The sequence below is a fragment of the Streptomyces sp. NPDC000348 genome (assembly GCF_042898795.1).
GTDB lineage: Bacteria > Actinomycetota > Actinomycetes > Streptomycetales > Streptomycetaceae > Streptomyces.
The window spans coordinates 223,506-280,325 of the sequence record NZ_JBIAZD010000001.1 but is presented as its reverse complement, the minus strand read 5'-3'; the positions used below and the strand labels follow the sequence as shown (position 1 = coordinate 280,325).

Genomic DNA, 56,820 nt, shown 5'->3' with positions numbered 1-56,820 from the left:
ACCACGAGCACGCCCACCGACACCGAGGCGCGCGGTGCGGGCAAGGGCAGCAACGTCACGCCGATGCGCACGCAGGGCACGGGCGCGGCGATGCCCGAGTCCCAGCGGCGCCGTGCCGTGGGACCGCTGCTGGGCCAGAGCGCGCCCGCGGACACCCCGGCCGCCCCGACCGCGGTCTCCGCGCCGCTGCTGCCCGGGATCCCGGCGCCGACGGAGCGCCACCCCGCGCCGGGCACGCCGATGCCGGGCGGTGCGACGGCCGTGTCCCCGCTGATACGACCGCTCACCTCGACCCCGCCGCTCACCCTGACCACGTGGGCCGTCTCCACCGGGCTCAAGGCCCCCGGCCTCGTCGCCGCCGGTCCGACGCCGGTCCCCACGCCGACGTCCCGCTGAGCCGTCCAGTGCGCGGGGGCGCGCGAACCTGATTGAATCCAGGGGGCGCGCCCAGGCCCAGCCGGGTGCCGAGCCTGTAGTTTCGCGGCCACCGCCGTCGCGCGGTGCCGTGTCCAGCCGTGGGGAGAGCATGAACGAGGGGAAGCCGGGCCCAGCGGGGGAGGAGCCGACCACGCGTCCCGAGGGACACGACGGCGACTTCGAACTGGCCCGTCCGGACCGCGCATCGGCTGTCGCCGACGCCGACGGCCACCGGGGCGACTACGAACTGGACCGCCCCCTGCGGTCCGAGGGCCTCGACGACCACCCCGACGAGCCCGCCCCCGATGCCCCCGCCCCCACGGCCCCCGGCACCCCTACCGACGAGCCCGCCGGGTCCCCGCCCCCGGCCGTCCCGGCCGCCGAGACCTTTGCCGAATCTCCGTCTCCGGCCGTCCCGGCCTCCGGCACCTCCGTGGGGTCCGCGTCTCCGGCCGTCCCGGCTTCCGGCACTTCCGCGGGGTTCCAGCCCCCGGCCTCCGACGCCTCGGGCGGGTCTCCGTCCTCGGCCGTTCCGGCCCCCGGCACCTCCGCCGGGTCCGCGTCCCCCGCCGTCCCCGCACCCGGGGGCTGCGAGCCGTCGCCGGTGGCTTTCGAGGCCTCCGCCTCCGAGCGGCAGAAGCCCCTGCACGACCCCGATCCCTACAGCACCCCGCCGTACGGCGAGCCGGGCCCCTGGGCGCCCGCCCCGCCCGTACAGCACCCGGCGACGACACCCGCGCACGGCATGGCGCTCGCGGCCCCTCCCGCGACCCCGCACACCGCACCCACGCCGCACGGTACGCCCCCGGCACCCCCCGCGGGCCCGGGTACGGCACCGCAGGGCATGCCCGCACCGCACGGTGCCCCCACCGTGACGGACGCGGGGGCGCACGGGGCTTCCACGGCGCCCGCCATTCCCGCGCAAGCGCACCCGGACACCCGGGTGCTCCCGGCCCAGGACACCCCGGCCGCCGACCCCTGGGGACGTTACGACCCCTGGGCGGCCGTCCAGGCCGCGCCGTTGCAGCAGGCCGGGCACGCCGTGGCCGGCAGGAAGCGGCGGCGCGGCCGGACGCTCGTCGGGGCCGCCCTGCTGCTCGCGCTCGTGTCCGGCGGCATCGGCGGGATCGTCGGCACGTACCTGGAGCGCAACGGCGGCGTGGGCACCGTGGAGCTGCCGCAGGCCAGCGAGGAGGCGTCGGGACGCGACCCCGGCAGTGTCGCCGGAATCGCCGCACAGGCGCTGCCCAGCGTCGTCACCCTGCACGTCAGCGGCGCCGGCGAGGCCGGCACCGGCACCGGCTTCGTGCTCGACGGGCGCGGCCACATCCTCACCAACGACCACGTCGTCGGACCCGCCGGGGACGACGGCGAGATCACCGTCACCTTCCACAGCGGCGACACCGCCGAAGCCACCGTCGTGGGCCGGGACAGCGGCTACGACCTCGCCGTCGTGAAGGTGAAGGGCGTCAGCGGACTCACCCCCCTGCCCCTCGGCAACTCCGACAACGTGCGGGTCGGCGACCCCGTCGTCGCCATCGGCGCCCCCTTCGACCTGGCCGGCACCGTCACCTCCGGCATCATCAGCGCCAGGGAGCGGCCCATCACCGCCGGCGGCGAGAAGGGCGACGGCAGCGACGTGTCGTACGTCGACGCCCTGCAGACCGACGCGCCGATCAACCCCGGCAACTCCGGTGGCCCCCTGCTCGACGCCAAGGCCCGGGTGATCGGCATCAACTCGGCCATCCGCTCCGCCGACGGCGGCGCCGACCCGGACGCCGGCCAGGCCGGCTCCATAGGATTGGGCTTCGCCATCCCCGTCAACCAGGGCAAGCGCGTCGCCGAGGAGCTGATCAACACCGGGAAGGCCACCCACCCGGTGATCGGCGTCACCCTCGACATGGAGTACGGCGGCGACGGCGCCCGCGTCGCCGCCAAGGGCAGTGACGGCGGGCCCCCGGTCAGCACCGGCGGCCCCGGCGACCGGGCCGGGATCGAGGCCGGCGACGTCATCACGGAGGTCGACGGCCGGCGCGTCCACTCCGGTGAGGAACTCATCGTCAAGACCCGCGCCCACCGCCCCGGCGACCGCCTCGAGCTCACCCTGGAGCGGGACGGCGACGAGCGGACGGTCACCCTGACGCTCGGTTCCTCGGAAGGCGACTGAGGCAGATGGGCCCTCGGGGCGGTACCGGTCGCACGGGATGGCCGGGTACCGTGGACCCGGCCCGGACCACGGAAGACCGCAGGCCGCCCCGAGGACCGAGGACCGAAGGCATCGCGAGGAGCTTCAGGTGTTCAATGACATAGGACCGCTCGAGCTGGTGACGCTCATCGTCCTCGCCGTGCTCGTCTTCGGTCCGGACAAGCTCCCCAAGGTCATCCAGGACGTGTCACGCACGATCCGGAAGATCCGGGACTTCTCGGAGAGCGCCAAGCAGGACATCCGGCAGGAGCTCGGCCCGGAGTTCAAGGACTTCGAGTTCGAGGACCTCAACCCCAAGACGTTCATCCGCAAGCAACTGGACAACGACGACCTGGGGCTCAAGGAGATCCGTAGCGGCTTCGACCTGAAGAAGGAGATGGCCGAGGTCGCGGACGCCGTCCACGGCCGCGACACCGACTCCTCCCCGTCCTCCGCCTCCGGCTCCACCGGCGGCCGTGTGGACATGACCAAGAAGCCCGAGACGCCGGCGGTGGACTCCCGTCCGCCCTTCGACGCGGACGCCACCTGAGCCGGCCGCACCGGGACGCGCACCCCGCGGACGTGACGCGTTTCATACTCCACCCGGGCCGCGCACGGCCTGATCAGGGCGTCCGTGCGGCCCACTCGCCGGGCGGTTTCCCGGCCCATGGCGTCAAGGTGGCTATGCTGCCGAGTTGTTGTGCGGAGCGGACGAGTACGCCTGAAGGGGGGCGGGCCGCCCGGTCCGACGAGAGCGAGGAGGCGTCCGGGCAATGGAGACGACGAGTCGGGCAGTCGCGCAGGCGCCGGCCGCGGAGGACGGACAGCACGTCCCCTCCGCCCGGCGTACGGTCGACGACTACCTGCGTGCGCCCTTCCCCTGGTACGGCCTCGACGAGGCCTTCACGGGGCCGCGCTGGCTGATGCAGGTCGGACGGGCGGCCGACGGAGCCGTCGAGCACGGATCGGTCGGGCACGGCGACGAGCCCTCGGTGCGCAGCGAGTACACCGCCGGGACCGACCAGGAGACCAAGGAGAGGTTCGCGGTCGTGGTGACCGTGGCCGCCAACCCGGTGCGCCGCAGCGCCGACGGCACCGGTCTGCTGGAGGCCACCTCGGTCTCCTCCGCCGCCTGGCTCGCCGGGGTGGGGCTGCTCTCCTTCACCTGGCCCGGCCAGATGGACCACTCCCTGCGCGACGACTGGCTGGAGCAGCAGACGGAGACGGCCTGGGTCCTCGCGGACGACCTGGAGGGGGAGGACTGGTCGACGCTGTCCCTGCCCGTGGACGGGGTGCCGACGCCGTTCCACTACCGGGAGTCCGAGTTCGGCTGGGTGCTCGCCGGTTCCACGCAGGCGGGCGTGCACGTGGGCGCGTACGGCAGGGGCATGAGCGCGTACGGCCTCGGCTTCTCCGCGGTGAAGGACATCTCCGCGTACGACGCCTGAGCGAGTGCGCGCGGGGGCGCCGTCCGCACCGGACGGCGCCCCCGCGCGCAGGAACCCTCAGAACTTGTTGCGCGGGGTGATCCCCAGGGACATGCCCGACAGGCCCCGCTGCCGCCCGCCCAGCTTGCCGGCGATGGCACGGAGCGCCGAGCCCGCCGGGGACTCCGGGTCCGACAGCACCACGGGCCTGCCCTCGTCGCCGCCCTCGCGCAGCCGGACGTCGATCGGGATGGCGCCGAGCACCGGGACGTTCGCCCCGGTCGTACGGGTCAGGCCGTCGGCGACCGTCTGGCCGCCGCCCGTGCCGAAGACGTCGACCATCTCGCCGCAGTGCGGGCAGGGCAGGCCGGACATGTTCTCGACCACGCCGACGATCTTCTGGTGCGTCTGCACGGCGATGGAGCCCGCCCGCTCGGCCACCTCGGCCGCCGCCTGCTGGGGCGTGGTGACGACGAGGATCTCGGCGTTCGGCACCAGCTGGGCGACGGAGATCGCGATGTCGCCGGTGCCGGGCGGCAGGTCCAGGAGCAGCACGTCCAGGTCGCCCCAGTACACGTCCGCCAGGAACTGCTGGAGCGCGCGGTGCAGCATCGGGCCGCGCCACACCACCGGCGCGTTGCCCGGGGTGAACATGCCGATGGAGATGACCTTCACGCCGTTCGCCGACGGCGGCATGATCATGTTCTCGACCTGGGTGGGACGTCCGTCGGCGCCCAGCATGCGCGGCACCGAGTGGCCGTAGATGTCGGCGTCCACGACGCCGACCTTCAGCCCGTCGGCCGCCATCGCCGCCGCCAGGTTCACCGTCACCGACGACTTGCCGACGCCGCCCTTGCCGGACGCGACCGCGTAGACCCGGGTCAGGCTGCCCGGCTTGGCGAAGGGCACCTCGCGCTCGGTCTGGCCGCCGCGCAGGGCGGCCGCCAGCTCCTTGCGCTGCTCGTCGCTCATGACGTCCAGCGTCACGTCGACCCGGGTGACGCCCTCGACCCGGGAGACCGCGTCCGTCACGCGCTGCGTGATCGTGTCCCGCATGGGGCAGCCGGAAACCGTCAGGTACACGGTGACCGCGACCGCACCGTCCGCGCCGATCTCCACCGATTTGACCATCCCGAGCTCGGTGATGGGCCGGTTGATCTCGGGGTCGTTCACCGTCGCCAGTGCCTCGCGCACCGCGTCTTCCGTAGCCATAGGGACGATGGTACGGCTCCGGGTACACCCGCCGGTAAGGACGTCAGCGGTCGTCTGCGTCACGTCCCGGCGGGCGTTCCGCCCGCATCGCCGGGAAAGGGCCCTGGTGGTCCTTGTGCCCGTTCTGCCGCCCCTCCAGCTCCTTGACCATGTCCTGGAGCTCGGAACGGATCCAGTCCCGCGTGGCCACCTCCCCGAGCCCGATCCGCAGGGCGGCGATCTCCCGGGTCAGGTACTCGGTGTCCGCGATCGACCGCTCGTTCTGCTTGCGGTCCTGCTCCAGGTTGACCCGGTCCCGGTCGTCCTGCCTGTTCTGCGCGAGCAGGATCAGCGGAGCCGCGTAGGAGGCCTGCAGGGACAGCATCAGGGTCAGGAAGATGAACGGGTACTCGTCGAAGCGCAGCTCCTTCGGCGCGGACACGTTCCACACCACCCACAGGATGATGGCGACGGTCATCCAGACGATGAACCGCCCGGTGCCCAGGAACCGCGCGATGCGCTCCGAGAGCCGTCCGAAGGCCTCCGGGTCCCACTCGGGCAGGATGCGGCGCCGGGGAGGGCGTGGCTGGTCCAGACGGGGCGTGCGCGGCCGCCCGGCGGCCGTGGCGCCCGCCGGTACGCGCTCGCGCACGCCCTCGCGCTCAGGAGCCATCGGTCACCACCCCCTCGTCGAGCTGGAACTCGGTCTCCCGCCAGTCCTCGGGCAGCATGTGGTCCAGTACGTCGTCCACCGTCACCGCGCCCAGCAGCGAGCCGGCCTCGTCGACCACGGGCGCCGCCACCATGTCGTACGTGGCGAAGAACCCGGCGACCACGGGCAGCGCCGCGTCCGGGTCCAGGGGCTGCAGGTCGGCGTCCAGGATCGAGCCGACCAGCGTGTACGGGGGGTCGCGCAGCAGGCGCTGGAAGTGGACCGTGCCCAGGTACTTGCCGGTGGGCGTCTCCTCCGGCGGGCGGCAGACGTAGACCTGCGCGGCGTGCGCCGGGGAGAGGTCCGGCTCGCGGATCCGGGCGAGGGCGTCCGCGACGGTCGCGTCGGGCCGCAGCACGATCGGCTCGGTCGTCATCAGACCGCCCGCCGTGTGCTCCTCGTACGACATCAGGCGCCGCATGTCGGCCGCGTCGGCGGGCTGCATCAGGCTCAGCAGCCGCTCCTTGTCCGCCTCGGGCAGCTCGCCGAGCAGGTCGGCCGCGTCGTCGGGGTCCATGGCCTCCAGGACGTCGGCGGCGCGCTCCTCCTTCAGCTTGCCGAGGATCTCGATCTGGTCGTCCTCGGGCAGCTCCTCCAGCACGTCGGCGAGCCGGTCGTCGTCGAGGGCGGCGGCCACCTCCGCGCGCCGCTTGGGGGAGAGGTGGTGCAGGACGTTGGCGAGGTCGGCGGGGCGCAGCTGCTCGAAGGTGGCGAGCAGGTTCTCGGCGCCCTGCCCCTGCTCCTCCAGGGAGAACCCGGTGACCGCGGACCACTCGACGGTCAGCGCCTCGCCCTTGCCGCGCCGGAACGCGCCGCCCTTCCTCCCCTTGCGCACGAACACCCGGTCGATCTCCCACTCGCGGCGGGCGGGGAGCTGATGCACCGACAGGTCGAGGACGGTGACCTCCTCGCCGCTCTCCACGAGCGTCACCCGCCGGTCGAGCAGTTCGCCGAAGACGAGCCGCTCGGTGGGCCGTTGCTCGAAGCGCCGCACGTTGAGCACCCCGGTCGTGATGACCTGGCCCGCCTGCACGGCGGTCACCCGGTTCATGGGCAGGAAGATGCGGCGGCGGGTGGAGAGTTCGACCACCAGGCCGAGCAGTCTCGGCGGACGCCGGCCCGGCCGCAGGATGACCACCAGATCGCGCACGCGCCCCACCTGGTCGCCGGCCGGGTCGAAGACGGCGACACCGGAGAGGTGTGAGACGAAGAACCGGGGGGCGCCCCCTGCCATGGCCGCCACTCCTTTCCGTGCGGGTGTTCTCGTCGCGGGTACCGCCTGCTGCGCTCGTGTTCCGAATTGCCCGCTCGGGTGGGCTTCAGGCTAGCCCGTACCGATCGGCCGTGCGCCGGCAGCCGGTCCGGACGGACTGGCTCCGCCCGGTCCACCCGGCCCCGGTACCCTGCGGTACGCCGTTCAGGTCCCCCGTCAGAGAGGCAGCCCACCTGTGATTCCGATCTCCCAGGGCCGTTCCCGCAGGGCCGTGCTGGCCGGCGCCGTGTGCGCACTGCTCGTGACGGGGACGGCGCTCACGGGATGCTCCGAGGATCCGAACGAGGGCACCAACGGTGTCGGCAGACTCTCCGCCGACCAGATCCGCAGCAGATCCCAGAAGGCCGCCGAGTCGGCCGGCACGGTACGGCTGCACGGCACCGTGGTCACCAGCGGACGCACGTACACGCTGGACATGCAGCTGAAGGAGCAGGGCGGCATCGGCTCGGTCACCACCGAGGGGGAGACGTTTCGCCTGCTGCGCATCGACGACGAGCTGTACCTGAAGGCCGGCGCCGAGTTCTGGGGCCGGGGAGACGACGAGGACGGCGAGGCGGACGCGGCGGCGGCCGGCAAACTCGCCGAGAAGTACGTGAAGGTGCCGCAGGGCGATCCCTCGTACAAGAAGTTCGTCGGCCTCACGGACAAGAACGCCCTCCTCGAGGGTCTGCTGACCCTGCACGGCGAGCTGGCCACCGACGGCCACCACGAGCGGTCGGGCGTGCGCACCATCCGGGTCACCGGCGACAAGGGCTCCGGCGGCACCCTGGACGTCTCGCTCGAGGGCAAGCCGTACCCGGTGCGCCTGGTGCGGGCCGGGAAGGCCGGCACTCTCACGTTCTCGTCCTGGGGCACCGACTTCGAGCTGAAGGAACCGGCCGAGGACGAGACCCTCGACTACGGCAAGCAGCTCCCCACGTCCTAGACCCTGGCGTCGGACTCCCGTCTGCCGCCCCCCGGGCGGACGACGGGAGTCCGACGGCAGGACCTAGCTCCGTCGCCGCTTCCGCTTCAGCAGCAGCCGGGGCAGTCCGGCCGGGACGGGGCGCCGGGTCGTCACCGGCGTCGGCAGCGGGGCCTTTGCCAGGGAGCCGTCGGGGAGCGGGGCCGTCGCGCCGGTCGGCTCCAGGCGCAGGACGCGGCACTCGCGGGCCCAGCGCCCGGTCATCGCCTCGCCGTCGGGCGCGTTGAGCCGCTTGCCCTTGAGCTCGGCGACCGCCGCCGTCCACTCCTCGGAGCCGGACGGCAGCTCGACGACCGTCGCCGTCCAGGAGACCAGCCGGCCGCCCTTGTCCTTGCTGCGGACCGTCACCTCGGCGGACACGCCGTCGGCCAGCCCCGGCAGCGGCTGCTCCCCGGGCCCGTCGCCGACCAGGCAGGCGGCGCCCTCGTGCCACACGTGCCACAGCGCGCGGGCCGCGGCGCCGGGCGCCTCGACCCAGATGAGGCCGGACTTCTTCGTGGCCTCCTCGATGAGGGCCCGGTCGAGCAGCGCACGTGTCATGGGCCCAGCCTATCCAGGGACGCTCAGAGCCATCCGTTGCGCTTCAGCGTGCGGTGGATGCCCAGACAGATGGCCACCGTGACGCCGAGGACCACCGGGTAGCCGTACCTCCAGTGGGTCTCCGGCATGTAGTCGAAGTTCATCCCGTACACCCCGCACACCATCGTCGGCACGGCGATGATCGCGGCCCACGAGGTGATCTTGCGCATGTCCTCGTTCTGCGCCACGGACGCCTGGGCGAGGTTGGCCTGGAGGATGGAGTTCAGCAGTTCGTCGAAGCCGATGACCTGCTCCTGCACCCGGGCCAGGTGGTCGGCCACGTCCCGGAAGTACTTCTGGATGTCCGGGTCGACCAGCCGCATCGGCCGCTCGCTCAGCAGCTGCATCGGCCGCAGCAGCGGCGACACGGCCCGCTTGAACTCCAGGACCTCGCGCTTGAGCTGGTAGATCCGTCCGGCGTCGGTGCCGCGCGGAGCGCCCTTGCGGCCCGGCGAGAAGACCTCCGTCTCGACCTCGTCGATGTCGTCCTGCAGCGCGTCGGCCACCGCGATGTAACCGTCCACCACATGGTCGGCGATGGCGTGCAGTACGGCCGAGGGGCCCTTGACCAGCAGTTCGGGGTCGTCCTGGAGGCGGTGCCTGAGGGCCCGCAGGGAGCCCTGCCCGCCGTGCCGGACGGTGATGAGGAAGTCCCGGCCGGTGAAGCACATCACCTCACCGGTCTCGACCACCTCGCTGCTGGCGGAGAGCGCGTCGTGGTCGAGGTAGTGGACGGTCTTGAAGACCGTGAACAGCGAGTCGTCGTAGCGCTCCAGCTTGGGCCGCTGATGGGCCTGGACGGCGTCCTCCACGGCCAGCGGGTGCAGCCCGAACTCCCGGGCGATCCCGGCGAATTCGGCCTCGTTCGGCTCGTGCAGGCCGATCCACACGAAGCCTCCGTCGCGGCGCACCAGCCGCATCGCCTCGTGCGGGGTGAGCGGGCCGCCCTCGGTCGTCAGGCGGCGGCCGTCGCGGTAGACGGCGCAGTCGACGACGGCGGTGGCCGTCGCGGGGTCACGGGTGGCGTCGTACGGGCCGCTCTCCTTGCGCAGCGAGACACGGGAGGAGGGACGGACCACGGCGCGCAGGTCGCGGATCATCGACATGGCGGGCTCCTTCGCATACGGGCAACGAAAGGCGCCGGAACGACGGGTGGAACAACCCGGAATGAGGACGTCCTGGACTGCGGATGTTTGGCGCGTCCACAAAGCGGGGAGCACCGCACCGTCGCGGTGGCGGGTTTCGTCGCTGATACAGCTACTGGGGCAGATCAGGCAGAACGAAACGAAGTGCTCTTCCGATGAAGACGCGCGGGCGAAAGGCGGCAGCCAGACAGGAAGCAGCTACATCAGCGGGCGGAAGAGCGGGTGCTACTGCACGGTCGACTTCGGTCCATGCCAGCCCCACCTCCTCCGGCCGGTCCCCCGTAAGGGACGATCCACAATCCCCTCGGGGGATTCCCTCCCTGAATGGGGAGTGTCACGCGGCGTTCGGGACGATAGGGACGCTTCTGCGTGCTGCCCGAAACACCGGGCAAGCGTATCAGCCGACTGACATGTCAAGGCTCTGCTTTGCCCGGTACTGACGAGTTCTATGCTCGCCGCATGGCTGATGTTCTTCCTCTGGTCGAGGCCCGGTTGCGTACGGCACTGGGCGAACCGGACGCCCGCGCCGCGGTCACCTTCCTCGGCACCGACCGCATCGAGGTGCTGCGCTTCCACGAGGGCGACATCGTGCGCTACGCCACGCTCGGCATGTCCGCGCAGCCCATGACCGATCCCACGGCGGTGATCGCGGACCCGGTCCAGGGCCCGCGTGTCGAGCTGGTGCTGTCCGTCCGCGGCGGTCTCGCCGACACCGACAAGGTCCTCCGCCCGCTCGCCGTGCTGGCCGCGTCCCCGCAGGTCGAGGGCGTGGTCGTGGCCCCCGGAGCCTCGCTGGACGTGGGCGAACCGCTGTGGCCCGGCGCCCCGTTCACCTCGGTGCTGGTCGCCGAGCCGGGCGGCCTGGTGGAGGACCTGGAGCTCGACGGGCCCCTGGACCCCGTACGGTTCCTGCCGCTGCTGCCGATGACCCCGAACGAGGCCGCCTGGAAGCGGGTGCACGGCGCCCAGGCCCTCCAGGAGCGCTGGCTGGACCAGGGCACGGACCTGCGGGACCCGTCCCGGACGTCCGTGCCGTTGACCTGAGTCAGTGGCTCGAACTCATCGCTCGACGGGCGGTCCGCGGCGCGGCCGCCGGGCCGGACGGTCACGCGCGGTGGTCCGTTCATTCCGGAGGACGCGTGCGCCGGCCGGGTGATCGTCCTTGACGTGGCGCGGCAGGGGTAGGACCGTGGGGCCCTATGAGGGGCGAACCCAGTTGCCCGAAGTGTGGTGGCCGGGTCAGGGCTCCCGGCCTCTTCTCGGATGCCTGGCAGTGTGCCGTGCACGGCACGGTGCACCCGCTGCAGCCCGTGATACCACCGAGCGTCGAAGCCCTCGAAGTCGTCGTGCACCGCACGAGGGTGCCGGTGTGGATGCCGTGGCCGCTGCCGGTGGGCTGGCTGTTCACGGGCGTGGCCAGCGCGGGCGACGACCGCAGCGGGGGCCGGGCGACCGCCGTCGCGTGCACCGGGCCGGGACCGCTCGGCGGCATGGGGGAGCTCATCCTGGTCGCCGAGGAGCTCGGCGTGGGCCTCGGCGCGCGGTACGCGGGCGTCGACGGACCGGACCCGGGGCCGTACATGAACATCGAGAAGCCGCCCGAGGCCAAGGTGCTGGCCGCCGGCCGCCCGACTCCGCTCTGGCACGTCGCCAAGACGCCGGACGACCGCGCCGTCTTCGCGGGCGAGGCGCTCGGGATGTGGCTGTGGGCGGTGGTGTGGCCGGAGCAGTCCGGGATGCTGATGTACGACGAACTGGTCCTCGCCGACCTGCGGGACGTGGGGGCCGAGGTGGAGCTGGTGCCCTGCGGCGCGCTGTCACCGCGCCTGCTGGAGGCATAGGCGCCGTACAGCGGGCCGGTAGGGGGCGCACAGCGGTTTCGGGTGTGACAGGGGCGTGTGAAAATCCGGTTATCCTGGAGCGTCCCCGTCCGCCCGTCACCGCTTGGAGTAATGCGTCGTGCGCATCGACCTGCACACCCACTCCACCGCGTCCGACGGTACGGACACGCCGGCCGAGCTGGTCCGCAAGGCGGCCGCCGCCGGTCTCGACGTCGTCGCGCTGACCGACCACGACACCACCCGCGGACACGCCGAGGCGCTCTCCGACCTCCCCGCGGGACTCACGCTGGTCCCCGGCGCGGAACTCTCCTGCCGGCTCGACGGCGTCAGCATGCACATGCTGGCCTACCTCTTCGACCCCGAGGAGCCCGCGCTGCTCGCCGAGCGCGAGCTGGTCCGGGACGACCGGGTGCCGCGGGCCCGGGGCATGATCGCCAAGCTGAACGCCCTGGGCGTGCCGGTCACCTGGGAGCAGGTCGCGCGGATCGCCGGCGACGGCTCGGTGGGCCGCCCCCACGTGGCCAGCGCGTTGGTCGAGCTGGGCGTCGTGCCCACGGTGGGTGACGCCTTCACCCCGGAATGGCTGGCCGACGGGGGCCGGGCCCACGTGGAGAAGCACGAGACCGACCCCTTCGAGGCCCTGCGGCTGGTCAAGAACGCGGGCGGGGTCGCCGTCTTCGCGCACCCCGCCGCGAGCAAGCGGGGCAGGACCGTGCCGGAGTCCGCGATCGCCGAGCTGGCCGGGGCCGGCCTCGACGGCATCGAGGTCGACCACATGGACCACGACCCGGAGACGCGGGCGCGGCTGCGCGGCCTCGCCAAGGAACTGGGGCTCCTGGTGACCGGCTCCAGCGACTACCACGGCAGCCGCAAGACCTGCGTCCTCGGCGAGTTCACGACGGACCCCGAGGTGTACGGCGAGATCACGCGGCGCGCGACCGGGGCGTTCCCGGTGCCGGGGACCGGCGGAGCCTGAGGCTCCGCTCCTCTCCGCACCTTTCCCCACTCGTTTCTCCGCAAGGCTGTCATGCTCGACGTCGCCGTTTTCGGTTCTCTCTTCCTGACCCTTTTTGTCATCATGGATCCCCCCGGGATCACCCCGATCTTCCTCGCCCTGACCGCCGGCCGGCCGGCGAAGATGCAGAAGCGGATGGCCTTCCAGGCCGTCTGCGTGGCCGGTGGTGTGATCACCGTCTTCGGGCTGCTCGGCCACCGGATCCTCGACTACCTGCACGTGTCGGTGCCCGCGCTGATGATCGCGGGCGGGCTGCTGCTCCTGCTGATCGCGCTGGACCTGCTCACCGGCAAGACCGACGAGCCCCAGCAGACCAAGGACGTCAATGTGGCGCTGGTCCCGCTGGGCATGCCGCTGCTGGCGGGGCCCGGTGCGATCGTCTCGGTCATCCTCGCCGTGCAGAAGGCCGACGGCTTCACCGGGCAGGTCTCGGTGTGGTCGGCGATCCTCGCCATCCATGTCGTGCTGTGGCTGGTGATGCGGTACTCGCTGCTGATCATCCGGGTCATCAAGGACGGCGGCGTGGTGCTGGTGACGCGCCTGGCCGGCATGATGCTCTCCGCGATCGCCGTGCAGCAGATCATCAACGGCGTCACCCAGGTGGTCCGGGGCGGCTGACCCCGGCGCCGGACGTGCGGAGCCCCCGCACCGGTGGTCGGTGCGGGGGCTCCGGGGCGTACGTGCTGGAGCACCCGGCCCGTGCGGCCGGTCTCCCGCGTGCTGCGCGTTATGAGGCCGGTGTGTCGGCCGGGCGGATCCACAGGCGCTGTCCGATGGCGGCGGCCTGCTGAACGATGCGGTTGACGGAGGCGGCGTCCACGACGGTGGTGTCCACGGGTGTGCCGTCGACGTCGTCGAGTCGCATGATTTCGAAGCGCATGGGGCTTCTCCCTTCGTCTGGTCATCCTCCTGGAGGAGAACTACTCGGTGGGTGGCCCACGGGCCACTCGGGCCCCGGTTCCATGACGAGTCCAACGCCTTGCGCGATACAAACATTCCCTACGCTAAGGAAATTTTTCGATCGACTAAATACTGACCGGTAAGAGTTTCGAAGGAGACCGAACGGGACCGGTTGTGTTCATAGCGTGACCACCGGGACAATGGAGGTGATGAACGAAGACCTCGCGGCTCTGCACGCCCGTATCGACCGCACCAACGAGCTGCTCCAGCGCATGCTCGCCGAGGTGGCGAAGACGCCCTCGACGCACGCCATCTTCGTCGACGCGGGTTACCTGTACGCCGCCGCGGGGCGGCTCGTGGCCGGTACGGAGGACCGCCGGGCCTTCGACCTCGACGCCGAGGGACTCATCGACGCGCTCATCGACCGCGCCCGCACCGTCTTCGCGGACAGCAGGCTGCTGCGGGTCTACTGGTACGACGGGGCCAGGCGCCGCATCCACACCGCCGAGCAGCAGTCCATCGCCGAGCTCCCGGACGTCAAGGTCCGCCTCGGCAACCTCAACGCCAACAACCAGCAGAAGGGCGTCGACTCCCTGATCCGCAGCGACCTGGAGTCACTGGCACGGCACCGCGCCATCAGCGACGCGGCCCTGCTCGGCGGCGACGAGGACCTCGTCTCGGCGGTCGAGGCGGCCCAGGGGTACGGCGCCCGGGTCCACCTCTGGGGCATCGAGGCGTCCGAGGGCCGCAACCAGGCCGAGCCGCTGCTCTGGGAGGTCGACAGCCAGCGCACGCTCGACCTGGACTTCTTCAAGCCGTACGTCTCCCGGCGCACGGCATCGGCGTACGAGCCCGCGACGGGCCGGCCCACCCGCGAGGACGTCCGGTTCGTCGGCGCGCAGATCGCCGCGAAGTGGCTGGTCGCACGGGGCCGGGACACGCTGGTGGAACTGCTTCCCGGCCACCCCTATCTGCCCGGATCCGTCGACCAGGACCTGCTGGTGGAGGCGGAGGGGCTGCTGCAGTACTCCCTGCGCGGCCAGGCGGACCTGCGGCGTGCCCTGCGCGACGGTTTCTGGGACCACTTGCAGGCGCAGTACTGAACGGCACTAGCGGTACCGAGGGGTGACCGCGAGCCCGTCCCAGAAGTCGGCGAGGGCGCGGGCGGTCGGCGCGGGACGGTCGACGGCGGGGGAGTGCTCGGCCCCGTCGACGACGGTGCGGTGCGCCTCCAGGCGGAGGGCCATCTCGTCGAGGTCCGGCACCGGCCAGGTGTCGTCGCGTGCCCCCGAAAGGACGTGGAACGGCAGGGATATGGCGGCCAGTTCCGCGACCCGGTCCGGCTCCACGCACAACTGCCTTCCGGTGGCCAGTAGTTGCGCGGGCCTGGTGCTCAGCCAGCGGCGCCGCAGGTGCTCCTGGCCGCCGGGCCCGCGCGCCGGACCGCCCACCTCCTCGGGTGGGCCCATGGCCAGGATCGCCTCCCAGCACTCCGCCATCGACATCACCGCGAGCGCGTCCCGCAGCAGTTTCACGCGCTGTTCCTGGGAGACGGAGATCCGTGCGGGGCCGGAGGAGACCAGCGTGAGCGAGCGGAAGGGGGAGCGGTCGAGGAGGACGGCGGCACGGGCGATCTGGCCGCCGAGCGAATGCCCGACGAGGTGCACGGGGGCGCCGACCGCGTTCGCCTGGGCGAGGACGTCCCGCGCCAACTCGTCCTGCGCGTAAGCGGATTCGTCGTTCGCGGGTCCGTCCGACTCGTACTGGCCCCGCCCGTCCACGGCGACGGTGCGGTAGCCGCGCGCGGCGAGCGGCTCGTGCACCAGCGTGAAGTCCTCCTTGCTGCCGGTGTATCCGGGCAGCAGCAACGCGACCCCCCGCACCGTGACTCCGGCGGCCGGTGGCACGTCCACGACGGCGAACTCCCCGCGTGAGGTGCGGAGTCGGCGGGAGCGGGTGCCGGAGGGCGGGGCGGAGGGGGAGTGGCTGGTCACGGGGTGAGGGTAACGGGTGCGGACACGCCGGCGGCCCGGCCCCACGGGTGGGGGACCGGGCCGCCGGTTCGCTGCGTCAGCCTTCCGCGGACTCCGCGGCGGCTGCCGTCCTGCGGGTCCGCCGGGGCTTCGCCTCCGGCTCCGGCTCAGCCGAGGCCGCGGCCTTGCGGGTGCGGCGGACCTTGGGCTCCGCCTCGTCCGCGGCCTGCGCCGGGATCTCGGCGGCCTTGCGGGTCCGGCGACGCGGCTTGGCCTCGACGGCTTCGGCGGTGTCGACGGCGGCCTCGGCCTTCTTGGCGGCGGTCTTCCGCGTGCGGCGCGGCTTGGTCTCCGCAGCCTCGGCCTCCGGAACCGTCTGCGCCGGAATGTCGACGGTGACGGCCGACTCCGACTCGGCGGCCTTGCGGGTCCGGCGACGCGGCTTGGCCTCGACGGCTTCGGCGGTGTCGACGGCGGCCTCGGCCTTTTTGGCGGTGGTCTTCCGCGTGCGGCGGGGCTTGGTCTCCGTCGCCTCCGCCGCCTCGGTCTGCTCGGTGGTGCCTTCGGCGGTGTCGAGCGTGGTTTCGGCCTTGGCGGCGGTCTTGCGGGTGCGGCGGGGCTTGGTCTCGGTCGCCTCGGCCGGTCCGGTGGTGCCTTCGGCGGTGTCGACGGCGGGCTCGGCCTTCTTGGCGGCGGTCTTCCGCGTGCGGCGCGGCTTGACCTCCTCGACCGCCTCGGCACCACCCTCGACCGCGTCGGCGACGCTCTCGGCCTTCTTGACCGCCGTCTTCCGCGTGCGGCGGGGCTTGGTCTCCGTTGCCTCCGCCGCCTCGGTCTGCTCGGTGGTGCCGTCGGCGGTGTCGAGCGTGGCTTCGGCCTTGGCCGCGGTCTTGCGGGTGCGGCGGGGCTTGGTCTCCGTCGCCTCGGCCGGCTCGGTGGTCGCCTCCACCGTGTCCACCGCCGCGGTGGCCGCGGTCTTGCGGGTGCGGCGGCGCGGTTCGGTGACCGGAGCCTCGGGCTCCGCGACCACCGGGGCGACCGGGGCCGCCACGGTCACCGGGGTCTCCTCGACCACCGGGGTCTCCTCGGCCACCGGGGTCTCCTCGGCCACCGGGGTGGCGACGGCCGTCGCCGTGTCCGCCGCGCCCCGGCGGGTCCGGCGGCGGCGCGGCCTCGCGGGTGCCTCGACGGCCTCCGCCGTCGTGCCCTCCGCCGTGTCGACGGCGGACTCCGCCGCCTCCACCGCGGTCGTGGCCCCGGCCGGGACCCCGCCGCGCGTACGGCGACGGCGGCGCGGGGTACGGGCGGCCGTGTCGGCCTCCGCCTCACCGGCGCCCTCGGCGGCCGGGCTCACGGGCTGCTCCGCCGCTCCGTCCAGCACCGCACCACCACGTGTACGGCGACGGCGGCGCGGCGTACGGGTCGAGGTCTCGCGCTCCGCGGAACGGGAACCGTCGCGCCCGCCCCGCCCGCCCCGGCCGTCACGCCCCCGCGGTCCACGCCCGCCCGGCTCGCCAAGGTCCTCCAGCTCCTCCGCGTCCAGCCCGGCGCGCGTACGCTCCGAGCGCGGCAGGATGCCCTTGGTGCCCTCGGGAATGCCGAGGTCCGAGAACAGGTGCGGGGAGGTGGAGTACGTCTCCGGCGGGTCGCCGAAGCCCAGGTCCAGCGCCTTGTTGATCAGCTGCCAGCGCGGGATGTCGTCCCAGTCGACCAGCGTGATCGCCGTACCCTTCGCACCCGCGCGGCCGGTGCGGCCGATGCGGTGCAGATACGTCTTCTCGTCCTCGGGGGACTGGTAGTTGATGACGTGCGTCACGCCCTCGACGTCGATGCCGCGGGCGGCGACGTCGGTGCAGACGAGCACGTCCACCTTGCCGTTGCGGAACGCGCGCAGCGCCTGCTCGCGGGCGCCCTGGCCGAGGTCGCCGTGGACCGCGCCGGAGGCGAAGCCGCGCTGCTTGAGCTGGTCGGCGAGATCGGCGGCGGTGCGCTTGGTGCGGCAGAAGACCATGGCCAGACCCCGGCCGTCGGCCTGCAGTATCCGCGCGACCATCTCGGGCTTGTCCATGTTGTGCGCGCGGTAGACGAACTGCGTGGTGTTCGCGACCGTCGCGCCCTCGTCGTCCGGCGCGGTGGCGCGGATGTGCGTCGGCTGCGACATGTAGCGCCGGGCCAGGCCGATGACCGCGCCCGGCATGGTGGCCGAGAACAGCATGGTCTGGCGCCTGACCGGAAGGAAGTTGATGATCTTCTCGACGTCGGGCAGGAAGCCGAGGTCGAGCATCTCGTCGGCCTCGTCGAGGACGAGGGCCTTCACGTGCTTGAGGTCGAGCTTCTTCTGCCCGGCGAGGTCGAGCAGCCGGCCCGGGGTGCCGACGACCACGTCGACGCCCTTCTTCAGCGCCTCGACCTGCGGCTCGTAGGCCCGGCCGCCGTAGATCGCGGTGACGCGCACATTGCGCACCTTGCCGGCGGTGAGCAGATCGTTCGTGACCTGCGTGCACAGTTCGCGCGTGGGGACGACGACCAGCGCCTGCGGCGCGTCGGTGAGGTCCTCGGGCTTCGCGCGGCCGGCCTCGACGTCCGCGGGCACGGTGACGCGCTCGAGGAGCGGAAGGCCGAAGCCGAGCGTCTTTCCGGTGCCGGTCTTGGCCTGGCCGATGACATCCGTGCCCGACAGGGCCACGGGGAGCGTCATCTCCTGGATGGGGAAGGGGGTGATGATGCCGACGGCTTCCAGGGCCTCGGCGGTCTCGGGGAGGATCCCGAGCTCTCGGAACGTCGTAGTCAGGGTGCTGCCTCTTCTGTGTGCGCGGTGCGAGGCGAGCGCGGGGGTCGTGCAGAAACCGTGCCGGGGACGTCGGCCGCCTTACGGGCGATGCCGTAGGGCACGGGACCACTGCCGACGCTCGAGCGCTCGTACCGCTGAGGGTTCCCCTCCGGAATCCGCACACAACGTGGTGTACGGCAAGGAGGGCTGTCGGGTCGGAGCCGATCGGGCCTCCGACCGGGCATCCTCATACATGCGGCCTGTCGAGTACGTCAGAGTGCTCAGCAGGCGCATTACCACCATACCCCGGATTCGCGCACACGCCATGGCCGATTTGGTCACGTAGCCGTCGTCACACTGATCGAGCGGATCCTTCCGGGGCGTGCCGAGCGGGCTATTGTGCGCTTCATGACGAGCTCTGACAAGCCTGACAACGCCGCGGACACCCCCGACACCTCCGCCGGACCCACCGGCGTCGCCGCCATGGACTGGGCGGCCGCCTCCGCCGACCCCCAGTACCGCGCCGCTGTCGTGGATCTGCTCGGCGCGCTCGCGTACGGCGAGCTGGCGGCGTTCGAGCGGCTCGCGGAGGACGCCAAGCTGGCGCCCACGCTGGCGGACAAGGCGGAGCTGGCGAAGATGGCCTCGGCCGAGTTCCACCACTTCGAGCGGCTGCGCGACCGGCTCGCCGGCATCGGCGAGGAGCCGACGCTCGCGATGGAGCCGTTCGTCGCCGCGTACGACGGTTTCCACAAGCAGACGGCGCCCTCCGACTGGCTGGAGGGGCTGGTCAAGGCGTACGTCGGCGACTCCATCGCCAGCGACTTCTACCGCGAGGTCGCGGCCCGCCTGGACTCCGACACGCGCGCCCTGGTGCTGGCCGTGCTCGACGACACCGGCCACGGTGGTTTCGCCGTCGAGAAGGTGCGCGCCGCGATCGACGCGGACCCGCGCGTGGGCGGACGGCTCGCGCTGTGGGCGCGGCGGCTGATGGGCGAGGCGCTGTCGCAGTCCCAGCGGGTCGTCGCCGAGCGGGACGCGCTGTCGACCATGCTCGTGGGCGGCGTCGCGGACGGGTTCGACCTCGCCGAGGTCGGCAGGATGTTCTCCCGGATCACCGAGGCACACACCAAGCGCATGGCGGCACTGGGCCTGGCGGCCTGAGGGCGGCCGGGGCCCGCCCGGCGCGTCGCGTCGGAGGAGACCGACGGCGCCGGGTCGGCGGCGGCCCGGCGTCCGCGGCGTGATCCGCCGGACGGGCGACCGGGGACCGGGTCACGAACGGCGCCGCCAGCGGCGGCCGGTCACGCGGTCGCCGACCGGCGGCGCAGTCTTCCCGCCGGGCGCAGCAGCAGCGACAGGGACGCCACGGACACGATCACCGCGCCGAGCAGGATCGTCAGCAGGTTGCCGGCGTCCAGCGCGGTGTTCATCAGGAAGGCGCCGAACAGCGCTCCGGCCACACCGGTCGGCAGCACCAGGGCGCGGGCGGGGAGACGATGCGGCAGACGGCGGGCGGCCGCCCACGCCAGAGCCAGGCCGAGGATCGCGGAGCTGAGCGCTTCCAAGAGCATGTCGGGGTCCCTCCCACATGGCCGGCCTGCTCACATCGGTCGTAGCCCGTCCTACCCCTGACCTGCGAAATCCAATCCTCCCCTGTGAAGGACCCGTGCGCCGTCCGTGAACGCGTGAGGGGCCCGACGGTATCGAACCGCGGGCCCCCTCACACGACCGCTCGACTGCCGGTCGCGCCTACAGCGCGCCGAAGCCCACCTTGCGCGGGGCCGGCTCACCGATCTCGACGTAGGCGAGACGGTCGGCCGGGACCAGGATCTTGCGGCCGTGCTCGTCCACGAGGCTCAGCAGCTGCGACTTCCCGGCCAGCGCCTCGGCCACCACGCGCTCGACCTCCTCGGCGCTCTGACCGCTCTCCAGAACGATCTCGCGGGGCGCGTGCTGCACGCCGATCTTGACCTCCACGGCTATGTCCCTCCGACGGTCAGTGAAGTGCGCGACCTTCCGCGCCGTACCAGCACACATTAGCCCGGTGAGGGGACGCACACGCTGCGCCCGGCAACGCCAGGAGCGAACAGCCGCCGGGAACAAACGGCGGCCGGGGCCCGCCCGCCCTCCTCAGTGGTGCTGTTCGTTGCCGTGCAGCGGGAATCCGGCGATGCCCCGCCAGGCCAGTGAGGCCAGCAGCTGCACCGCCTGATCGCGCGGCACGCTGCGGTCGCTGTGCAGCCAGGACCGCGCCACCACCTGGGCGAGACCGCCGAGCCCCGAGGCGAGCAGCATCGACTCCGCCCGCGACAGACCGGTGTCCTCGGCGATCACGTCGCAGATCGCCTCCGCGCACTCGTTGGTCACCTTGTCGACGCGCTCGCGCACGGCGGGCTCGTTGGTCAGGTCGGACTCGAAGACCAGGCGGAAGGCGCCGCCGTCGTCCTCGACGTACGCGAAGTAGGCGTCCATGGTCGCCCGCACGCGCTGCTTGTTGTCCGACGTCGACGCCAGCGCGTGGCGCACCGACTGGATCAGGGCCTCGCAGTGCTGGTCCAGCAGGGCGAGGTACAGATCGAGCTTGCCCGGGAAGTGCTGGTAGAGCACCGGCTTGCTGACGCCCGCGCGCTCCGCGATGTCGTCCATCGCGGCCGCGTGGTAGCCCTGCGCGACGAAGACCTCCTGGGCGGCTCCCAGCAGCTGGTTCCGTCGGGCACGGCGTGGCAGGCGTGTACCCCTCGGGCGTACCGCGTCTGTCTGCTCGATGGCTGTCACGCCGCCTCCCATTGTCGTCCACGTGCGGTGTGAGCCGCGCCGCCATCGTACTTTTCGGTAATCGTGGTGTGCGCGGTGAGAGCGCAGAATTTCACGGACCGGACGGCGGTGAAAGCCATACGGACGGTTTCAAAAGCTGTCAGAGCGGGCAAGAAGTTTCCTCCTCACTGCTCGACGACGGTCCCTTTCGGTGCGCTCGTCACCGGTAGTCGTCCTCGTCGAGGGAGACGATCCTGGCCTGCTCGACCAGGTCCGCCTCGTTGGCGCGGTCGGGATCGACGGCGGTCAGCGGGTCGTCGCGGTCCGGCCTCACCTCCGCGTGCTGCTCGGCCGCGTCGACCTCGGGCGCCTCGACGTCGAACTCCTCGCCCTCGTGGGCGTCCTCGTCCTCCACGAACGTCTCGGGGTCGGTCGGATCTACGGCCATGCCGGGCTCCCTTCCTGCGAACGTCTGCTGCGAACGCCCCCGAAGACCGCGGGGGCGATGGTGCGGGTGCCCTCCCTACGAGCCTAGGAGACACCCGAATCGGACGCTATGCGATCCGCGACCGGTACGTGACGGGGAGCGCACGCCCGGACCCGCCCCCGGTGGCGGTCCGGAGCCCGCTCTCCCGGTGACGGCTTGTGACGGCGAACACATGAATCGCCGCGTGATCGTCTCGTAACATTGCCGCATGTCTTCGACCGAGCTGCCGTCCGTGCCGCCCGCAAACGTGCTTCCCGAGGTGGCGGGGGTCAGGGTCGCGGAGGGTGAACGGCTCAGGTCGGTGGAGCTGCCCGGGATCACGCTGTCGGTCCGGTCGCGGCCCGCCGCGCGGGAGGGACTGCCGCCCGCTCTCCACATCCACGGGCTCGGCGGTTCCTCGCTGAACTGGTCGGCGCTCATGCCACTGCTGGACGACGTCGTCGACAGCGAGGCCGTCGACCTGCCGGGCTTCGGCGACTCCCCGCCCCCGGACGACGGCGACTACTCCATCACCGCGCACGCGCGCGCGGTGATCCGTTATCTCGACGCGGCCGGCCGCGGCCCGGTGCACCTCTTCGGCAACTCGCTCGGCGGCGCGGTCGCCACCCGTGTCGCCGCCGTACGGCCCGACCTGGTCCGCACCCTCACGCTCGTGTCACCGGCCCTGCCGGAACTGCGGGTGCAGCGCACCGCCGTCCCCACGGGACTGCTGGCGGTGCCCGGAGTCGCATTGCTGTTCACCCGGATCACCCGTGAGTGGACGGCGGAACAGCGCGTCCGGGGCGTGATGCAGCTCTGCTACGGCGACCCCGCGCGGGTGTCGGCGGAGGGGTTCCGCCACGCCGTGCAGGAGATGGAGCGGCGGCTGCGGCTGCCGTACTTCTGGGACGCGATGGCGCGCTCCGCGCGGGGGCTCGTCAGCTCCTATCTGCTGGGTGGCCAGCAGGGACTGTGGCGCCAGGCCGAGCGGGTGCTCGCGCCGACCCTGCTCGTCTACGGCGGCCGGGACCGGCTCGTCGGCTTCCGCATGGCCCAGCGGTCGGCGCGCGCCTTCCGGGACTGCCGGCTGGTGACGATCCCGGACGCCGGGCACGTCGCGATGATGGAGTACCCCGGGACGGTGGCCCTCGCCTTCCGTGAACTCCTCGCGGATGCAACGGATTCGACGGATCAGGGGGATACTGGTGAGCCGGGCGCGCGAGGCGCTCCGGGACCGCCCGCCGACACCGGTGGGGGGACCACCGCCGAGAACACGAGGGGCTGAGGCGCGACGTGGGACGCCACAGCCGCCGTGGACCCGCCCAGAAGGGCGACACCGCGGACAAAAGCGCCGCACGGGACGGCCGTCCGCGGCGGGGACCCGTGGGGGGAGCCCAGGAGTACGGGACTCCTCCGGCGTACGGAACGGCGGGACACGGGACACCGGCCGGCGGAGCGCCGCGCTTCCCGGACGGGACGCCCGCGCACGGCGTACCGCGCCTGCCGGACGGAACGCCCGCGCACGGCTTCCCCCGGCTGCCCGATGGAACACCTGCCCATGGGGTTCCCCGGCTGCCCGATGGAACACCTCCTCGTGGCCTTCCCCGGACCCGTGGCGGGCATCCCGAGCAGCGGGAACCCGGTGGCGGCTGGGGGACGTTGGACGGCCGTACGGCGGCCGGGGCCGGGTACGGCGTGCCGACGGGGCCGGATGGGCCCCTCCCGCGACAGCGGCAGGCGCCCCCCGGAGGACCACGCCAGGACTACCTCGACGCCTTCGGCGAGGACGCCGACCGCTCCTCCCCGCGCACGTCCGCCTCCGCGTCCCGCCCGCCGGGCCCCGCGGACCCCTACGCCGCCGTCACCGACTGGAGCGCCGCCCCGGCCGCCAAAGTCCCCGCCGACCCCGGTGACGACGACGCCCCGCCGACCGGGGAGCCCGCGCCGGCCAGGGGCGGCAAGGGGCGGGCGTTCACCGGGATCGCGGCCGCCGCCGTCACCACGGTGCTGGCCGTCGTCGTGGCCGGGCAGGTCACCGACGAACGCGACACCACCGGCGTGCGGACGCAGGCCACCGGCGAGCAGGCACGTGACGTCCGGGACCCCGCCTCGCGCGGGGACGGCCGGGAGACGCCCTCCGTACCCAGCGCCGAACCGCTGACGTACGAACAGAAGATGGACGAGAAGTACCCGCTGGGCGCCGCGCGCGGGGGTACGGGGAAGTTCGACGCGATCCCCGGCATCGACAAGGCTCCGGGCAAGGGTGAGAAGGTCACCTACCGCGTGGACGTGGAGCAGGGGCTCGGCCTCGACGGCGAGCTCTTCGCCGAAGCGGTCCAGAGGACGCTCAACGACAACCGCAGCTGGGCGCACAACGGCGCACGCACCTTCGAGCGCGTCTACTCCGGCGAGGTCGATTTCGTGATCACTCTCGCCGGCCCCGACACGACCGCCGACTGGTGCGCCAAGTCCGGCCTGGACACCACCGTGGACAACGTCTCCTGCGACTCGGCGGCCACCGAGCGCGTGATGATCAACGCGGACCGCTGGGCACAGGGAGCGGACACCTACGGCGACGAGATCCACTCCTATCGCCAGATGCTGATCAACCACGAGGTCGGCCACCGCCTGGGCTTCAACCACGTCACCTGTGACAAGGACGGCGACCTGGCCCCGGTCATGCAGCAGCAGACCAAGTTCCTCGACCACGACGGGATCAGCTGCCGCCCGAACGCATGGCCGTACCCGAAGAGCTGACCGCCTAGCGCGGCGAAACGCGCCTCGCGCGGGAAGGTTACGCCCGTTCACCCCTTTTGGTGGTGTGATGGACAACCGTCCGTCACGCCACCCCCTTGTCCGCATACGTTCGTCCCGCTGTGAGCCGCCGGACCAACGGCGGCTCCCCACACGGGAGATCGGGGGTGCACACGTGCGCATCGGACTGCTTACGGAGGGCGGTTATCCGTACGCGGGCGGTGAGGGCGGGCTCTGGTGCGACCGCTTGGTGCGCGGACTCGGCCGACACGAGTTCGACGTCTACGCGTTCAGCACCGGTGAAGCCCAGGAGGACGCGGGCTGGGTCCCGCTGCCGCCCCAGGTCGGCCGGGTCCGCACCGCGCCGCTGTGGACGGCCGAGGACGACGGGGTGGTGTACGGCCGCCGCGCACGCCGGCGCTTCTCGGAGCACTACGGCGAACTGGCCGCCGCCCTCTGCGCCCGGACGGACCCCACCACCCCCGGCCCGCAGCCCGCGACACCCGAGGCGGACCGTTTCGCCACCGCTCTCCTGGGACTCGCCGAACTCGCCCGTGACGAGGGCGGTCTGGTGGCCGCGCTCCGCTCCGAGACGGCCGTACGCGCCCTGGAGCGTGCCTGTCGTGCGCCCGGCGCCCTGCGTACGGCGCGTGAGGCCCGCGTACCCGATCTGCTGGCCGTCGCCGCACACCTGGAGCGCGCCCTGCGCCCCCTCTCGCCCGACTGGTACGGGGAGGACGGGCTGGGCGCGGTGGACCTGTGCCACGCCACCGCCGGCGGGCCGGCCGCTCTTCCGGGCCTGCTCGCCCACCACTTCTTCGGCATCCCCCTCCTCGTCACCGAGTACGGCGTACGCCTGCGGACGCACTACCTCACCCGCCCGGACGCCTCACCCGCGGTCCGTTCCCTGCTCGCCGCCTTCCACGGCGGACTCGCCGCCGAGACCTACCGCCGGGCCGCGTTCATCACACCGGGCAACACGCACGCCCGCCGCTGGCAGGAGCGCTGCGGCGCCGATCGGGCGAAGCTCCGCACGGTGTACCCCGGCATGGACGCCGCGCCCTTCGCCGAGGCGGGGGAGTCCCCGGAGAGCGCGGACCCGCACACCCTCGTCTGGATCGGCCGCGTGGAGCCCGCCAAGGACCTGGTCTCGCTGTTGCACGCCTTCGCGGAGATCCACAAGGAGGAACCGAGGACCCGGCTGCGGATCATCGGCGGTCCGTCGGACCCGGAGGGCGTCGCCTACCTCGGCCACTGCGAGGCACTGGCCGCGCACCTCTTCCCGGACGAGGCCGAGGGCCCGCACTCCGTGGGCGTCAACCCGGTGTCCTTCGAGGAGATCGGCGGCCCGGGCCTGGCCACCTCCGCGGACGCGTACGCCTCGGCCGCCGTGACCGTTCTCTCCAGCGTCGTCGAGGGCTTCCCGGCCGGTCTCGTCGAGGCGATGCTCTGCGGGCGTGCGACGGTCTCCACGGACGTCGGCGCGGTCGTGGAGGCCGTCGGCGGCACCGGTCTCGTCGTACCGCCGCGCAATCCGCAGGCGCTCGCCAAGGCGTGCGTCTCCCTGCTGCGCGACCCCGAGCGCCGCGTACGCCTCGGTGCCGCCGCGCGCGCCCGCGCACTCGAGTTGTTCACCGTCGACCAGAACATCTCGGCCTTCCACGGCATCTACCTGGAGATCGTCGCGCGCACACCGGTCCGCCGCCCCCTCCTCCACGACACCGGCGACCTCCTGCCCTTCGCCGTCCCCGCCGAGGCCCACGTCCCCGACCACTGGACCGACCCCGCCCCCCGCTCCGCCCCCACGTGGGCCATGGACACCCCGGTACCCGCGACGGAGACAGCCCGATGACCGACCTCGGCGAACTGAACCGCAGCACTCCGCCCGGCGCGGCCGACCCGGTCAAGGCACTGCTGCACCGCCACCGCGCCCTGTGCGAAAGGGCGGTGAACCCCCTGGAGATCGCGGCGGGCCTGGAGGCCCACGGCATCACCGACCGAACCGCCGCCCGCTTCCGCCACCGCGACGTCTTCTCCCTCGCGGAGGAGCTCTACGCCAGGGTCCCCCGGGACGACGCGCCCCCTCAGCCCGTCCCGGCCGCCACGGGGCCGAGGGCACGCGCCGACTGGACCGTCCTCACCCTGCTTCCCGGCGCCCTGTGCGTGGCGACGGTGATCGTCCTGCGCCTCACCCACGGCCAGATCCGCCTCTGCGCGGCGGCCACCGGCATCCTGGCCGTCACCCTCGCCCTGCGCGCGGCACTGCGCCGGGGCCCGCTGAGCGCCCGGGCCGACATCCCGCCCCGCTCCACCACGGCGTCCTGGAACTGCTGGCTCCTCGGCTACGCCCTCCTGGGCGACGGCCTGCTCGGTACGGCAGTCACCGGCGGCCCCGACGGTCTGCCCGACGGCACGGCCGAGGGGGACTGGCCGCTCACCGTCGCCCCGGTCGTGGCACTCGCCCTGTCCTGCGCGCCCGCCGCCTGGACGGCCCGCCTCTTCGCCGCCCGGGTCCGCCGCAGGCTGGCGTCGAGCCGTGGCCTGGAGGACTTCTCGGCTTCCGTACGCCCCGTGCTCATCGGCGTGTCCGCCCTGTTCCTGGGGGCGGTGGCCGTTCTGCTCACGGCGACGTCCACGCTCCTCGACGAGCCCCTCGCCCTGCCCCCGACGCTCGCCCTGGGCGGCCTTCTCTTCCTGGCCCGCCTCCTCACGATCCACGGCTTCACTTACGCGCCGAGGGTGATCCTCGCGCTCACGGCCATCGCCCAGCTGACGGCCCTGGCCACGCTCTTCGCCGCCCGACTGCCCGGCTGCGACGCCCTGGCCACACCGGTCCAGACCCTGAGCACGGCCTGGAGCCCTGCCGCCCTCCCCACCCTCACCTGTGGGGCAGCCGCGTTGATCCTCCTGATCCACGCCTCCCGCAAACTCGCCCGAGCCTCGGCGCACATCCCCCCGGAGCCGCGACGGTGAAGTTGCGCGCGTTGACGTGGACAGGGCCAAGCCCACGCGGCCCGGCGCCGTACGAGCCGCCCCGCGCCGGTGTGACCCGGCGCGCCGCCCCCACTCCCGGCTGCCCCGCAGGCACGAGCCCCGCACACCCACCCGAAGGAGAACCCCGCATGACTACCCCGGACGCCGAAGGAGCCGCCCGATGAGAGTCCTCCTGATCGGAGCCAACGGCTACATCGGCCGCTTCGTGGCCGACCGCCTCCTCGCCGACCCCGCCGTCCAGCTCACCGCTCTCGGCCGCGGCGACGACGCCGATGTCCGCTTCGACCTCGCCACCGGCAGCCCCGGCGCCCTCACCCGGTTCCTCGACGCCGTCCACCCCGGCGTGGTCGTCAACTGCGCCGGCACCACGAGAGGCGGCGCCCGCGAACTCACCCGGCACAACACCGTCGCCGTGGCCACCGTCTGCGAGGCCATCCGCCGCAGCGGCTGCGGCGCACGGCTCGTACAGATCGGCTGCGGTGCGGAGTACGGCCCCAGCCAGCCCGGCTCGTCCACGGCGGAGGACGCCGTCCCCCGCCCCGGCGGCCCCTACGGCGTCAGCAAACTCGCCGCCACCGAGCTGGTCCTCGGCTCCGGCCTGGACGCCGTGGTCCTCCGGGTCTTCTCCCCCGTCGGCCCCGGCACCCCCGCCGGCTCCCCCCTCGGCCGCCTCGCCGAGGCGATGCGCCGTGCCATGCAGTCCGGCGACAGCGAGCTGAAGCTCGGCGGCCTCGGCGCACAGCGGGACTTCGTCGACGTCCGCGACGTGGCCCGCGCCGTCCACGCCGCCTCCCTCTCCGCCGCGCAGGGCGTCATCAACATCGGTTCGGGCCGCGCCGTCCGCCTCCGCGACGCCGCCGGGATCCTCGCCAGGGTGGCCGGCTACGGCGGCACCCTCAACGAACTGGAGCCCTCCCCAGGCCTGCACCCACCGCACATGTCCCACCCCGCCCACGCACCCCACTCCGCCACCCCCCTCCGCACCACGATCGGCCACCCCCGCCCCGACCTCGACCACCACCCCGCCACCTCCGTCGCCCTCCCGTACCCCGACGGCTGCGGCAGCTGGCAGCAGGCCGACGTCCGCACCGCTCGCGACCGCCTCGGCTGGCGCCCCCGGATCAACCTCGAGGAGTCCCTCGCCGACATCTGGATGGAGGCGGCATGCCGTATCTGACCAGTGTCAGAGCCGGTACGGCGAGCACCGGCGTCCGCACGGGCTTCGGCGTCCCCGGCCACGGCACCCACCCGCATCCGGGATGCGCCGAACACGCCGACCAGCTGGTCACCTTCTCCGGCCCGTGGAACGACTACCGCTGGTCGCAGGTGGCGGAGTGGACCGCCGACCGCCCGCCCGAACGCTTCTGCCACTTCGTGCGCGGAGTGCCCCGCCCACACCTGGACGAGGCCCTGCGCATCGCCCGCCGGCAGGGTGCCGCGACGATCTACTTCACGGACCACCCCCACCACACGGGGCACCGCGCCCGCACCGCTCCCCGGGAGCCGCTGCCCGGCTACTGGGACGACATCGTCTCGCGTATCGGAACGGGTGTCTCGGAATGAAAAAGGCCATGGCACTGTTAGGCGAAGAACAACCGTAGTGATTGACCGACCAACGGAGTCCCCGTGTCGCTGCCACCCCTGGTCGAGCCGGCCCCCGAGCTCACCGTAGACGAGGTCCGCAGGTACTCCCGCCACCTGATCATCCCCGACGTGGGCATGGACGGGCAGAAGCGGCTGAAGAACGCCAAGGTGCTCTTTGTCGGCGCCGGCGGCCTGGGTTCGCCGGGTCTGATGTACATGGCCGCGGCGGGCGTGGGCACGCTCGGCATCGTGGAGTTCGACGAGGTCGACGAGTCGAACCTGCAGCGCCAGATCATCCACAGCCAGTCCGACATCGGCCGCCCCAAGGCCGAGTCCGCGCGTGACACGATCAAGGGCATCAACCCGTACGTGAACGTGGTCCTGCACGAGGAGCGGCTCGAGGCCGACAACGTGATGGACCTGTTCAGCCAGTACGACCTGATCGTCGACGGCACGGACAACTTCGCGACCCGTTACCTGGTCAACGACGCCTGCGTGCTGCTGAACAAGCCGTACGTATGGGGCTCGATCTACCGTTTCGACGGCCAGGCGTCGGTCTTCTGGTCCGAGCACGGCCCCTGCTACCGCTGCCTCTACCCGGAGCCCCCGCCGCCCGGCATGGTCCCCTCCTGCGCCGAGGGCGGCGTCCTGGGCGTGCTGTGCGCGTCCATCGGCTCCATCCAGGCCAACGAGGCGATCAAGCTGCTCGCCGGCATCGGCGAGCCGCTGGTCGGCCGGCTCATGATCTACGACGCCCTGGAGATGCAGTACCGCCAGGTCAAGGTCCGCAAGGACCCCGACTGCGCGATCTGCGGCGACAACCCGACCGTCACCGAACTCATCGACTACGAGGCCTTCTGCGGCGTCGTGTCCGAGGAGGCCCAGGCGGCGGCCGCCGACTCCACGATCACTCCCAAGCAGCTCAAGGAGTGGATCGACGACGGCGAGAGCATCGAGCTCATCGACGTCCGCGAGCCGAACGAGTTCGAGATCGTGTCCATCCCGGGCGCCCGCCTGATCCCCAAGAACGAGTTCCTCATGGGCAACGCCCTGGAGAGCCTGCCGCAGGACAAGAAGATCGTCTTGAACTGCAAGACGGGTGTCCGCAGTGCGGAAGTCCTCGCCGTCCTGAAGTCCGCGGGCTTCGCCGACGCCGTCCACGTGGGCGGCGGCGTGATCGGCTGGGTCAACCAGATCGAGCCGGAGAAGCCGGTCTACTGACCGAACCCGGCACGAACACGAGCCGACGCGGGGGCTCCGGGCACCACGAGTGCACGGAGCCCCGGCCGTCGTCATGAGCAGGTCTTGCCGTCCTCGGGCACCGTGCCGTCCAGCAGATACGCGTCCACCGTGGAGTCGACGCAGTCGCTCCCGCTGCCGTACGCGCCATGGCCCTCGCCCTTCCAGGTGAGCACCACACCGACACCCTCGCCGAGTTCGTCCGCCATCTTCCGGGCACCCTCGTACGGGGTGGCCGGGTCGCCGGTGTTGCCCACGACCAGGACCGGCGCCGCGCCCGGCGCGCTCACCTCCGGGGTGTCGAACTGACCGGGAACCGGCCAGTCGTGACACCAGCCGGCCGTGTCCCAGCCGAGGAAGGACCCGAAGACGGGCGAGATCTCCTCGAACTCGGGCAGCAGCTTCTTCGTCTCCTCCGGGGTCGGCCGCTGCTTGTCGTCCAGGCACGATATGACCCGCTGCGAGTGGGTCGCCGTGCCGTACCGCCCCGAGGCGTCGCGTTCGTTGTAGCCGTCGGCCAGCGCCAGCAGCTCCGTGCCGTCGCCCTCCTCGGCCGCCTCCAGCGCACTGGTCAGCGTCGGCCAGCTGGTCTTGCTGTACAACGGCAGGACGATGCCGGTCAGTGCCAGCGTCTGCGTCAGCTCGCGCCCGGACGACGACGTCGGCAGCGGGTCGGCGTCGATCCGCTCCAGCAGCTCCGCGATCTCCCGCGAACCCCGCTCGGGGCTCCGCCCGGTGGACTTCAGGTAGTTGTCGAGGGCCGTCTGGAAGCCCCGGGTCTGGTTCTTGGCGTGGCCCACGGTGTCGGCGCTCGGATCGACCACCGCGTCGAGCGTCATCCGCCCCACCTTCTCCGGGAAGAGATGGGCGTAGACACCGCCCAGCTCGGTGCCGTAGGAGATGCCGAAGTAGTTCAGCCGGTCGTCGCCGAGGGCCTGCCGGATGCGGTCCATGTCGCGAGCGGTGTCGGTGGTCGAGACGTGGGCCATCAGCTTCCCGGCGGCCTCCTGGCAACCCTTGCCGAAGTCGGTGGCGTCCTGGAGGAAGGTCCGCTCCTCGGCCGGTGTGTCCGGGGTGCCGTCCACCGACGACTCGGCGGCCTGGATGCTCCTGTCGTCGCGGCAGCGGATGCCCTCGCTGGCGGCGACCCCGCGCGGGTCCCAGCTCACCAGGTCGTACCGCTCGCGCAGTTCGGAGGCCGTGGCGGCGTAGGACGGCATCATCGACACGCCGGACCCGCCCGGACCGCCGAAGTTGAACAGCAGTGAGCCGAGGCGGTCGTCACCCGTGGCCTTGGCCCGGATCAGGGCGAGCCCGATCGTGGAGCCGTCCGGCTCCGACCAGTCCAGCGGCACCCGGAGGGTGGCGCACTGCCACTCCCCGCCCGGTGCGGGGGTGTCCCCTGAGGCCTTGCAGCGCCCCCAGTCGAGCGTCCCGCGGCTCTTGCCGTCGTCGCCGGAGCCGCCGACGCCGCAGCCGGCCGTCAGCAGCGCGGCGGCGACCGTCAGGGCCGCCCACCGTGTGAAACGGGTCATGTGCCACTTCCCCCCTCGCTGGCCGTCCGCATGCGCCACGGATGGCGGTCGAGCCATGGTAGGCAGATTCGCCGCCCGCCGGGGCGGCCTGTGGACAACGCTCTGACCTGGTGCTCTGTGGAGAACCGTCTGCCCGCCTACGAGCAGACGGTCCCGGCCGCCGGCACCTTTCCGTCCAGGAGATAGCCGTGCACCGCGTCCTGCACGCACGTGTTCCCGGTGTTGTAGGCCCCGTGCCCCTGCCCCTTGTACGTCAGTTCCACACCCACGCCCTCACCGAGCGCCCGCACCATCCTGCGTGCCCCCTCGTACGGGGTGGCCGGGTCGCCGGTGTTGCCGATCACCAGGATCGGGGCCGCGCCGGGGGCGTGGACATCCGGGTGCTCGGCGGCCCCCGGCACCGCCCAGTCGGTGCAGCCGACCATCCCCCACGCCAGATACTCCCCGAACACCTCGGAGGCGGCCCGGAACGCGGGCAGCCGGCGCTCCACGTCCTCGGCGGTGTAGCGGGGTCTGTCGTCGGCGCAGTTGACGGCCACGTTGGCCGGGATGATGTTGCTGTACTCGCCGTTCTCGCTGCGTCCGTTCATGGAGTCGGAGAGCGCCATCAGAATCGTTCCGTCACCGTCGTACGCCTGCTCTAGGCCGTCGGTGAGGAACGCCCAGAGCTCCTTCGAGTACAGCGCCTGCGCGATCCCGTTGGCCGCCGCGGTCTGGGTCAGTTCGCGCGGGAAGACGCCGGGGACGGGTGCGCTGTCCAGGTCCCTCAGCAGCTTGACGATACGATCCCGCACGTCCTGCGCGCTGTCGCCCACGGGGCACTCCTCCGTGCCCGAGACACAGTCCTCGGCGTAGTTGTCGAGGGCGAGCTGGAACCCCCGGGCCTGTCCGAGGGAGCCCTGTTCCGCGGTTTCCGTGGGGTCGACGACCGCGTCGAACACCGCGTGGCCCACCTTCTTCGGGAACAGGTGGGCGTAGACGCCGCCCAGTTCGGTGCCGTAGGAGATGCCGAAGTAGTGGAGAACGTCGTCGCCGAGGACCTGGCGCATCAGGTCCAGGTCACGGGCGGTGTCCGTGGTGCGCACATGGGGCAGCACCCGTCCGGAGTTCTTCTCGCAGGCCGCGTTGAACCTCTCGGTGCTGTTGACGAGTTCGGTGCGCTCGGCGTTGTCGTCGGGGGTGGCGTCCTGCTGGAAGTACGTGTCGAGCTGCTGGTCGTCCAGGCAGGTCACGGGTGCGCTGCGGCCCACACCGCGGGGATCGAAGCTCACCAGGTCGTAGCGGGCGCGCAGGGGCGCGTAGACGTCGCCGAAGGCGGGCAGGGTGGTGACGCCGGAGACGCCCGGGCCACCGAAGTTGAAGACCAGGGAACCGATGCGCCGGCCCGCCGCGCCGCTCGACCTGGCCCGGATCAGCGCGAGGCCGATGGTGTCGCCCTCGGGGTCGTCCCAGTCCAGCGGCACCTTCATGGTGGCGCAGCTCCACTCGCCCCGGCCGCCGGGGAGGGGGGACGGAGCGGAGCCCCCGCCCTGCGCCTCGGACGGAGCCGGGCAGTCCTTCCAGTCGAGCTGCTGCTCCGTCAGGTCCTCGTCCTCGTCGCCCCCACCACAGCCCGCCAGCAGCGCGGGCAGCAGTACGGCGCAGACGGTCAGGGCGGCGGCACGCAGACGGAAGGGGCGGGGCATGGCCCCATCCTGCGGTCGCCCGGAGCGGGGCGCGCGGGACACGGGCCGAACGAGGTAAGGGGACCTCGCTCACAAGGCCGCCTTGCGGGTGAGGTGGTTGAAGGCCAGCCAGCCCGGCAGCACCGGCAGCCAGAGCGTCAGCAGCCGGAAGAGCAGCACCGCCGGCGCGGCGACCTCCTTGGGGAGCCCGACCGCGATGAGACCCACCGTCAGGGTCGCCTCGACCGCGCCGACACCGCCCGGCGTCGGGGCCGCCGACCCCAGTGCGTTGCCCGCGAGGAACACGACGGCCACGCTGGCGATGCTGACGGATGTCGTCTCGTCGCCGAACGCCCGGATCGAGGCGTCCAGGCACATCACGAAGCAGGCCGTCAGCAGCAGCATGCCGCCGATGCCGGTGACCAGCTTCTGCGGCCGTTGCAGCACATCGAGCATGCGCGGCACGACACCCGCGAAAAGCGACCGCACGCGCGTGACGACGAATTTCCGCAGGAACGGCACCGAGGTCACCACGAGCACCAGCACCGCCACCGTCAGCAGGCCCCCGATCACCGTGCGGGACGGGGTCAGGGAGGGCGTCTTCTCGGTGCCGGTGAGGTAACCGAAGGACAGCAGCATCAGGATGTGGCAGCCGAGCCCGAAGAGCTGCGACGCGCCGACGCTCGCCACCGCGAGACCGGGCCGCACCCCCGCGCGCTGGAGGAACCGCGTGTTCAGGGCGACACCGCCCACCGCCGCCGGGGCGACGATCTTCACGAACGACCCGGCGACCTGTGCCGCCACGGTCCGCACGAACGGCACCCGCTCGGGTACGAACCCGAGCAGGGCCATGGCCGCCGCGACGTAACTGGCCGCCGAGAACAGCACCGCCGCGGCCACCCAGCCCCACTCCGCGTTGGCGATCAGCGGGCCGAACTCGATGTGGGTGAGCTGCGTCAGCAGGAAGTACGCGCCGATCGCACCGGCGATGAAACTGATCAGGGTCCGTGGGCGCACCCGCTCCAGACGGGCCGGCTCGACCGGGGCCTGCGGCCTGATCCGCAGCACCTCGTGCCGGATCTGGGTGAGCAGGTCCTCCTCGCGCGCCTCCTCGATGGCTTCGTCGATGGCCCGCTTCTCGGCCCGCTGCTCCGCGCGTACGGCCTTCTTGCCGGGCTTGTCGGGGACGGCACCGCCGGCGTCGTGCTCCGCGCGGGCCGGCCTGGACTGCCGGGAGGCCTCCAGGACCGCCTCACGCTCGCGTTCCGCCCGCTCACGGGCCAGCTTGCGCAGGGTTCCGCGGGTGGAACGGCTCAGCGCGATGGGCTGGAGCATCGGCAGGCAGTCCGCCACGGTGTCGGGGCCGAGGACGCTCAGCGCGGAGGCCACCGCGCGTTCGGCGCCCACCCTGAGGCCCAGCGTCACCAGCAGCTGGGAGGTGTCCATGCGCAGCAGCAGATCGCCGGCCGCGATCTCGCCGACCCGCAGATCGGTGAGGATCACCGTACCGGAACGGTCCACCAGGATGGCGTCGCCCACCAGCCTGCGGTGCGCGATGCGGCGGGACTGCAGGGCCCGTACCTGATGCCAGGTGTCGCGCAGCAGTTCGTCGGTGATCTCCTCGTCCGGCAGCGAGTCGAGGGTGCGCCCGCCGCTGTGCTCGTAGACGAGCATCACCGCGTCGGGGCCGAGTTCGGAGGTCGCGATCAGCTTGGGCGCGTTGGCGCCGGCCGCGATGGCCGCGTACGCCAGCAGCGCCTCCTGCTCCAGCGCCTGGCGCAGCGACTGCAGGCTGCTGCGGGTGGCGAAACCGCGCAGGGCCAGATTGCGCCACGCGCGGTAGAAGAACCCCTGCGCCTGCTGCTCGCGGTCGACCACCGTGACGTCCAGCGGCGGACCGTCCTCCAGGGTGACGAAGTACCGGCGCCCCCGGTCCCCGGCCTCGGCGGCGTCGCCGGTCTCCACCCGGGACGCGCTCACGGGGCGGAAGCCGACCGTGCGCAGGCCCGCCATCAGCGTGCGGCCGGTGGGGCGCACATTGGGCGAACCGACCGCGTAGAGGGTGCCGTAGGCGACGGTCCAGCCGATCAGGACCGTCAGGATGATCGAGAACGGTGTCGTGTACCCGGTGACGAGCATCGAGAAGGCGTCGAGGAGCAGCACCACCCACAGCACCGCGCGCCACCGGGGTCTGCGGGACATCCCGACGGCCGTCATGTACGCGATCACCGGGGCCAGGTAGCCGTGCACCGGGTCCGTCAGGGCGTGGATGTCGCCGGGGGAGGGCTGGGTGAGCGCCTCCTGGATCGAGTCCGGAGCGGCGCGCGCGACCCACAGATCGGTGGCGAGCGTCACACCGTGCGCGAGGACGGCGGCGAGCACGCCGTCGGCGATCCGCAGCCCGTCCCGCTTGATCAGCCGCTCCACCGCGAAGGCCACCGGCACCAGGAGGATCGCGATGCTGGAGGCCAGGCCCGCGATCTTGATCAGCAGGTCGGGCGCCTGCCCGGTGCCCTTGTTGATGTCCTGTTCCAGGCCCGAGGTGGTGCCGTGGGCGAACGCGGCGATCGCCAGCAGCACCACGACGGCGAGTACGCCCGCCAGGAGCCGCATGAGGTCGGACGGGCGGTGCACCCGCGCGGGGAGCAGCGGTTCGTCGCCCTCCACCTCGTCGATGTGCGCCGTCTCGGGGCCCGCGGTGTCCGGGCGCGACGAGGCGTCAGGGGTACCCTCCGTGCCCTTGGGGTGCGCACCCTGCTGCTTCATCGTCTCTTCTCGATCTTGTATCACCAGTCACCGCCCGCACGATGGTGGCATGCCGTACCGGCACAAGGGGGCATCAGGGTCCGAACGCGGAGCGGCACAGTCTGCCCGAAGCACCGCTCCCGGGCGAGCCGCGCACACGCGTGCGAGCGCCTCGCGTTGTCGGTGGGGTGGGGCAGGATGGGCGGGATGAGCCAGGAGAGCCTTCCGTCCGACGGCGGTCCGGAGCACCCGGACGCCCTGCCCGAGTACGCCGAGCGGGTCCTCGAGGTGAGCGAGCTGATCCCGCCGGGACGGGTCATGACGTACGGGGACGTGGCCGAGTGGCTGGGGGAGGGCGGTCCCCGGCAGGTCGGGCGCGTGATGGCCCTGTACGGGGGAGCGGTGCCGTGGTGGCGTGTCGTCCGCGCGGACGGCGTGCTGCTGCCGGGCCACGAGCTGAGGGCCCTCGGCCACTACCGCGCGGAGGGCACGCCCCTGAAGGAGGCGGGCCGGGCCGCGGAGGGCCATGTGCCGCGCCTCGACATGAGGCGCGCGCGATGGGACGGCGGCGGACACACCGAAGGTCACACCTGACAGCTTCCGCCATCGCCCGCGCCGCCGTGTGACCTCTGACCCCTCGGGGTGAGACGGAGCACATTCGTGGCATGACGTACGTTCGTGAGGCAAGGGACATGTGCGGCCGGAGTGTCCGGAGGGAAGAAGCGGAAAGCCTGCTTCCGCATTCTTCACCGGCGTAGCGTCGGCCGCGCGTACCCCCTTCACCCCGTGCCCACCGCCCCGCACGCGCGGCGAACGGCCCCACAGCACACCCACCAGGACCGGCGAACCACGTGAGCTCCTCTTCCTCCACCAGCGGCCTGTCGCACCCCCAGGTGCGGCGGGGGAACCGTGGCGCTTATCGACTGGTGCGTACCCCGCCGGCCCGCGTGAATCCCCCTCGGATGGACGCCGCGCAGCGCTCCGTGGTTGAGCACGAGACCGGTCCGCTGCTCGTTCTCGCAGGTCCGGGCACCGGTAAGACCACCACCCTGGTCGAGTCCGTGGCCGCGAGGATCGCCCGTGACGGGGACCCCGAGCGCATCCTGGTGCTGACGTTCAGCCGCAGGGCGGCCGTCGAGCTGCGCGACCGCATGGCCCTGCGCATCGGGGCCGCACGCGCCCCGCAGGCGACCACCTTCCACTCGTTCTGCTACGCCCTGGTCCGCGCCCACCAGGACAGCGACCTCTTCGTGGAGCCGCTGCGGCTGCTGTCGGGCCCCGAGCAGGACGTCACCGTCCGTGAACTGCTCGCCGGCCAGGTCGACCTGGAGCGGCTCGGGCTCGCCCACGTGCGCTGGCCGGACGAACTGCGCGCCTGCCTGACCACCCGCGGCTTCGCCGACGAGGTCCGCGCGGTGCTCGCCCGCAGCCGCGAGCTGGGCCTCGGCCCCGACGCCCTGGACGCCTTCGCCCGCCGCATCGGACGCCCCGACTGGCGCGCCGCCTCCGCCTTCCTCGCCGAGTACCTCGACGTCCTCGACCTGCAGGGCGTCCTCGACTACGCCGAACTGGTCCACCGCGCGGTGCTCCTCGCCGGCCGTCCGGAGATCGCCGGGCAGCTCGCCGCGCGGTACGACGCCGTCTACGTCGACGAGTACCAGGACACCGACCCCGCCCAGGTGCGGCTGCTGCGCGCCCTGGCCGGCGGACGCACCCTCGTCGCCTTCGGCGATCCCGACCAGTCGATTTACGCCTTCCGGGGCGCGGACGTGGGCGGCATCCTGGAGTTCCCGTACGCCTTCCCCCGCGCGGACGGCCGTCCGGCCCCCGTCGAGGTGCTGCGCACCTCCCGGCGCTCCGGCGCCGCCCTGCTGGAGGCCACCCGGCGGGTGACCCGGCGCATGCCGCTGCCGCGCCTGCCCGCCGAGAAGGTCCGCGCCCACCGGGAGCTGACCGCGGACCGGGAGGGCGGCCGGGTCGAGGTCCACACCTACCCGACCTCCGGCACGGAACTGGAGAACATCGCCGACATCCTGCGCCGGGCGCACCTGGAGGACGGCGTGCCCTGGAACGACATGGCCGTCCTGGTCCGGGCCGGCGCCCGCACCCTCCCCACCGTCCGCCGCGCGCTCACCTCGGCGGGCGTCCCCGTCGACGTCGACGGCAACGACCTGCCCCTGCGCCACGAACCGGCGGTGGCCCCGCTGCTGACGGCCCTGCGCGCGGTGGCGACGGCGGAGGCCGGTGACGGGGAAGGCACCGGGGCCGACGCCGAAGCGGAACCGCGCTGGCTCGACACCGAGACCGCCCTCACCCTGCTCACCTCCCCCCTCGCCGGCATGGACGCCGCCGACCTGCGCCGCCTCGGACGGGCCCTGCGCGAGGAGGAGCGGGCCGCGGGCAACCCGCTGCCACCGCCCTCGGACGAGCTCCTCGCGCGTGCGCTGGCCGAACCGGAGCGGCTCGCCGTGCACGACCCCGCCTACGCGCGGGGCGCCCAGCGTCTCGGCGGCCTGCTGCGCCGGGCCCGCGAGCGCCTGGCGGACGGCGGTACGGCCGAGGAGGCCCTGTGGGACCTGTGGGACGGCACACCATGGCCGGGGCGTCTGGAGCGCTCCGCCCGGCGCGGCGGCGCGGCCGGCCGCAACGCCGACCGGGACCTCGACGCCGTGTGCGCGCTGTTCGCGACCGCCGCCCGCGCGGAGGAACGCACCGGCGGCCGGGGCGCCCTGAACTTCCTGGAGGAGATCGAGGCCGAGGACATCGCCGCCGACACCCTCACACGGCGTGCCGCCCGCCCCGAGGCCGTGCGCCTGATGACCGCGCACCGCTCCAAGGGCCTGGAGTGGCGCCTGGTCGTCGTGGCCGGCGTCCAGGAGGGCCTGTGGCCCGACCTGCGCCGCCGCGGCTCCCTGCTGGAGGCCGACCGCATCGGCCGCGACGGACTCGCCGAACCGCTCACCCCCGGCGCGCTGCTCGCCGAGGAACGCCGCCTGTTCTACGTCGCGGTCACGCGTGCGCGTGAACGGCTCGTCGTGACGGCCGTGAAGGCGCCCGCCGACGACGGCGACCAGCCCTCCCGCTTCCTGACCGAACTGGGCGTCGAGCCCAAGGACGTCACCGGACGCCCCCGCCGCCCCCTGTCCGTCGCCGCGCTCGTCGCCGAACTGCGCGCCACGACGGTCGACCCCCGCGTCTCCGACACCCTGCGGGAGGCCGCCGCCCGGCGGCTGGCCCGGCTCGCCGCGCTCGCCGACGAGGACGGCCGCCCGCTGGTCCCCTCCGCGCACCCCTACCGCTGGTGGGGCATGTTCGAGCCCACGGAGAGCAGGGTGCCGCTGCGCGACCGGAACCAGCCCGTCGTGCTCTCCGGCAGCGCCCTCGACCAGCTCGCCAACACCTGCGCCCTGCAGTGGTTCCTGGGCCGCGAGGTGAAGGCCGACGCGCCCGCGACCGCCGCCCAGGGCTTCGGCAACGTCGTGCACGTCCTCGCCGACGAGGTGGCCTCCGGGCACACCCCGGCCGACCTCGCCGTCCTCATGGAACGCCTCGACTCGGTGTGGAACGCGCTCGCCTTCGACGCGCCGTGGAAGTCGGCGCAGGAGAAGGAGAACGCGCGCGTGGCGCTCGAACGCTTCCTCAAGTGGCACGTCATGGACCGCGCCGGACGCACCCCGGTGGCCAGCGAACACGACTTCGACGTCACCCTCGAAGCGGGCGACTACGAGGTCCGCATCCGCGGCCAGATGGACCGCGTCGAGACCGACCGCGAGGGACGCGCGTACGTCGTCGACTTCAAGACCGGCAAACAGGCGCCCAGCGCCAAGGAGGTGGAGCGCCACCCCCAGCTCGCCGTCTACCAGCTCGCCGTCGGGGAGGGCGCCGTCGACGACGTCTTCGACGGAGTGCGCCCCGAACCGGGCGGTGCCGAGCTCGTCCAGCTGCGCCAGGGGGCCGCCAAGCGGGACGGCGGCGAGACCCTGCCCAAGGTGCAGGCCCAGGAGCCGCCGGAGGGGGAGTGGATCGGTGATCTGCTGGCCACGGCCGCCGGGAAGGTCCTCGACGAACGGTTCGGCCCGACCGCGGGCCAGCACTGCGCCCACTGTGCGTTCCGGGCCTCGTGCAGCGCCCGGCCCGAGGGCCGGCACGTGGTCGAGTGACCGACGTGACGCATCGCACCCTCCATGCCGACCTGCGGTTCTTCCCTCCCGGAGCGCTCCGACGGCCTCCACTGTCAGTGCCCGCCGCTAGATTCTGCGTGTGCCCGCCCGTATCACCGATCCCGATCAGCTCAAGGAGCTCCTCGGTATCCCGTTCACCCCGGAGCAGACGGCCTGCATCACCGCGCCGCCCGCCCCGCAGGTGATCGTGGCCGGAGCCGGGTCGGGCAAGACGACGGTGATGGCGGCCCGCGTGGTGTGGCTGGTCGGCACCGGTCAGGTCGCCCCCGAACAGGTGCTCGGCCTCACCTTCACCAACAAGGCCGCCGGCGAACTCGCCGAACGCGTCCGCAAGGCGCTGGTCAAGGCCGGTGTCACCGACCCCGACGCCATCGACCCGGACAACCCCCCGGGCGAGCCGGCGATCTCCACTTACCACGCCTTCGCGGGCCGCCTGCTGACCGACCACGGCCTGCGCATCGGTCTCGAACCGACCTCCCGGCTGCTCGCCGACGCCACCCGCTACCAGCTCGCCGCGCGCGTCCTGCGCGAAGCCCCCGGCCTCTACCCGGCGCTCACCCGCTCCTTCCCCGACCTGGTCGGCGACCTCCTCACCCTCGACGGCGAGCTGGCCGAACACCTCGTACGGCCCGAGGACCTGCGCGCCCACGACGCCGAGCTGCTGCGCACCCTGGAGAACACCCGGCTCACCAACGCCGACCTGCGCAAGGTTCCCGAGGCGGCCGCCGCGCGGCGCGAGCTCGCCGACCTCGTGCTGCGCTACCGGGCCGCCAAACGCGAACGCGACCTGCTCGACTTCGGCGACCAGATCGCCCTGTCCGCCCGGCTCGCCGCCCTCCCCGAGGTGGGCCGCCTCCTGCGCGACGAGTTCCGCGTGGTCCTCCTCGACGAGTACCAGGACACCTCCGTCGCCCAGCGGGTCCTGCTGGCCGGACTGTTCGGCGGCGGCACCGGCCACCCGGTGACCGCCGTCGGCGACCCCTGCCAGGCGATCTACGGCTGGCGCGGCGCCTCCGTCGCCAACCTCGACGACTTCCCCGAGCACTTCGCCCACGCCGACGGCCGCCCCGCCGCCCGCCAGTCGCTCAGCGAGAACCGCCGCAGCGGCGGCCGGCTGCTGGACCTCGCCAACGGCCTCGCCGAGCCGCTGCGCGCCATGCACGCGGGCGTCGAGGCCCTCCGCCCGGCCCCCGGCGCCGAACGCGACGGCACCGTCCGCTGCGCCCTGCTGCCCACCCACGCGGAGGAGATCGACTGGATCGCCGACTCCATCGCCCACCTCGTCCGCACCGGCAAGGCGCCCGGAGAGATCGCCGTGCTGTGCCGCACGGCCGGCGACTTCGCCGAGATCCAGGGCGCCCTGGTCGCCAGGGACGTCCCCGTCGAGGTGGTCGGCCTGTCCGGGCTGCTGCACCTTCCCGAGGTCGCCGACCTGGTCGCCGTCTGCGAGGTCCTCCAGGACCCCGGCGCCAACGCCTCCCTCGTCCGGCTGCTGACCGGCCCACGCTGGCGCATCGGCCCCCGCGACCTCGCCCTGCTGGGGCGGCGCGCACGGCGGCTCGTCTCCCCCGCGCGGGTCGACGGCGACGACGACCCCGACCGGCGGCTCGCCGAAGCCGTCGAGGGCGTCGACCCGGCCGAGGTGATCTCACTCGCGGACGCCCTCGACACCTTCCTGGAGACACCGCTGGACGGCCGTGGGGACGACGACGGCCTGCCCTTCTCACCGGACGCGCGCGTACGCTTCGCCCGCCTGGCCACCGAACTGCGCGACCTCCGCCGCTCCCTCGCCGACCCCCTCATGGACGTCCTGCACCGCGTCCTCGCCGTCACCGGCCTGGAGGTCGAACTCTCCGCGTCCCCCCACGCCCTGGCCGCCCGCCGGCGCGAGACCCTCTCCAACTTCCTCGACGTCGCCGCCTCCTTCGCCGCCGGCGACGGCGAGGCCACCCTGCTCGCCTTCCTCGGCTTCCTGCGCACCGCCGCCCAGTACGAGAAGGGCCTCGACAACGCGCTGCCCGGCGGCGAGAACACTGTCAAGGTCCTCACCGCGCACAAGTCCAAGGGCCTCGAATGGGACGTCGTCGCCGTCCCCGGACTGGTCACCGGCACCTTCCCCAGCGGCCAGGGCCGCGAGAAGTGGACCGCGCAGGGCAGGGTGCTGCCGCACGGACTGCGCGGCGACGCCGACACCCTGCCCGACGTCGAGTCCTGGGACTCCCGCGGTCTGAAGGCCTTCCACGAGGCCATGAAGGAACACCAGCACACCGAGGAGCTCCGCCTCGGCTACGTCACCTTCACCCGTCCCCGTTCCCTCCTCCTCGGCTCCGGCCACTGGTGGGGGCCCAGCCAGAAGAAACCGCGCGGCCCCTCCGAGTTCCTCCACGCCCTCCACGAGCACTGCGTCGCCGGACACGGCGAGATCGAGGCGTGGGCCGACGAGCCCGCCGAGGACGAGGAGAACCCCGCCCTGCACCGGGCCGGCGACGACCAGGTGTGGCCCCTGCCCCTGGACGACGCCGCCCTCGCCCGTCGCCGCGCGGCCGCCGACACCGTCCTCGCCCACCTCCACCGCCTCGCCGCCCACCCGGACGGCCCCACCACGGCCGTACACGACCCCGACACCCACGACGACCCGGACTGGCCGCCCCCGCCCGACGACGAGGACCCCCTCCCCGAGGAGGACCCCTACGCGGACGCCGGTCCGTACGACTGGGACTCCTGGAGCACCGACCGCCCCACCGTCCCGCACCAGGCGACGTCCCCGGACGCCACCGCGCACCCCCGCGCCGCGGAGCCGGCCCACCCGCCGCGGCCCCCTCTCACCCCCGAGGAGGCCCGCACCGTCGCCTCCTGGGACCGCGACCTCGACGCCCTCACCGGAGAGCTTCTGCACACCCGCGCGAGCGTCACCGAGGTCCGGCTGCCCGCCTCGCTGACCGCCTCCCAGCTGCTGCGCCTGGCCGCCGACCCGGACGGCTTCGCCCAGGAGCTGGCCCGCCCCATGCCCCGCCCCCCGCAGCCGGCCGCGCGCCGCGGCACCCGTTTCCACGCCTGGGTCGAGGCGCGCTTCGAGGAACTGACGCTGCCCATGCTCGACCCGGACGAACTGCCCGGCAGCGACGCCGAGATCGCCGACGAACGCGACCTGGAAGCCCTCAAGGAGGCCTTCGAACGCACCGAGTACGCCCACCGCACGCCCCACCGCGTGGAAGCCCCCTTCCAGCTGTCGATCGCCGGCCGCGTCGTCCGGGGCCGCATCGACGCCGTCTACAAGGAGGACGGCGGGGACGGGACGACGTACGAGATCGTCGACTGGAAGACGGGCCGCGGCCGCAGCGCCGACCCGCTCCAGCTCGCCGTCTACCGGCTCGCCTGGGCCGAACAGCAGGGCGTCCCCCTGGAGACCGTCACGGCCGCGTTCCTGTACGTGCGCACCGGTGAGACCGTCCGCCCCGACGCCCTGCCCGGCCGGGCGGAGCTGGAGCGGCTGCTGCTCGGGGAGCCGTCCGGTGAGATACCGCACTCCGAGGACACCGGCGCGGGCCGATAGGCTCGAGGACATGAGCCAGCCCGTTGACACCGCCGTCAGCGCCGTCCGCACGTACATCGCACAGCACCGCGTCGCCTTCCTCGACGACCTCACCGAGTGGCTGCGCATCCCGTCCGTCTCGGCCCAGCCCGACCACGCGCCCGACGTGCGCCACAGCGCCGACTGGCTCGCCGCCAGACTCAAGGAGACCGGCTTCCCGACCGCCGAGGTCTGGCACACCCCCGGCGCCCCGGCCGTCTACGCCGAATGGCCCTCCGACGACCCCGGGGCGCCCACCGTGCTGGTCTACGGCCACCACGACGTACAGCCCGCGGCCCGCGAGGACGGCTGGACCGGCGAGCCCTTCGAACCCGTCGTCCGGGACGGCCGCCTCTACGCCCGTGGTGCGGCCGACGACAAGGGCCAGGTGTTCTTCCACACCCTCGGCGTCCGGGCCCACCTCGCCGCCACCGGCCGCACCACCCCGGCCGTCCACCTGAAACTGCTGATCGAGGGCGAGGAGGAATCCGGCTCCCCGCACTTCCGCGCGCTCGTCGAGCAGCACGCGGACCGGCTCACCGCCGACACCGTGATCGTCTCCGACACCGGCATGTGGTCCGAGGACACCCCCACCGTGTGCACCGGCATGCGCGGCCTCGCCGAGTGCGAGATCCGGCTGTACGGCCCCGACCAGGACATCCATTCCGGTTCCTTCGGAGGCGCGGTGCCCAACCCGGCCACCGCCGCCGCCCGCCTGGTGGCCGCCCTGCACGACGAGCACGCGCGCGTGGCGATACCCGGCTTCTACGACGGCGTCGTCGAGCTCACCGACCGCGAACGCGAACTCTTCGCCCGGCTGCCCTTCGACGAGGAGCAGTGGCTGCGCACCGCCAAGTCCCACGGCACCCGCGGCGAAGCCGGATACAGCACCCTGGAGCGCCTCTGGGCCCGCCCCACCGCCGAGGTCAACGGCATCGGCGGCGGCTACCAGGGCCCCGGCAGCAAGACGATCATCCCGTCCTCCGCCATGGTGAAGCTGTCCTTCCGGCTCGTCGCCGGCCAGGACCCCGAACACGTGCGCCAGGTCGTCGGCGCCTGGGTGCCTGGACAACTGCCCGACGGCATCCGCCACGAGATCTCCTTCAGCCCCGCCACGCGCCCCTGCCTGACACCGCTGGACCACCCTGCCCTGCAGTCCCTGGTCCGCGCGATGGGCCGCGCCTTCGACAAGCCCGTCCTGTTCACCCGCGAGGGCGGCTCCGGACCGGCCGCCGACCTCCAGGACGTCCTCGGCGCACCGGTGCTGTTCCTCGGCATCTCCGTCCCGTCCGACGGCTGGCACGCCCCCGACGAGAAGGTCGACCTGGACCTCCTCCTCAAAGGCGCAGAGACCAGCGCGTACCTGTGGGGCGACCTCGCCGAGCACTGGCGGCACGCACCCTGACCCCACACGCCGTCCGAACCGGACGCCCGCGCGGGGCACACTGGAAGGGACCCGCCGCCGCGCCCCGCAGGAACCGGTCCCTCCCGCCGAACCGCCCGCCGACCCAATCCGTTCCACCGGGGGAGTTGTAACCACCCGTGACCATCTGGACCGACCGCACCGCCGACCGTCCCATCTCGCTCACCGCCCCGAGCGGCATCGACCGCGCCGCCCACCACCGGCTCGACGAGGCATGGCTCGCGGCGGCGTGGAGCCACCCCTCGACCCGCTGCTTCGTGGTCTCCGGCGGCCAGGTCCTCATCGACGAGACGGCGGACGGGCGTACCGAACTCGTCATGACCCCCTCCTTCGAGGCCCCGCTCACCGAGGCCCACCGCTACTTCCTGGGCATCGACGAGGACGGCGTCAGCTACTTCGCCCTTCAGAAGGACTCCCTGCCCGGCCGCATGGACGACTCCGCCCGCCCTGCGGGCCTGCGCGAGGCGGGACTGCTCCTGTCGCACCGCGAGGCCGGCCTGATGGTGCACGCGGTCGCCCTGGAGAACTGGCAGCGGCTCCACCGCTTCTGCTCCCGCTGCGGCGAGCGCACCGTCATCGCCGCCGCCGGCCACATCCGCCGCTGCCCCGCCTGCGGCGCCGAACACTACCCGCGCACCGACCCGGCGGTGATCATGGCCGTGGTCGACGACCAGGACCGCATCCTGCTCGGCCGCCAGGTCCACTGGCCCGAGGGCCGCTTCTCCACGCTCGCCGGATTCGTCGAGCCGGGCGAGTCCATCGAGCAGTCGGTGCGCCGCGAGGTCCACGAGGAGGTCGGCATCGGCGTCGGCGAGGTCGAGTACATCGCCAGCCAGCCCTGGCCCTTCCCGTCCAGCCTCATGCTGGGCTTCTTCGCCCGCGCCACCTCGACCGAGATCGACGTGGACGGCGACGAGATCCACGAGGCCCGCTGGTTCTCCCGCGACGAACTCGGCGCCGCCTTCGAGTCCGGCGAGGTGCTCCCGCCGTACGGCATCTCGATCGCGGCCCGCCTGATCGAGCGCTGGTACGGCAAGGACCTGCCGACCCGCAGCGCCTTCTGAACCAGGACACGAAGAAGCGGGGTGGCCTCCTCCCACCGGGAAGAGGCCACCCCGCTTCGTGTGAACCGCTCAGGCGCCGATCTTCTGCTTCACCTGGGCCAGCGACGGGTTGGTGAGCGTCGAGCTGTCGGCGAAGAGGACGGTCGGCACAGTCTGTAGACTTCCCTCTTACCTTGTGGCGGCCGGGGGGGGGGCCGCCCATGTCTTGGGGAGGGGCAAGGGTGAACGGCAAGCCCAGGGCTCTTGGTGTGGTCCGTCTGTCTGTAGGCAACGAGAACCAGACCGGCGAGGAAACGCAGCGGACCCGCATCAGCAAGCGGGCCGACGCCGAGGACATGGAGCTGGTCGACTTTGCCGTCGACATCGACGTGTCGGCGTCCATCTCGCCGTGGGTGCGCCCGTCCCTGGGGGACTGGCTCAACAACAAGAAAGACCAGTTCGACCACATCATCATCCTGAAGATCGACCGCATCGCGCGGTCGGTCCGCCACCTCTCGGACATCATCGAGTGGTGCGAGGCGAACGGTAAGGGCCTCATCTCCTGCGAGGAGGGATTCGACCTCTCGAAGCCGTGGGGCAAGACGATCGCCAAGATCCTGGCCGTGGTCGCAGAGGCCGAGTTGGACGCCATCAAGGCCCGCAACAAGGCTTCCCGGGAAACCATGCGGAAGACCGGTCGTTGGCCGGGTGGCCTTGTCCCGTTCGGACGCAAAGCGGTGAAGGGCGACGCAGGCTTCACCCTGGAACTCGATCCCGAGTACGGCCCGCCGCTGATCGAGATGATCCGGCGCTTCATCGAGAAGCCGAGCTTCTCGGCCGTCGCCGACTGGCTGAACGAGCAAGGCGTACCCACGGCTCAGGACATCGCTCGTATCCGCGCGGCGGCAGGCGAGAGCACGACTCGGCTGGCGGACCCGAAGCCTCGGGGCGCCAGATGGACGCCGACCACAGTGCAAGCCGTACTGGTCAGCCGCTCTCTGCTTGGGGAGTACGTGCGAGCCAATGGCGCCGTGGTCCGCAACGACGACGGCACACCCGTCATGCGGTCTGAGCCGGTACTGAACGAGGAGGAGTGGACGAAGCTGTCGGAAGCCGTCGCCTCGGCCAAGTACAAGAAGCAGAAGGGCTCTACGTCGCCGACGGTGGGCGTGACGTTCTGCATGCTGTGTGGCAGCTCCCTGTACTTCGTGAAGGGCGACCCGGCCAAGGGCAAGCGGGAGCGGTACCGCTGCCACGGAAACAAGAGCAAGGGCATTCAGGCATGCCCGAAGCAGAGGTTCTGGGCAGAGGACTTGTACCCCTGGCTGGAGTCGGCCCTGTTGGGGGAGATTGGCCACCTCGAACGGATGGAGTCGAAGACGACCATCGACGACAGCCGTGCGGCGAAGCTCGCCGTGATCGACGGCAAGATGAACCAGCTCCTGAAGGAACTCCAGCAGGACGAGATCAGCGCCGTCGCGTACGCCTCACAAGTCGCCAGCCTTGCCCAGGACCGGGAGAAGGTCACCAGTCAGGAGGGGCCGAAGCCAGTGACCGTATGGACGGGTACGGGAGAGGGCTACGCGGAGTGGTGGGAGCGGTCGAGCGTCGACGAACGGCGTGAATGGCTGAAGAAGCACAAGGTCAAGGCGTACTTCGGACATGGCGTCCTGGCCATCGATCCCGGCGACCTGATCGAGAACATCAAGCTGCAGGGCATCACGTACTGGGATGTGCCCTCCAAGTCTTCTCAGGTGCTCTCACCGATCACGCCGATCTCGTTGCCGGGCAAGCCGTACGAGAAGCCGAAGTCGCTCACGGGGGCGGAGTGGGAGATCGTCAGCCGTTGGGAGGACTTCAAAGCGGAACGGGCAGCGCAGCGGGCGAAGGCTGAGGAGGAGGCCGAGGGAGCAGGGGAAGCCAAGATGGTTCCGGCGTCCGCCTGATGCAGGATGAGCAAGCGAGGAAGGCCCCCGGCTTGGGGGCCTTCTGTCGTTCCGAGTCAGAAGGGCGGCGGCTCGTGTTCTGCCTCGCGGAGCCGATGGGCCGAGTTGTCGTAGTCGAAGTCGGCTGGCATGGGAGCTGTGTATGACTCGCCGAACCACTTCCGGTGGCGCTCCTCTTGCTTGACCGTCGCCAGGTCTACGAAGGACAAGGTGGGGGCCGAAGGCCCCCAAGGGAGTCAGCCCCTTCGTCTTCCTTCTGGGGGCCGCTTACGCGGCCCACCTTCGCCGGCTGCTTGCGCTCTTCGTCTTCGCCCTGTCGGCCCCCTACGGGGGGCCGCTCTCCGCCTACCGGCTTGCTCTTCGCCGCTGGCTCCTCTCTCCCACCGCCGTCGCTCTTCAAGGTGTGTAGGTTGTATGGCTCCTCAGCCATACCCCCCTGCTTCGGCAAGGTGAGTCGGTAGATCACTGGACCATCCGGCACCTTGCCGGTCTTCGTGAGCCAGCCAGCCTTACGTAGCTTGCCCACGATCTTGTTGACCGTCTGCTCTGGAGCCTTCCCGCCGTAGCCGAGTTCCCTGGCGATCGTCCCGTTCGACGGGCACACGTTCTCGCCTGTCTCGTAGTCCGCGTACAACGCCATGGCGACGCCGACCAACTTCTCTGCGTGCTTCATGTTCGAGCGCACCAGCGCACGACGCCATACGTGTTCCTGTATCTCGGGCTTCCCTTCGCCGAAGACTCAACATGGACTCCAAAATCTACAGGCCGCCAGAGACAAAAGCGCAGGTCATCGCGTGTGAGGCGCCTCTCAGGCGGACCCCAGAACCGTGGCAGGATTTGAGCCGGTAAGACCCGGCGGTCGGCAAGCACTGCTCAAGGGGGCATACCCCACCCCTTTACCCACTTTCAGCCACCCGCCGCTGGTCATACGATCCGGCGCATGATCAAGATCTCTTGGGCTCTGGTAGCCGATCACGTAGACGAGTGGACAGGGGCTGACCCGCAGCAAGGTGCGGCCGTCCTCGAAGCCAAAGTGGGGGCTGTGGCCGATGCGAGCGGTATGAAGCCGGAAACGGTGCAGCACTTCCGCAGTGAGTTCATTGCCCCTGTAGTCGAGTCCCTGCGCACAGAAGGGGCGGCCGCCCTTGCGCGGGGAGAGTCATGGAGCAAGGCGGCCGGACCACTCCTCGCGTGCGCTTCTTCGGTCGGATGAAGCTTCGCCGCTTGGCATGAAACAGAGGGGAGCGGCCGTCTCGTAAACCAAGGTTTGTGAGACGAGACGGCATGCGCCCCGAAAGGGGGGCGCAGCGCTGTTCAAAACCCGTCTCGAAACTCCCGTCTCAGGCTTGACGTATTGAGACGGGTTCTGAGACAGCCCCGGCCGTGACGACGAACACGATCAACGGTCAGCTCATCGGATACGCCCGCGTCTCGACCGATGACCAGGAAGCGCAGTTGCAGCGCGACGCACTGACGGCCGCAGGGTGCGCCCGCATCTTCGAGGACAAGGCCAGCGGGAAGAACACCAACCGGCCAGAGCTCACGGCCGCACTGGACTACGCCAGACCCGGCGACACCCTGTGCGTTTGGAAGCTCGACCGCTTCGCTCGGTCGCTCATCGACCTTGTGACCATGGTCGACACCCTTCGAGAGCGGGGCATCGGGTTCAAGGTGCTCACGGGTGCACTGGCCAACATCGACCCCGGTACGGCCGACGGCCGTCTCATGCTTCAGGTGGTCGGGGCCATGGCGGAGTTTGAGCGCAGCCTCATCAAGGAGCGCACCCGTGCCGGACTCGACGCGGCCAAGGCTCAGGGGCGTACCGGCGGACGGCCGTCCGTCGTGAGTGAGGACGTGCTCACCGTGGCCCGTGCCAGGCAGGCGAAGGGCGAGAGCGTGAGCGCCATCGCCAAGGCTCTCGGGATCTCCCGAGCCCCCTCTACCGCCACCTTGGAGAGAGCGCCTGAGACAGGCGCACAGCAGCTTGCGACAGGCCCTCGGCTCCCGCCGGGGGCCCTTGTCATGCACGAGCGTGAGACGTCGTCTGACAGGCGTCACGATGCCTGCCCCTGCCGACCACGAGGGGAGAGCCGACAGGGGCAGTCACAGGGGCGCGTCGCTCGAACCGCTCCCCTTCCGGCGCGCCTCGGTCGTAGTGCTCGCCGTCCCTCAGCGCGCCGGGGGTCTGCCGGTCACTCGTCCCGGACGACCATGGCGAACGACGTACAGAGGCGCCGGAACCCCTTGTGTCCGCTCCGGCCTGTGTGGCTCATGCACTCCACGTCGACCGCTGCGCCGTCCGTCGAGGGCGTGGCCGTCCACTTGCAGTGAAGGCACTCCGCTTCGAAGGTCACGTCAGTGTCTGGGTGCTGCGTGATCCGATGCTTCACGTACCGCATGACGGAGCGCACCATCACTCGGCCCCGTGTTCTTCCCGCAGGTGCGTACGGAGAACGACGTTTGCATCGGACACCTTCGAGTAGTCCCGGACCGATCGGGCGTTGGTTCGAGTGACCGCGATGCCGAGGCACGTACCGCAACCTGCCACAGGGTCCGGCTCCGGGACTGGCGCTCTCAGGTGCACCGGCCCCGTCATCGTCGTCTTCGGTGTACTCATCCCGTACGGCCTCCCCGGCTGGATCTCGCTGCGATCCATCCTTGGGGCTCTGGCCCGGCGTCCCTACCCTCTTTCCTGTTGAGGCAAGAACTCGTCTCGGATGCTCTGGATGAGGGCGCGCATGTCGTCGCCGTGGAGCGCCACGTCGGCGAACCGCTCGAAGGTGTCGACGTACATCTGTATGTCCCTGGGGTCCCGTGTCGTGATCTCCGAGTGGAACGTCTCGACGATCACAAGCCGGTCATCGTGGATGCTGAAGCACGTCATCGGGAAGTCCGGCATCCGACCGGCCAGGGGCACCACCCCAACAGACACGCTGGGAAGCCGGGACAGGGACACAAGCCGGTCGAGCTGGATGGCCATGACGGCTGGCTCGCAGATCAGCCACCGTAGGACGTGCTCACAGATCACGAAGTGGAACCACCGGCCGTCTTCGTAGAGCGTCGTCTGACGCTCCATCCTCGCCGCTACCGTCCGGGCCCTGGTCTCGTCTGGCAAAGCTGGGGGCAGGGAGAATACCGCTGTGGCGTACTCCGGTGTCTGGAGGAGTCCGGGGATGAGTTGCCCCTGAAACAGCCTGAGAGCGGCTGTGTTGGCCTCGATGGCCTTGATGGTGTTCTGGTGCTTCCACGGGCCCATACGGCGCAGCAGGCGCCACGCTGTGGCCTCGGTGACCTCGGCTCGGGCAGTTGCGAGGAACTGTTCCTTCACTGCGTCCGAGACGCCGAGCGCCGACAGGATCAGGTCAACGTCCTGAACGGTGGGCAGGGTCCGGCCGTTCTCGATCTTCGAGAGCTTCCCTGCGGACATGGAAGCCCTGCGGGCTACCGCGTCACCGGTCAGTCCCGATGCTTCCCGCAGTGCCCGCAGGGCTCTCCCGATCGACTCCGTGGTCAGTGATGCCGCTCCCAGTAGGCCGCGAACGGCACGGCGCGGGTGAGCGCCAGGTCGCGGTAACCCTGGTACTCCCTCAGCCGGTCGGCAGGCAGGAGGTCACCGCCGGTGAACTTGCCCTCGGGGGTGTAGTGCATGCGGTACACGTGACGGTCGTCGAAGAGCCAGAAGTCGTGATCAGGCAGGCCGGTCACCGCCTGCTCGGCAAGGTCGATGATCCCGATGGACTCCCCGGCCTTGATGTTGCCGGGGTAAGCCGACAGCTCGTAACGCAGGTAGTCAGTCAGAGGGGAGCGCAGGACATGAACGCGGGACACGCTCTTGCCCTTGTCGGTCATCGAGCGCACCCATGGGTTGTCGCTCCACTCCGGGCCCATGTCCTCACCCGCGAGGAACCGAGCGATCTCCTCCCGCTCCTCCTCAACGTCATACACGTCGAGCGTCTCCAGCCGGAACGCGGTCCGCTCGAAGGTCTCGAAGAGACGGCCGAAATCCTCACCGCTGAGCACGGAAGAACTCCTCAAGTACGGCGGCCGGGACCATGACGGCCGTCTCCCCCTCGGGGAGATCGAGCTGTGCCAGCCGCTCAGGGTCGGTGATCACGTAACCCTGCACCACGTAGTCCTTGCCATCGTCCGTACCCCACAGCGTCGGGCACGTGCCGTTCTTGCACTCCGGGTCTCCCGACAGCTTCCGCAGCGGTGTGCCCACGGCTTCCCCCTCAGGCCGACGGTCCTTGTCGCGTTCGATGCTTCTGGTCTTTGGCCAGCACGGTCAAGATCCCCGGCTTTCCAAAACGGGAAAGTCCCCGAAGCGCGCAAACCCCCGATCAGCTCCAGGCCGATCGGGGGTTGCGTATCGCGGTGATCAGACGCCGAGCGCCTGCTTCACCTGGGCAAGGCTCGGGTTCGTCATCACGACCTCAGTGCCACCGCTGGAGGGAACTACCTGAACAGTGGGCACCGTCTGGTTTCCGCCGTTCGCCTTCTCGACGAAGGCCGCGGACGCCGGGTCCTGCTCGATGTTGATCTCGGTGTACGCGATGCCCTCGCGGTCCATCTGGCTCTTCAGCCGGCGGCAGTAGCCGCACCACGTGGTGCTGTACATCGTCACAGTGCCCTGCATGCCTCTCGCGCTCCTTCGGCGGTTCGGGGAAGTCCTCGCTGTGGTGGGAACGTACTTGAAAGCGCAGGCATTCCCGCCGGGCGCCGCACGGCTCCCGCGTGATGCCCGCCGCATTCGTACGACTGCGGGGCCCTCCCTGTGGACAACCGGCTCGCCCGTCTCCGGCGACCTGGCAGCATGGCTGTGTGACAGCAGCAACGCACTCCACCCTCTTCCCACAGGTACCGGACTCGGCCGACGCGGTGCTCGAAGGGCTCGACCCCGAGCAGCGCGCCGTGGCCACCGCCCTGCAGGGTCCGGTGTGCGTGCTGGCGGGCGCCGGCACCGGCAAGACCCGGGCGATCACCCACCGGATCGCCTACGGGGTGCGCGCGGGCATCCTCCAGCCCTCCAGCGTGCTCGCCGTCACCTTCACCAACCGCGCCGCCGGGGAGATGCGCGGCCGGCTGCGCCAGCTCGGCGCCGTCGGTGTCCAGGCCCGCACCTTCCACTCCGCGGCGCTGCGCCAGCTCCAGTACTTCTGGCCGAAAGCGATCGGCGGCTCCCTGCCCCGGCTCGTCGACCGCAAGATCCAGCTGGTCGCCGACGCGGCCGCCGCCTGCCGCATCCGGCTCGACCGGGGCGAGCTGCGGGACGTCACCGCGGAGATCGAGTGGTCCAAGGTCACCCAGACCGTCCCGGCCGACTACGCGGCCGCCGCCGCCAAGGCCGGCCGGGAGTCCCCCCGCGACCCCGCCGAGATCGCCCAGCTCTACTCCGCCTACGAGGACCTCAAGCGCGAGCGCGCCGTGATCGACTTCGAGGACGTGCTGCTGCTGACCGTCGCCGTCCTGCAGGACCGGCACGACATCGCCGAGCAGGTCCGCGCCCAGTACCAGCACTTCGTCGTCGACGAGTACCAGGACGTCAGCCCGCTCCAGCAGCGCCTGCTGGAACTGTGGCTCGGCGAGCGGGAGAACCTGTGCGTGGTCGGCGACGCCAGCCAGACGATCTATTCGTTCACGGGCGCAACCCCCGACCATCTGCTCGACTTCCGCACCCGCCACCCCGGGGCCACCGTCGTCAAGCTGGTCCGCGACTACCGCTCGACTCCCCAGGTCGTCCGCCTGGCGAACGGCCTGCTCGCCCAGGCCCGCGGCCGGGCCGCCGACCACCGGCTGGAACTGGTCTCCCAGCGCGCCGCGGGGGCCGAGCCGGTCTTCACCGAGTACACCGACGAGCCCGCCGAGGCGGAGGGCGCCGCCCGCCGCATCCGTGAGCTGATCGACGCGGGGGTCCCGGCGAGCGAGATCGCCGTCCTGTTCCGGACGAACGCCCAGTCCGAGATCTACGAGCAGGCCCTCGCCGACGCCGGTGTGCCCTACCAGCTGCGGGGGGCCGAGCGGTTCTTCGACCGTCCCGAGGTGCGCAAGGCCGGCATCGCCCTGCGCGGCGCGGCCCGCTTCGGCGGCAACGACACCCTCCTCGACGACGCACCCGACCTGCCCTCCCAGGTGCGCGCCGTGCTCTCGGGCGAGGGCTGGACGCCCCAGCCGCCGGCCGGTTCCGGAGCGGTCCGGGAACGCTGGGAGTCACTGGCCGCCCTGGTGCATCTCGCCCAGGACTTCGCCGCCGCCCGGCCCGGCGCCACCCTCGCCGACCTCGTCGCCGAACTCGACGAGCGGGCCGGCGCCCAGCACGCCCCGACCGTGCAGGGCGTCACCCTCGCCTCGCTGCACTCGGCCAAGGGCCTGGAGTGGGACGTCGTCTTCCTGGTCGGCGTCGCCGAGGGCATGATGCCGATCACCTACGCAAAGACCGACGAACAGATCGAGGAGGAGCGCCGCCTCCTCTACGTCGGTGTCACCCGCGCCCGCGAGCGCCTCCATCTCTCCTGGGCGCTCTCCCGTTCCCCCGGCAGCCGGCCGAACCGTCGCCCCAGCCGCTTCCTCCACGGACTGCGCCCCGGCTCGAACACCGCCGCGGCCCGCGGCGGCGCGGTCGGCGCGGGAGGTGTGGAGCGCGGCTCCTTCGGGGCGGCGTCCGCCTCGGTCGTCCCGAGTCCGAGGCGCGGACAGCGCAGCCCCGCGCGCTGCCGGGTGTGCGGCCGCACGCTGACCGACGCGGGCGAGATGAAGCTGATGCGCTGCGAGGACTGCCCCACCGACATGGACGAGGGTCTGTACGAGCGGCTCCGTGAGTGGCGTGCCGACCAGGCGGGGCGCAGCGGGCAGCCGGCCTTCTGCGTCTTCACCGACAAGACGCTGATGGCCATCGCCGAGACGGTCCCCGACGACGAGCACGCACTGGCCAGGATCCCCGGGGTGGGGATGCGCAAGCTGGGCCGCTACGGAGCCGATGTTCTGGCCATCTGCGCAGGTCGTGACATCCACGAGGAACGAGATCAGGACTGATCCGAACTCGTCGGAAAAATAGTTTGCGCATGCCCCGGCAATCCCCATAGGTTCTTAGGCACGGGGACGGCGGCCTTCTCCAAGGCCCTGACTCCGTGTTGTACTTGCATATCCGCGGACCGGTTCACCCTGGTCCCCTAGACGCCGAGAGGAGGCGAGTCCAGTGATCAGCATCAACACCAGCTCCATCGTCAAACTGACCGATCGCTCGGCCGTCTCCCTGTGCATGCTCGGCGCCTCGAACCAGGGCACCGGTCTGTCCGGCATTCGTGCCGCGCACCCGGCGTCCTCCCTTGCTCCCGCGGCTCCTGCCGTCCGTGAGCGCGATGAGCGACCGACCGAGGCACTGGAAGCGGTAGTGGCACAGGCGAAGGCCTATGCCTTTGCGGCAGCCGGTGCCGGATTCCGGAAGCAGACGACGCAGCACCACCTGATGTGGGCCTTCCGTGGGCCAAAACCCTGGAGTGATCCAGCCTGATCCGATCAGGCCGGCGCCTTCAGGGCCGCGGAACCCCATCCGGGATCCGCGGCCCTTCTGTTTTCCCTCAAGCGGGGAGAGCGAAGCGCCTCGGGACGAGAAAAGAGCCCGGTACCAGCCGCCACCCGGCCAACAGGCCGGAAACGACCAGACGAGGAAGACGAATCGTGCAACTCGAAGCGCACGTCCCGTCCGTACCGCCTTCCGACACGATCCCCAAGCCCGGCTCCACGGAGGACCCGACCTTGACCCCGCTCACCGCGCTCACCGCGCTCGACGACGCCATCGAGAACCTCGGCGTACCCGTCCCGTGCCGTTCCTACGACCCGGAGGTCTTCTTCGCCGAGTCGCCGGCGGACGTCGAGTACGCCAAGTCCCTCTGCCGCACCTGCCCGCTGATCGAGGCCTGCCTCGCCGGCGCCAAGGAGCGGCGTGAGCCCTGGGGCGTCTGGGGTGGCGAGCTGTTCGTCCAGGGAGTTGTCGTGGCCCGCAAGCGGCCGCGTGGCCGCCCGCGCAAGAACCCGGTCACGGCATGAACGCCCCAGGAACGATCGACCGCCCCCTCACGCACGACCCCCAGAAGCAGGCCCCGATGATGCCGTCCACTCACGAGCCCGCAGGCTCCGCGACCGAAGACTTCACCACCAGCGGTGCGAACGACTCGCGCCAGAACAGGACCCGAGAGATGCAACTCATTCCAGAAGCCCTGGCCCGTGCGCATATGCACGAGCGACTGCAGGAGGCGCAGCGGGAGCGCCGGGCCGCGGGCCTGGTGACCGCTCGCCGGATGCAGCGCCGGGCCGAGCGCGCTTCCCGGCGCGCCCGCCGCGCGCTCGCCATGGCGGTCATGCAGTAACCACTCTCCTCTGAAGCGGTGGTCTCCCCAGCCCGGAGACCGGGCTCTGCCCCCGGGGGGCGGGGCGGGGGAACCCCCCCCCCCCCCCCGGCCGGCGGGGGGGGGGGGGCGGCCGGGGGGGCGGGGGGGGGGCCGGGGGGCGCGGGGAGAACGGGGGCCTGTC

General features: G+C 71.9%; 48 protein-coding genes and 3 pseudogenes (1 of these 51 cut by a window edge). 30 read left to right on the top strand and 21 right to left on the bottom strand.

The annotated features are described in order from the left end of the window. From ACFY3N_RS01355 to ACFY3N_RS01340, 4 genes are all read left to right on the top strand, one after another. Positions 1 to 396: the end of an anti-sigma factor family protein gene (locus ACFY3N_RS01355; protein ID WP_390814588.1), read on the top strand. 549 nt of this gene lie to the left of the window's left edge; only the last 396 of its 945 coding nucleotides appear in the window; its start codon lies off the left edge, out of view; the stop codon is at positions 394 to 396. A 130-nt stretch (positions 397 to 526) separates the two neighbouring features. Continuing rightward, positions 527 to 2,584, top strand: a complete 2,058-nt coding sequence (locus tag ACFY3N_RS01350) for a trypsin-like peptidase domain-containing protein (protein ID WP_390814587.1) — start codon at positions 527 to 529, stop codon at positions 2,582 to 2,584. Between the two features lie 127 nt (positions 2,585 to 2,711). Continuing rightward, a complete protein-coding gene (locus ACFY3N_RS01345) occupies positions 2,712 to 3,152 on the top strand; it encodes a sec-independent translocase (RefSeq protein ID WP_390814586.1) in 441 nt (146 codons plus the stop codon). Positions 3,153 to 3,375: 223 nt separating this feature from the next. Next, positions 3,376 to 4,050 (top strand): hypothetical protein, encoded by a 675-nt coding sequence (locus tag ACFY3N_RS01340; RefSeq protein WP_390814585.1) that lies wholly within the window; start codon positions 3,376 to 3,378, stop codon positions 4,048 to 4,050. A 57-nt stretch (positions 4,051 to 4,107) separates the two neighbouring features. Here the strand turns inward: ACFY3N_RS01340 and ACFY3N_RS01335 are convergent, their stop codons facing one another. The 3 genes from ACFY3N_RS01335 to ACFY3N_RS01325 are packed head-to-tail and all read right to left on the bottom strand — an operon-like array spanning position 4,108 to position 7,166. Then, complete coding sequence (locus ACFY3N_RS01335; RefSeq protein ID WP_390814584.1) at positions 4,108 to 5,241, bottom strand: Mrp/NBP35 family ATP-binding protein; 1,134 nt, start codon at positions 5,239 to 5,241, stop codon at positions 4,108 to 4,110. 43 nt (positions 5,242 to 5,284) lie between these two features. Further along, positions 5,285 to 5,893 carry a DUF1003 domain-containing protein gene (locus tag ACFY3N_RS01330; RefSeq protein ID WP_390814583.1) on the bottom strand — a complete coding sequence of 203 codons (609 nt, stop codon included), beginning with the start codon at positions 5,891 to 5,893 and terminating at the stop codon, positions 5,285 to 5,287. Continuing rightward, positions 5,883 to 7,166, bottom strand: a complete 1,284-nt coding sequence (locus ACFY3N_RS01325; RefSeq protein ID WP_390814582.1) for a magnesium transporter MgtE N-terminal domain-containing protein — start codon at positions 7,164 to 7,166, stop codon at positions 5,883 to 5,885. The genes ACFY3N_RS01330 and ACFY3N_RS01325 overlap by 11 nt, the downstream gene beginning before the upstream one ends. 214 nt (positions 7,167 to 7,380) lie before the next feature. Between ACFY3N_RS01325 and ACFY3N_RS01320 the strand changes: the two genes are divergently transcribed. After that, positions 7,381 to 8,130: a hypothetical protein gene (locus ACFY3N_RS01320; protein ID WP_390814581.1), complete on the top strand. Its 750-nt coding sequence runs from the start codon at positions 7,381 to 7,383 to the stop codon at positions 8,128 to 8,130. A gap of 63 nt (positions 8,131 to 8,193) precedes the next feature. On the opposite strand, the gene ACFY3N_RS01315 is transcribed toward ACFY3N_RS01320, so the two are convergent. Both ACFY3N_RS01315 and ACFY3N_RS01310 read right to left on the bottom strand, forming a co-directional pair. After that, positions 8,194 to 8,709: a hypothetical protein gene (locus tag ACFY3N_RS01315; protein ID WP_390814580.1), complete on the bottom strand. Its 516-nt coding sequence runs from the start codon at positions 8,707 to 8,709 to the stop codon at positions 8,194 to 8,196. Positions 8,710 to 8,732: 23 nt separating this feature from the next. Beyond that, positions 8,733 to 9,854 (bottom strand): magnesium and cobalt transport protein CorA, encoded by a 1,122-nt coding sequence (locus ACFY3N_RS01310; protein ID WP_390814579.1) that lies wholly within the window; start codon positions 9,852 to 9,854, stop codon positions 8,733 to 8,735. A 498-nt stretch (positions 9,855 to 10,352) separates the two neighbouring features. Between ACFY3N_RS01310 and ACFY3N_RS01305 the strand changes: the two genes are divergently transcribed. From ACFY3N_RS01305 to ACFY3N_RS01290, 4 genes are all read left to right on the top strand, one after another. Continuing rightward, on the top strand, positions 10,353 to 10,937 hold the full coding sequence (locus ACFY3N_RS01305; protein WP_390814578.1) for a suppressor of fused domain protein: 585 nt from the start codon (positions 10,353 to 10,355) through the stop codon (positions 10,935 to 10,937). 155 nt (positions 10,938 to 11,092) lie between these two features. Continuing rightward, the gene (locus ACFY3N_RS01300; protein WP_390814577.1) at positions 11,093 to 11,734 is read left to right on the top strand and encodes a DUF6758 family protein; all 642 of its coding nucleotides are present in this window, start codon (positions 11,093 to 11,095) and stop codon (positions 11,732 to 11,734) included. 118 nt (positions 11,735 to 11,852) lie between these two features. Beyond that, positions 11,853 to 12,710 carry a PHP domain-containing protein gene (locus ACFY3N_RS01295; protein ID WP_390814576.1) on the top strand — a complete coding sequence of 286 codons (858 nt, stop codon included), beginning with the start codon at positions 11,853 to 11,855 and terminating at the stop codon, positions 12,708 to 12,710. Positions 12,711 to 12,761: 51 nt separating this feature from the next. After that, complete coding sequence (locus ACFY3N_RS01290) at positions 12,762 to 13,367, top strand: MarC family protein (protein WP_390814575.1); 606 nt, start codon at positions 12,762 to 12,764, stop codon at positions 13,365 to 13,367. Positions 13,368 to 13,476: 109 nt separating this feature from the next. Here the strand turns inward: ACFY3N_RS01290 and ACFY3N_RS01285 are convergent, their stop codons facing one another. After that, positions 13,477 to 13,629: a hypothetical protein gene (locus ACFY3N_RS01285; RefSeq protein ID WP_106979586.1), complete on the bottom strand. Its 153-nt coding sequence runs from the start codon at positions 13,627 to 13,629 to the stop codon at positions 13,477 to 13,479. A 229-nt stretch (positions 13,630 to 13,858) separates the two neighbouring features. On the opposite strand from ACFY3N_RS01285, the gene ACFY3N_RS01280 reads away from it, so the two are divergent. Beyond that, positions 13,859 to 14,752, top strand: a complete 894-nt coding sequence (locus ACFY3N_RS01280; RefSeq protein ID WP_390814574.1) for an NYN domain-containing protein — start codon at positions 13,859 to 13,861, stop codon at positions 14,750 to 14,752. A gap of 6 nt (positions 14,753 to 14,758) precedes the next feature. Here ACFY3N_RS01280 and ACFY3N_RS01275 read toward each other — a convergent pair whose 3' ends face one another. Both ACFY3N_RS01275 and ACFY3N_RS01270 read right to left on the bottom strand, forming a co-directional pair. Continuing rightward, on the bottom strand, positions 14,759 to 15,643 hold the full coding sequence (locus tag ACFY3N_RS01275) for an alpha/beta fold hydrolase (protein WP_390814573.1): 885 nt from the start codon (positions 15,641 to 15,643) through the stop codon (positions 14,759 to 14,761). A 76-nt stretch (positions 15,644 to 15,719) separates the two neighbouring features. Then, entirely contained in the window at positions 15,720 to 18,320 is a 2,601-nt protein-coding gene (locus ACFY3N_RS01270) for a DEAD/DEAH box helicase (protein ID WP_390814572.1), read from the bottom strand. 480 nt (positions 18,321 to 18,800) lie between these two features. Here ACFY3N_RS01270 and ACFY3N_RS01265 point away from each other — a divergent pair, with 480 nt between their 5' ends. Continuing rightward, on the top strand, positions 18,801 to 19,556 hold the full coding sequence (locus tag ACFY3N_RS01265) for a ferritin-like domain-containing protein (RefSeq protein ID WP_390814571.1): 756 nt from the start codon (positions 18,801 to 18,803) through the stop codon (positions 19,554 to 19,556). Between the two features lie 140 nt (positions 19,557 to 19,696). On the opposite strand, the gene ACFY3N_RS01260 is transcribed toward ACFY3N_RS01265, so the two are convergent. The 4 genes from ACFY3N_RS01260 to ACFY3N_RS01245 form a co-directional block, all read right to left on the bottom strand. After that, complete coding sequence (locus ACFY3N_RS01260; protein ID WP_390814570.1) at positions 19,697 to 19,966, bottom strand: hypothetical protein; 270 nt, start codon at positions 19,964 to 19,966, stop codon at positions 19,697 to 19,699. A 178-nt stretch (positions 19,967 to 20,144) separates the two neighbouring features. Then, complete coding sequence (locus ACFY3N_RS01255; RefSeq protein WP_019522837.1) at positions 20,145 to 20,372, bottom strand: DUF3107 domain-containing protein; 228 nt, start codon at positions 20,370 to 20,372, stop codon at positions 20,145 to 20,147. Positions 20,373 to 20,525: 153 nt separating this feature from the next. Continuing rightward, on the bottom strand, positions 20,526 to 21,170 hold the full coding sequence (locus ACFY3N_RS01250; protein WP_030834589.1) for a TetR/AcrR family transcriptional regulator: 645 nt from the start codon (positions 21,168 to 21,170) through the stop codon (positions 20,526 to 20,528). Between the two features lie 199 nt (positions 21,171 to 21,369). Continuing rightward, on the bottom strand, positions 21,370 to 21,597 hold the full coding sequence (locus tag ACFY3N_RS01245; protein ID WP_390814569.1) for a hypothetical protein: 228 nt from the start codon (positions 21,595 to 21,597) through the stop codon (positions 21,370 to 21,372). 247 nt (positions 21,598 to 21,844) lie between these two features. On the opposite strand from ACFY3N_RS01245, the gene ACFY3N_RS01240 reads away from it, so the two are divergent. The 7 genes and pseudogenes from ACFY3N_RS01240 (at position 21,845) to moeZ (ending at position 30,168) form a co-directional block, all read left to right on the top strand. Beyond that, complete coding sequence (locus ACFY3N_RS01240; RefSeq protein WP_390814568.1) at positions 21,845 to 22,900, top strand: alpha/beta fold hydrolase; 1,056 nt, start codon at positions 21,845 to 21,847, stop codon at positions 22,898 to 22,900. An 8-nt stretch (positions 22,901 to 22,908) separates the two neighbouring features. After that, entirely contained in the window at positions 22,909 to 24,372 is a 1,464-nt protein-coding gene (locus tag ACFY3N_RS01235) for a DUF3152 domain-containing protein (protein WP_390814567.1), read from the top strand. A 172-nt stretch (positions 24,373 to 24,544) separates the two neighbouring features. Further along, the gene (locus ACFY3N_RS01230) at positions 24,545 to 26,221 is read left to right on the top strand and encodes a DUF3492 domain-containing protein (protein WP_390814566.1); all 1,677 of its coding nucleotides are present in this window, start codon (positions 24,545 to 24,547) and stop codon (positions 26,219 to 26,221) included. After that, positions 26,218 to 27,342 carry a hypothetical protein gene (locus ACFY3N_RS01225; protein WP_390814565.1) on the top strand — a complete coding sequence of 375 codons (1,125 nt, stop codon included), beginning with the start codon at positions 26,218 to 26,220 and terminating at the stop codon, positions 27,340 to 27,342. The genes ACFY3N_RS01230 and ACFY3N_RS01225 overlap by 4 nt, the downstream gene beginning before the upstream one ends. Positions 27,343 to 27,523: 181 nt before the next feature. After that, a complete protein-coding gene (locus tag ACFY3N_RS01220) occupies positions 27,524 to 28,540 on the top strand; it encodes an NAD-dependent epimerase/dehydratase family protein (protein ID WP_390814564.1) in 1,017 nt (338 codons plus the stop codon). 50 nt (positions 28,541 to 28,590) lie between these two features. Then, positions 28,591 to 28,926, top strand: a pseudogene (locus ACFY3N_RS01215) (phage tail protein); the annotation flags it as partial. Between the two features lie 63 nt (positions 28,927 to 28,989). Further along, positions 28,990 to 30,168 (top strand): adenylyltransferase/sulfurtransferase MoeZ, encoded by a 1,179-nt coding sequence (gene moeZ, locus ACFY3N_RS01210; RefSeq protein ID WP_030835051.1) that lies wholly within the window; start codon positions 28,990 to 28,992, stop codon positions 30,166 to 30,168. A gap of 71 nt (positions 30,169 to 30,239) precedes the next feature. On the opposite strand, the gene ACFY3N_RS01205 is transcribed toward moeZ, so the two are convergent. The 3 genes from ACFY3N_RS01205 to ACFY3N_RS01195 form a co-directional block, all read right to left on the bottom strand. After that, positions 30,240 to 31,721: an alpha/beta hydrolase gene (locus ACFY3N_RS01205; protein WP_390814563.1), complete on the bottom strand. Its 1,482-nt coding sequence runs from the start codon at positions 31,719 to 31,721 to the stop codon at positions 30,240 to 30,242. Positions 31,722 to 31,858: 137 nt separating this feature from the next. Next, a complete protein-coding gene (locus ACFY3N_RS01200; RefSeq protein ID WP_390814562.1) occupies positions 31,859 to 33,406 on the bottom strand; it encodes an alpha/beta hydrolase in 1,548 nt (515 codons plus the stop codon). Positions 33,407 to 33,475: 69 nt separating this feature from the next. After that, positions 33,476 to 36,151, bottom strand: a complete 2,676-nt coding sequence (locus ACFY3N_RS01195) for a lysylphosphatidylglycerol synthase domain-containing protein (protein WP_390814561.1) — start codon at positions 36,149 to 36,151, stop codon at positions 33,476 to 33,478. Positions 36,152 to 36,337: 186 nt separating this feature from the next. Here ACFY3N_RS01195 and ACFY3N_RS01190 point away from each other — a divergent pair, with 186 nt between their 5' ends. From ACFY3N_RS01190 to nudC, 5 genes are all read left to right on the top strand, one after another. Continuing rightward, positions 36,338 to 36,724: an MGMT family protein gene (locus tag ACFY3N_RS01190; protein ID WP_390814560.1), complete on the top strand. Its 387-nt coding sequence runs from the start codon at positions 36,338 to 36,340 to the stop codon at positions 36,722 to 36,724. A 257-nt stretch (positions 36,725 to 36,981) separates the two neighbouring features. Next, a complete protein-coding gene (locus ACFY3N_RS01185) occupies positions 36,982 to 40,290 on the top strand; it encodes an ATP-dependent helicase (RefSeq protein ID WP_390814559.1) in 3,309 nt (1,102 codons plus the stop codon). Positions 40,291 to 40,390: 100 nt separating this feature from the next. Then, the gene (locus ACFY3N_RS01180; protein WP_390814558.1) at positions 40,391 to 43,864 is read left to right on the top strand and encodes a UvrD-helicase domain-containing protein; all 3,474 of its coding nucleotides are present in this window, start codon (positions 40,391 to 40,393) and stop codon (positions 43,862 to 43,864) included. Positions 43,865 to 43,874: 10 nt separating this feature from the next. Then, complete coding sequence (locus ACFY3N_RS01175; RefSeq protein WP_390814557.1) at positions 43,875 to 45,287, top strand: dipeptidase; 1,413 nt, start codon at positions 43,875 to 43,877, stop codon at positions 45,285 to 45,287. 137 nt (positions 45,288 to 45,424) lie between these two features. Further along, a complete protein-coding gene (gene nudC, locus ACFY3N_RS01170; RefSeq protein WP_390814556.1) occupies positions 45,425 to 46,369 on the top strand; it encodes an NAD(+) diphosphatase in 945 nt (314 codons plus the stop codon). A gap of 69 nt (positions 46,370 to 46,438) precedes the next feature. Here the strand turns inward: nudC and ACFY3N_RS01165 are convergent. Continuing rightward, a pseudogene (locus ACFY3N_RS01165) lies at positions 46,439 to 46,534 on the bottom strand (NrdH-redoxin); the annotation flags it as partial. Between the two features lie 56 nt (positions 46,535 to 46,590). Here ACFY3N_RS01165 and ACFY3N_RS01160 point away from each other — a divergent pair. After that, positions 46,591 to 48,294: a recombinase family protein gene (locus ACFY3N_RS01160; RefSeq protein ID WP_390814555.1), complete on the top strand. Its 1,704-nt coding sequence runs from the start codon at positions 46,591 to 46,593 to the stop codon at positions 48,292 to 48,294. A gap of 196 nt (positions 48,295 to 48,490) precedes the next feature. Here the strand turns inward: ACFY3N_RS01160 and ACFY3N_RS01155 are convergent, their stop codons facing one another. Beyond that, complete coding sequence (locus ACFY3N_RS01155) at positions 48,491 to 48,967, bottom strand: helix-turn-helix domain-containing protein (protein WP_390814554.1); 477 nt, start codon at positions 48,965 to 48,967, stop codon at positions 48,491 to 48,493. Positions 48,968 to 49,234: 267 nt separating this feature from the next. On the opposite strand from ACFY3N_RS01155, the gene ACFY3N_RS01150 reads away from it, so the two are divergent. Both ACFY3N_RS01150 and ACFY3N_RS01145 read left to right on the top strand, forming a co-directional pair. After that, positions 49,235 to 49,507, top strand: coding sequence for a hypothetical protein (locus ACFY3N_RS01150; protein WP_390814553.1), 273 nt, complete (start codon positions 49,235 to 49,237; stop codon positions 49,505 to 49,507). 185 nt (positions 49,508 to 49,692) lie between these two features. Further along, positions 49,693 to 50,250 (top strand): annotated as a pseudogene (locus ACFY3N_RS01145) (recombinase family protein); the annotation flags it as partial. Positions 50,251 to 50,974: 724 nt separating this feature from the next. On the opposite strand, the gene ACFY3N_RS01140 reads toward ACFY3N_RS01145, so the two are convergent. From ACFY3N_RS01140 to ACFY3N_RS01125, 4 genes are all read right to left on the bottom strand, one after another. Beyond that, complete coding sequence (locus ACFY3N_RS01140) at positions 50,975 to 51,781, bottom strand: helix-turn-helix domain-containing protein (RefSeq protein ID WP_390815018.1); 807 nt, start codon at positions 51,779 to 51,781, stop codon at positions 50,975 to 50,977. Between the two features lie 23 nt (positions 51,782 to 51,804). Next, on the bottom strand, positions 51,805 to 52,314 hold the full coding sequence (locus ACFY3N_RS01135; protein ID WP_390814552.1) for a DUF6879 family protein: 510 nt from the start codon (positions 52,312 to 52,314) through the stop codon (positions 51,805 to 51,807). After that, positions 52,301 to 52,516: a hypothetical protein gene (locus tag ACFY3N_RS01130; RefSeq protein WP_242329736.1), complete on the bottom strand. Its 216-nt coding sequence runs from the start codon at positions 52,514 to 52,516 to the stop codon at positions 52,301 to 52,303. Before ACFY3N_RS01130 ends, ACFY3N_RS01135 begins: the two co-directional genes overlap by 14 nt. 156 nt (positions 52,517 to 52,672) lie before the next feature. Next, positions 52,673 to 52,930 (bottom strand): mycoredoxin, encoded by a 258-nt coding sequence (locus ACFY3N_RS01125; RefSeq protein WP_390814551.1) that lies wholly within the window; start codon positions 52,928 to 52,930, stop codon positions 52,673 to 52,675. 101 nt (positions 52,931 to 53,031) lie between these two features. On the opposite strand from ACFY3N_RS01125, the gene ACFY3N_RS01120 reads away from it, so the two are divergent. The 4 genes from ACFY3N_RS01120 to ACFY3N_RS01105 all read left to right on the top strand — a co-directional run bounded on the left by ACFY3N_RS01120 (position 53,032) and on the right by ACFY3N_RS01105 (position 56,657). After that, positions 53,032 to 55,323 carry an ATP-dependent DNA helicase UvrD2 gene (locus tag ACFY3N_RS01120; RefSeq protein WP_390815017.1) on the top strand — a complete coding sequence of 764 codons (2,292 nt, stop codon included), beginning with the start codon at positions 53,032 to 53,034 and terminating at the stop codon, positions 55,321 to 55,323. A 163-nt stretch (positions 55,324 to 55,486) separates the two neighbouring features. Next, the gene (locus tag ACFY3N_RS01115; RefSeq protein WP_390814550.1) at positions 55,487 to 55,801 is read left to right on the top strand and encodes a hypothetical protein; all 315 of its coding nucleotides are present in this window, start codon (positions 55,487 to 55,489) and stop codon (positions 55,799 to 55,801) included. A 167-nt stretch (positions 55,802 to 55,968) separates the two neighbouring features. Beyond that, the gene (locus ACFY3N_RS01110; protein ID WP_073932361.1) at positions 55,969 to 56,337 is read left to right on the top strand and encodes a WhiB family transcriptional regulator; all 369 of its coding nucleotides are present in this window, start codon (positions 55,969 to 55,971) and stop codon (positions 56,335 to 56,337) included. Continuing rightward, complete coding sequence (locus ACFY3N_RS01105; protein ID WP_390814549.1) at positions 56,334 to 56,657, top strand: hypothetical protein; 324 nt, start codon at positions 56,334 to 56,336, stop codon at positions 56,655 to 56,657. The genes ACFY3N_RS01110 and ACFY3N_RS01105 overlap by 4 nt, the downstream gene beginning before the upstream one ends. Positions 56,658 to 56,820: the final 163 nt, after the last annotated feature.

Excerpts from the sequence above, each read along its gene's own strand:
- ACFY3N_RS01290 (WP_390814575.1), top strand. The coding sequence starts at position 12,762 with ATGCTCGACGTCGCCGTTTTCGGTTCTCTCTTCCTGACCCTTTTTGTC.
- ACFY3N_RS01245 (WP_390814569.1), bottom strand. The coding sequence starts at position 21,597 with ATGGCCGTAGATCCGACCGACCCCGAGACGTTCGTGGAGGACGAGGAC.
- ACFY3N_RS01120 (WP_390815017.1), top strand. The coding sequence starts at position 53,032 with ATGCCCGCCGCATTCGTACGACTGCGGGGCCCTCCCTGTGGACAACCG.
- ACFY3N_RS01200 (WP_390814562.1), bottom strand. The coding sequence starts at position 33,406 with ATGCCCCGCCCCTTCCGTCTGCGTGCCGCCGCCCTGACCGTCTGCGCC.
- ACFY3N_RS01220 (WP_390814564.1), top strand. The coding sequence starts at position 27,524 with ATGAGAGTCCTCCTGATCGGAGCCAACGGCTACATCGGCCGCTTCGTG.
- ACFY3N_RS01125 (WP_390814551.1), bottom strand. The coding sequence starts at position 52,930 with ATGCAGGGCACTGTGACGATGTACAGCACCACGTGGTGCGGCTACTGC.
- ACFY3N_RS01350 (WP_390814587.1), top strand. The coding sequence starts at position 527 with ATGAACGAGGGGAAGCCGGGCCCAGCGGGGGAGGAGCCGACCACGCGT.
- ACFY3N_RS01330 (WP_390814583.1), bottom strand. The coding sequence starts at position 5,893 with ATGGCTCCTGAGCGCGAGGGCGTGCGCGAGCGCGTACCGGCGGGCGCC.
- ACFY3N_RS01310 (WP_390814579.1), bottom strand. The coding sequence starts at position 9,854 with ATGTCGATGATCCGCGACCTGCGCGCCGTGGTCCGTCCCTCCTCCCGT.
- ACFY3N_RS01260 (WP_390814570.1), bottom strand. The coding sequence starts at position 19,966 with ATGCTCTTGGAAGCGCTCAGCTCCGCGATCCTCGGCCTGGCTCTGGCG.
- ACFY3N_RS01265 (WP_390814571.1), top strand. The coding sequence starts at position 18,801 with ATGACGAGCTCTGACAAGCCTGACAACGCCGCGGACACCCCCGACACC.
- ACFY3N_RS01155 (WP_390814554.1), bottom strand. The coding sequence starts at position 48,967 with ATGAAGCACGCAGAGAAGTTGGTCGGCGTCGCCATGGCGTTGTACGCG.
- ACFY3N_RS01300 (WP_390814577.1), top strand. The coding sequence starts at position 11,093 with ATGAGGGGCGAACCCAGTTGCCCGAAGTGTGGTGGCCGGGTCAGGGCT.
- ACFY3N_RS01105 (WP_390814549.1), top strand. The coding sequence starts at position 56,334 with ATGAACGCCCCAGGAACGATCGACCGCCCCCTCACGCACGACCCCCAG.
- ACFY3N_RS01285 (WP_106979586.1), bottom strand. The coding sequence starts at position 13,629 with ATGCGCTTCGAAATCATGCGACTCGACGACGTCGACGGCACACCCGTG.
- ACFY3N_RS01190 (WP_390814560.1), top strand. The coding sequence starts at position 36,338 with ATGAGCCAGGAGAGCCTTCCGTCCGACGGCGGTCCGGAGCACCCGGAC.
- ACFY3N_RS01280 (WP_390814574.1), top strand. The coding sequence starts at position 13,859 with ATGAACGAAGACCTCGCGGCTCTGCACGCCCGTATCGACCGCACCAAC.
- ACFY3N_RS01205 (WP_390814563.1), bottom strand. The coding sequence starts at position 31,721 with ATGACCCGTTTCACACGGTGGGCGGCCCTGACGGTCGCCGCCGCGCTG.
- ACFY3N_RS01335 (WP_390814584.1), bottom strand. The coding sequence starts at position 5,241 with ATGGCTACGGAAGACGCGGTGCGCGAGGCACTGGCGACGGTGAACGAC.
- ACFY3N_RS01315 (WP_390814580.1), bottom strand. The coding sequence starts at position 8,709 with ATGACACGTGCGCTGCTCGACCGGGCCCTCATCGAGGAGGCCACGAAG.
- ACFY3N_RS01240 (WP_390814568.1), top strand. The coding sequence starts at position 21,845 with ATGTCTTCGACCGAGCTGCCGTCCGTGCCGCCCGCAAACGTGCTTCCC.
- ACFY3N_RS01195 (WP_390814561.1), bottom strand. The coding sequence starts at position 36,151 with ATGAAGCAGCAGGGTGCGCACCCCAAGGGCACGGAGGGTACCCCTGAC.
- ACFY3N_RS01150 (WP_390814553.1), top strand. The coding sequence starts at position 49,235 with ATGATCAAGATCTCTTGGGCTCTGGTAGCCGATCACGTAGACGAGTGG.
- ACFY3N_RS01325 (WP_390814582.1), bottom strand. The coding sequence starts at position 7,166 with ATGGCAGGGGGCGCCCCCCGGTTCTTCGTCTCACACCTCTCCGGTGTC.
- ACFY3N_RS01225 (WP_390814565.1), top strand. The coding sequence starts at position 26,218 with ATGACCGACCTCGGCGAACTGAACCGCAGCACTCCGCCCGGCGCGGCC.
- ACFY3N_RS01340 (WP_390814585.1), top strand. The coding sequence starts at position 3,376 with ATGGAGACGACGAGTCGGGCAGTCGCGCAGGCGCCGGCCGCGGAGGAC.
- ACFY3N_RS01175 (WP_390814557.1), top strand. The coding sequence starts at position 43,875 with ATGAGCCAGCCCGTTGACACCGCCGTCAGCGCCGTCCGCACGTACATC.
- ACFY3N_RS01305 (WP_390814578.1), top strand. The coding sequence starts at position 10,353 with ATGGCTGATGTTCTTCCTCTGGTCGAGGCCCGGTTGCGTACGGCACTG.
- ACFY3N_RS01270 (WP_390814572.1), bottom strand. The coding sequence starts at position 18,320 with ATGACGCTCCCCGTGGCCCTGTCGGGCACGGATGTCATCGGCCAGGCC.